We start from the raw sequence: 57671 nt of genomic DNA, 5'->3' as shown, positions 1-57671 counted from the left end.
GATGAGGTCTTGGTCGATGCGGGCGTCGGTGGCGATGCTGCCGCTCAGGCCGTTGATTTCAAGGGTGGAGGCGGCGCTGCCGAAGGTTTTGCCGTCTCCGCTCAGGGTGATGCCGGCGGTGGTGCCGCTGAGGCGTACGTTGCCGCTCCAGTCGCTGCTGAAGCTGAGGGCGTTGCTGCCGTCTGATTGATCGAGGGTGAGGGCGAGGGTGCCCTGCCCGCTGATGGCGGAGGCGGCGGTGGGGTCGAAGTTGCTCAGGGTGAGTTCGGCGCCGGAGGCGATGCTGTAGTCTCTCGCGTCGCGATGCGCGGTGCTGAGGCGGCCGCTCTCGAGGCTGAGGGCGCCGTTGAATTGGGCGTCGTTGAGCAGGAGGGTGTTGCCGGAGGCGGCGGTGCAGTTGAGGGCAAGGGTGCTGCCGGCGGCGGCGCTGAGTTGGCTGATGTCGATGTTGCCGCTGAGGGTGTCGCTGATGCCGAGGGTGCCTTCAAGCAGGTTGAGGGGGATGGCGAGGAATTCGCTGCTGAGGTTGAGGCGGCCTTCGCCTGTTTTGCTGAGGGTGGAGCCGTCTGCAAGGCTGATGCTGCCGGCTTTGAGGCCGGCGGTGTTGCCGGAGTCGACGCTGAGGCTGACTTGGGCGTTTTTCTGGAGGATGAGTTGGCCGACGCTCAGGTTGCCTTCAAGGGTGACGGCGGGGGTGCTGCCTTGGACGAAGGCGATGTTGCTGCCGTTGGTGAAGGTGGCGCTGCCGGGGGTGCCGGTGGAGCTGTCGGCGAAGTTGCTGCTGTCGCCGTCCGTCCAGGTGCCAAGGCCGCTGCCGTCTCCCTGCCAGAAGAGGAGGCCGGTGCTTTGGAGGGTGAGCTGGACGCTGTTGCCGTTGAGGCTGAAGCTGCCGGTGTAGCCGTCGGCGTAGGTGACGTCGATGTTGCCGAGGTCAAGGCCGCTGTATTGGCCGTTGAAGGTGATGAGGGTGGCGGTGCCTTCGGTGGTGAGGTTGCTGAGGTCGAGGCTGAGTTTGCCGCCGATGGTGACGTTGCCGTTGAGGGTGAGGACGCTTTCTTCGAGCCAGCTGAGGCCGGCGCCGTCTTTGAGGTCGACGGCTCCGGTGAGGGTGAGGTTGCTTGCGATGCCGAGGACGGCGCCGGAGGCGATGTTGACGGCGCCGGTGCCTAAGGCGCTTTCGGAGGCGGCAAGGAGGGTGCCGGCGTTGATGTTGACGGTGCCGGTGTAGGTGTTGGCGCCGCTGAGGCTCAGGGTGCCGTCACCGTCTTTGGTGATGGTTTGCGAGCCGGTGATGGTGCTTTCGATCAGGAGGTCGGTTTGGCTGCCGTCGTTGCCCTGCCAGCGGTTGGTGGTGATGGTGAGGGGGCGGTTGTTGAGGTTGATGCTGCCGCCGGTGATGAGGGAGCTTTGGGTGGCTTCGGCGAGGGTTTCGATGCTGTTGTTGGCGCGCTCGGAGTTGACGGAGGCGCCGTCGTCAATGCGGATGGTGCCGCCTTGCAGGCGGATGCTGGTCTGGTTGAGGAAGAGTTTGTTTTCGTTCAGCCCAGTGATGTGCCAGGTGCCGCCTTCTTCAATGGTGATGGGGTGTTGGGTGGCCGCGGGGGCGTCTTTGACCCAGCCCCAGAGGTTGCCGGAGTTGAGGGTGGCGTTTTTGCCGACGGTGATGGAGATGTCGGTGCCGGCGCTGGCGTAGAAGGGTGAGAATTCGTTGGTGCCGGTGCCGTCGGCTTTGGGGACGTCTTCGACGGTGAGTTCGGCGCCTTCTTCAAGGGTGATGCTGCTGACGCCTTTGGTGCTGGTGATGGTGGCGTCTTTGGTCCAGGTGTTGCCGGTGCCGCTGACGAGTAGGGCGATTTCTGCGCCTTCTTCAAGGACGGGCGGGGTGCTGACGGTGGCGCCGCCGCTCAGGTGGAGGGTGCCGCTGCGGAAGCTGACTTGGTCGTTGCCGAGCTGGAGGTTGGCGTAGTTGCCGGTGCTGCCGGCGATGAGGCTGCCTTTGCCGGTGCCGATGCTCAGGGTGCCGCCTTCGACGATGACGCTCATGGTGGCGAAGTTGGTTTCGCCTTGTTCTTCGGCGATTTCAGCGATGCTGAGGCTCTGGCCTTCGCGGATGATGCTCAGGCCGGAGGTGATGCTCAGCAGGCCGGTGGCGGCGTCGTAGCTGTAGCCTTCTTTGAGGCCGGTGACGCTGCCGACGGAGCCGGCGGTGGTGAGGTAGTAGTTGTTGCCGGTGCCGGCGTAGGTGAGGTTGCTGAAGTCGAAGTCGTCGGCCAGCAGGATGGTGCCGCTGTTTTCGATGGGGTTGTTGAGGTCAACGGCGCCGGAGAGGGTGAGGGTGGTGCCGCTGCTGACGGCCAGGGTGACGTCGATGACGGTGTTTTTGAGGCTGCTGTCGGCAGTGAGGGTGAGTTTGTAGGGGGTGGAGGTGTTTTTGAGGTTGCCGAGGACGAGGGTGGCGATGTTGCCGGTGGCGTCGCTGCTGACTATTTTCAGGGCGTCGTCGGTGAAGTCGGTGGCGTCAATGCTGTGGATTTGGCCTTTCTCTGCCGTGAGGCTGCCGATGCTGAGGTCTCCGCTGAGGGCGATGATGTTATCCGTTGAGCCGCTGCGGAGTTCGAGTTTGGCGTTCTGCCCGACGCTGTTGCTGCCGAGAAGGAGCATGGTGGGGCCGGTGGAGGCGGGGACGGTGCCGTCGGGTTGGCTGCCGACGATGATGGAGCCGCTGTAGCTCCCCTGCCCTTTGAGGTAGAGGAGCATGAAGGAGTCGGTGTAGCCTTGGTTGTTGGCGTCGACGCCGCGGTAGAGGTAGATGGAGGCGCTGTCTGTGCCGCTCAGGCCGTTGACCATGACGTGGGAGGCATGGTTGAAGGTGGTGTAGAGGCTGAGGCGGGTGGAGCCGATGTCCAGCCCGCCGTTGTAGAGGTGGCTGTGGCCGCTCTGGTTGTGGTTGAAGCGGTAGTCGGTGTCCTCGGTGAGGGTGACGAGTTCGGTGGTGTCGACGTTGCCTGCGTTGGTTTCGGCAGCGAGGGCGGCGGGGCTGCTCAGCAGGGTGCCGACGGTCATGAGACCCAAGGTGCCGCTGCCGAGGGTGGGGAGGATGGTGAGGGCGATGAGGAGGGCGCGGCGCAGGGGGACGGGGAGGTGAGGCTTCATGGATGGATGACGGGGAGGAGGCTTTGTTGCAGGTGGTGACCGACTCGGTGTTGCGGGGCTTCGGCGCGCGCAGGGCGGCGCGGGGTCTCGCATGATGATGATTTTTTACTCTTCTTGACGGGGGCTGTCAAGTTTGTTTTAACTGTTCGCCGCGATTCGAGGGGCGCAAGGGGGATGCGGCGGCGCCAAAAGGCAGCCCGCGCCCTCCGTGGCGGGAGGGCGCGGGCGCTGTTTTCGGGTGTCGGGGTTCTGCGGAGCACTCCGGCCGCGGCTCGAACGCGGGACCCCAAGCTTAGAAGGCTCGTGCTCTATCCAACTGAGCTACCGGAGCGTTGCGGGTGGATTGTAACGGCTGCCGCGGGCTTTGGCAAGCTTTTTATTTCGGGCAGTAACGGGCGACGAGGGGTTCTTGGACGGCAAAGAGGGCGTCGCGCTCGGCGGGGTCGGCGTCGAGGTAGCCTTGAAGGTGGGTGAGGCCGTGGACGAGGTAGCGGAAGAGTTCTTCGCGGCGGTCGAGGCCGTGGGCGGCGGCGTAGCGCTCGGCGGTGTCGCTGCTGACGAGGATTTCGCCGTAGGGGAAGGTGATGGCGTCGGTGGGGGTGGGGTCGTTGAGGTAGTCGCCGTGGACGCGGGCGATGGTGGGGTCGTCGACGATGCTGAGTTCGACGCTGTCGAGTTCGGAGAGGACGTGGTCGGGGCCGGGAGGGCTTTGCAGGAGTTCGGGCAGCAGGGCGTTGAGGGCGCGGGTGTAGGCTTCGATTTGCGCGGTGTCAAGCCAGTCGCGTTCGACGTGGCAGTAGAGTTCGAGGGTGGGGGTCATGGGGCGTCGGTGGGGGCGGGGCTGCCGGGGCTGTCTTGTGCGGGGCTGTTTTCTTCTGCGGCAGCGGCGCGGGCGTCGCGTTTGCGCTGTTTGGCGAGGGCGCGGGCGGCGCGAAAGAAGCTGCGGAATTGTTCGAGGCAGGCGTCGGCAAGGACGCCGCCGGTGATGTCGCAGCGGTGGTTGAGGGGCGGGTTGGCGTCGAGGAGGTTGATCCAGCCGCCGCAGGCTCCGCTTTTCGGGTCGGGGATGCCGAAGACGACGCGATCGGGGCGGCAGTGGACGAGGGCTCCGGCGCACATGGGGCAGGGTTCTTTGGTGACGTAGACGGTGCAACCCTCAAGGCGCCAGTCGCCGACGGCGGCTTCGGCCGCGGTCAGGGCGAGCATTTCGGCATGGGCCGTGGCGTCTTTGAGGGTTTCGACTTGGTTCCACCCGCGGGCGATGACGGTGCCGTCGCGCACGATGACGCAGCCGCAGGGGACTTCGCCGACGGCGCGGGCTTTTTCGGCTTCGCGCATCGCCAGCGTCATGTAGTGTTCGTCGTCTGTCAAGGGGGCAGCAACGAGTTGGGGCGGGCCGGCGCAGGCAGGCGGGGCTGCGGGCTGCGCCGGCCGGGGGCCGGGCTTACTTGAGGGTGACGCGTTCGTCTTTCTCAAGCAGTTCGGCGAGTTCGGGCCAGCCTTCTTCGGTCTGGTTCTGGAACATGTGCAGGTAGATGGAGACGGCGCCGGCGGGGTAGGTGGCGAAGAGGTGGTCGACGGCTTCTTTGAGTTTGTCGGCGTCGAGTTTCTCGGGCAGGTCGTCGACGACGCCGTGGCCGTTGTGGGCGATGCCGAGTTTGTCGAGGAAGGCGATGAGCATCGGTTCGTGTTTGCGGATCAGCCAGACTTGCAGGAGGTGGTCGGCGATGGTCTCAGCGGGTTTCCAGGAGAGCATTTTGCGGATCCAGGCGTACTGGTCGACGAGGGGTTTCTGCTGGATGAATTGCAGGCGGAGTTTTTTGAGGGCGCCGAGTTCGCGCAGGGCGGCACGGTAGACGCCGCGCTCTTGGTTGCGCATCCAGTCGAGGAATTCGTTGACGGTTGTGTCGTCTGACTTCTGGAAAATGGTGTATGACTTCATGGCTGAGTAAAAGGGGTTGCGGTGCCGCGGGGCACGCAGTGCGTCTAATAAATCACAATGCGGGGCTTTTGTCGAGCATAACTATTCTGCGGGGAGGACTTTTTTGTGCGGCATGGCGGAGTGTTTTTTCGATAAAAAAGTGAAAAAAGATGTTGACTCGGGGGCATTGTTCTGCTATACATAGACACAGGAAAGGTTCTCAGGTTGCGACAGCGCTTACGGGTCCATCCCTCTCGATTCTGAGTTTCCCTCGGTTCGTTCCTCAATGAAAGCTGTCTGCAACCGCCTTTCCGTTTTTTTGCTTTTGCGGAGGGGGTGGCGCGTGAGGAGGGGTGCGCGTGAGGGCCGGTTCAGTTTTTGGGGGTCGAGTTTTGGGCTCGGGTGTCCGGCTGTTGTGCTCCGGCGAGTTGGAGGTAGGTTTTTTCGAGTTGAGCGTTGCGTTCTACGCCGTAGCCGTGGCGGTAGCAGAGGGCGAGGTTGTAGGCGGCGTCGGGCATGCCTTGCTCGGCGGCGCGTTTCCACCAGTGGACGGCTTGTTCGGGGCTGGGGGGGACGCCGCAGCCGAGGGCGTAGCAGAGGCCGAGGTTGTATTGGGCCTGCGGCAGGTTTTGCCGGGCGGCTTTTTCCCACCATTCGGCGGCGAGTTCGCAGTTGCGGGCGACGCTTTGTCCGCGATAGAGGATGAGGGCGAGGATGTTCTGGGCGTAGGGGTCGTCTGCGGCGGCGGCGCGAAAGAGGGCGGGAAGGGCTTCTTGCTCGCGCCCGGCTTGCAGCAGGAGGGCGGCGCGGGCGAGGTCTTCGCGGGGGGATGCGGCGCGGGCGGGCAGCAGGGCAAGGAGGAGGCCGAGGGTAAGGAGGGTTTTGGTCATGGTGAGGCCGGGCGGCGGCGGAGCGGCGGGTCAGAAGGTGCGGATGCGGAAGCGGAAGGGTTTGAGGCGATCCGCCTGCTCGGGGAGGACGAGGCGCTCGGGGTGCCGCATGAGGAGCAGGCGCAGGCGCTGCTCGAGGACGGGCAGGAGGCGCTCGACGAGGAGGCGGTTGCCGGCGCGGGTCATGTGGGCGCCGTCTTGCATACGCAGGCGCAGGCGGCCGCCGTCGGGCAGTTTCATGCTGTCGATGTAGGTGCCGCTGCCGTCGGACAGCAGGGCGGTGGTGTCGATGTAGACGAAGCCGCTGCGGCGCACGAGTTGTTGGGTGAGGGCGCGGATGGGTTGCAGTTTTTGTTCGCGAGCGCCGCGCACGATGGGGATGCCGACCCAGATGAGGTCGCAGCCGCGCGCGCGGGCGGTGTCGAGGAGGGCTTGGACACGGGCGGCGTAGGCCTGCTCCCAGGCGGGGGTGCCGACGGGGAGGTCTTCGCCGTTGCTGCGCAGGGGCTGGGCTTCGTTGAGGCCGAGCATGACGATGATGATGTCGGCGGGTTGGTCCTCGAGTTCTGCGGCGAGGCGCTCGGCGAAGTTGAAGCGGCCGGGGCGGCTGATGAGGGAGGCGCGGCGGGTGACGGCGCGTACGTCGAGGCCGTTGCGCTCGCGCATCATGCGGTTGAGTTGCAGGGAGAGGTCTTCGGTGAGGGTGTCTCCGGTCATGAGGATGGCGCAGGAGAGGCGCAGCGGGGCGCTGACGTCTGCGGAGTCGGAGGGGAGGGTGAGGTCGTCGCAGATGGGCCGGAAGGCGGGTATGGGGTCGGGGTCGGGCTCGGGGGCGCAGCTTTCTCGGTTTTCGTCGCTGAGGGCAAGGCCGGCAGCTCCGCAGGCGCAGCAGAGGATTCGGGCGAGGGTCGCGGTCATGGCCGATGGCGAGGGGGGGGTGGCGGTAGCGGTAGCGGAGGGGGCGGAGGCGTCTGCGGAGGGGGAGGGCTCGGCGGAGGAGCTGCGGGTACTCTAGCATGCGCGAGCGGCGGCGTCAAGAACGGATGGCGAGCCGGGGGCGAAAGGGGGTGCGGGGGGTGCGGGCGAAATCGCGCTTGCGTCGGGCTCGCCGGCGTGATATAGTGCGCGCATGCCGAAGATTGCCCTCATTCAACAGCCTGCCGTGGCTGATCCTGCTGAGAACAAGCGGCTGCAGACGGCGGCGATTCGCGAGGCCGCCGCCGGCGGTGCTCGTATTATTTGCACGCAGGAGATGTGTACGACGCTTTATTTCTGCCGCACGCAGGATTGCGATTTGTTCGATGCGGCGGATCCGATTCCGGGCCCGTGGACGGATGAGCTCTGTGCGCTGGCGGCGGAGTTGGGGGTGGTGATTGTGGCGGCGGGTTTCGAGAAGCGTGCGACGGGGCTGTATCACAATACGGCTTGGGTGATTGATGCGGACGGGCGTTTTCTGGGGATGTATCGCAAGATGCACATTCCGCAGGATCCGGGGTTTGAGGAGAAGTTTTATTTTACGCCGGGCGATTTGGGTTATCGGTGTTTCGAGACGCGTTTCGGCCGCATCGGTGTGCTGATATGCTGGGACCAGTGGTACCCCGAGGCGGCGCGTCTGACGGCGATGGAGGGTGCCGAGATTCTTTTTTACCCCACGGCGATCGGCTGGATTCCGGGGGAGGAGCCGCTGTATGAGGCGCAGCACTGTGCATGGGAGACGGTGCAGCGCGGGCATGCGGTTGCCAACGGTTGTTATGTGTGCGCGGTTAATCGCTGCGGGCAGGAGGGGGAGACGACTTTCTGGGGGCAGTCTTTTGTGGCGGATTACTGCGGTCAGGTGGTGGCGAAGGCTCCGGTGGCGGAGCGCTGCATTCTCTACGCTGATCTGGATTTGGAGGCGCTGGAGAGTCACCGCCGCATTTGGCCTTTCTTCCGCGACCGCCGTATTGACTCCTACGCGGGTCTTACCCGACGCTGGGGCAAATGAGTGCGCTGCCGCCCAGAGCCGGGTTTGGCTCGGCTGATGATGCGGGCGGGTCTGCTCGGCGCGAGGGCGGGTCTGCTCGGCGCGAGGGCGGGTCTGCTCGGCGCGAGGGCGGGTCTACCCGGCGCGATAACGGGCAGGCTCGGCGCGAGGGTGCTCGGCCCGGCGGTGAGGTACGGGGTTCGCGGGGCCGCGAGCGCCGCCGCCGAGGGGGCGGGAGCCGCGGTGAGGCGGAGCTTCCGCCGCCGATTCCGCCGGCGCCGGAGAGTTTGCCGGAGTTTCGCTATCCCGATCTGCCGATTGCGCGTCGCCGCGAGGAGATTGCGGAGGCTCTGCGCCGCCACCGCGTGGTGATTGTTGTGGGTGAGACGGGCAGCGGCAAGACGACACAGCTGCCCAAGATTGCGCTGGAGGTGGCGGGGAAGCGCCCGGGGATGCTGGGCTGCACGCAGCCGCGCCGACTGGCGGCGGTGGCGGTGGCTCGCCGCATTGCGGATGAGGTGGGCTGCGAGGTCGGTGATTACGTGGGCTATCAGGTGCGTTTCGATGACCGGACGGGGCCGCAGACGCGTCTCAAGATGATGACGGACGGTATTCTGCTGGCGGAGACGCAGGCGGATCGGGATTTGCGCCGCTATCACACGATTATTATTGACGAAGCGCACGAGCGCAGTCTGAATATTGATTTTCTGCTCGGCTACATGAAGTTGCTGCTGGAGCGGCGCGGCGATATCAAGCTCATTATTTCTTCGGCGACGATGGATGCGGCGGCGTTTTCGGAGTTTTTCGACGGGGCTCCGGTTATCAATGTGGAGGGGCGCACTTTCGGTGTCGATTACCACTACATGCCGCCGCTGTCGGAGGATGAGGAGCTGCCGGAGCATGTGGTGCGTGCGGTGACGTGGCTTTCGGAGTATGATGAGCGGGGGGATGTGCTGGTGTTTTTGCCGGGGGAGCGCGAGATTCGGGATTGCGCCGATGCGCTTTCGGCGCTGGAGCTGCCGCGGACGGATGTGCTGCCGCTCTTCGCGCGTCTGGGGCTCGGGGAACAGCAGCGCATTTTCAATCCGCAGAAGGGACGGCGGCGCCTTGTGCTGGCGACGAATGTGGCGGAGACGTCACTGACGATTCCGGGTATTATTTATGTGATTGACAGCGGGCTGGCTCGCATTTCGCGCTATTTGCCGGGGCGCCAGATTCAGCGCTTGCAGGTGGAGCCGATTTCGCAGGCGAGTGCCCGCCAGCGGGCGGGACGCTGCGGGCGCATCACGGAGGGTGTCTGCATCCGGCTGTATTCGGAGGCGGATTTTGAGAGCCGCGATGCGTTTACGGATCCGGAGATTCGCCGGAGTGCGCTCGCGGGGGTGATTCTGCGCATGGCGGATCTGAAATTGCCGCCGCCGGGTGAGTTTCCTCTGCCGGATCCGCCGAGCCAGCGCCTTATCAGCGAGGGCTACAAGACGCTGCGGGAGATCGGGGCGATTGATCGCAAGCGAGAGTTGACGCCGACGGGGCGCCATCTGGCTCGGCTGCCTCTCGATCCGCGGCAGGGGCGCATGCTGCTTGAGGCGCGGCACGAGCAGGCGCTGCCGGAGATGCTGGTGATTGTCGCGGGGCTGAGTATCATGGATCCGCGCGAGCGGCCGGCGGAGGCGGCGGAGCAGGCGGATCGCGCGCATGCGGTGTGGCGGAATGAGGAGAGTGATTTTTTGTCGCTGCTTTCGCTCTGGCGTGCGACTTTGGAGTTTCGCGAGGGGGGGAGTTTGCGCCGCAATCGGCTGCGCCGATGGTGCGCGGCGCATTTTTTGAATTTTCTGCGGGTTGTCGAGTGGCATAATTTGGTGCAGGATCTGGCGTCTTCGCTGCGGGAGTTGCTCAGGTGGAGTATTCCGGAGTTGCCCCCGGCGGAGGAGCAGGCGACGCCGGAGCGCATTCACCGCTCGCTGCTGGCGGGCGCTCCGCTGCAGTTTGGTGTCTGGCGCCCGGAGGACAAGGTTTACCGCGGGGCGGGCGGGCGCGATTTTGCGATTTTCCCGGGCTCGGGGCTGTTTCGCCGCAAGAAGCGCCCGGATTGGGTGATGGGGACGGAGCTGGTGGAGACGTCGCGGCTCTGGATGCGCCGCGTTGCGCTGCTGGATCCGGCGTGGATTGAGCAGGTGGCGCCGCAGCTTTGTGCCCGCCACGCGTACGATGCGGCTTGGGATCGGGAGAGCGGGCAGGTTTTCGCCAAGGAGCGCGTGACCTGCGGCGGGTTGACGATTGTGGACGGCCGCCGCATCAGTTACGCGCGATGCAATCCGGCGGGGGCGCGAGATATTATGATTCGCGACGGGATTCTGGCTCGCGAGCTCAAGCACCCTGCCCCGTTTCTCCGCCATTTGGAGGAGATGCGCGAGGAGGTGCGCTGCATCGAGGCGAAGCTGCGCCGCCGCGATTTGATCTGGTGCGAGGAGGGTGTCTACCGCTTTTTTGAGGAGCGCATCCCGGCAGAGATTCATTCGGAGCGGGCGCTGACGAGCTGGCGGCAGCAGGCGGAGCGGCAGCAGGCGGATATTCTTTTTGTGCCGCGAGAGGACTGTGTTTACCCCGGCGAGGATGAGGCTCCGGCGGATCTCTACCCGGATGTGTTGCAGGTGGGCGGCGAGAGCTACGAGCTGCGCTACGTGCACGAGCCCGGCGAGCCGGATGACGGTGTGACGCTGGTGCTGCACGTCGACCAACTCGATGATTTCCCGGACTGGCTGCCGGAATGGGGGGTGCCGGCGCATCTGGCGGCGCGTGCGGAGATGCTGATGCGCACGCTGCCGAAGGATTTGCGGCGCTTTCTGGTGCCGCTGGGCGAGGCGGCGGAGGATTTTGCCGAGGATTGGTTCGGCCGGGAGCCCGACCGACCGCTGATGCGTGCGCTGGCGGAGTTTGTGTCGGAGCGCAGCGGCTGTTTCTGCAACGCGCAGCAGTTTGATGCGGACAAGTTGCTGCCGGAGTACGTCACGAAGCTGTCGGTCTGCGACGATGCGGGGCATGAGCTGGCGTTCGGGCGCTCGGTGCCGGCGCTGCGCGAGAAGCTGGAGGAGTACCGCAAGGCTCGCTTCCGCAAGAAGGCGTCGCGGCAGTTTTCGTCGACACCGATGACGAGGTGGGACTGCGGGGTGTTGCCGCCGAGTGTGGAGGTCGGCAGCGGTGTGGGCTACCCGGCGCTGCGCGAGGAGGGGGAGCGGGTGCGCCTGCACATCTGCCCGAGTGCGGAGGAGGCGGAGTACGTGCACCGCTTCGGGGTGCGGCGTCTGGCGCTGATTCGCCACGGGGATTTCATCAACAGCATCCGCAAGAAGATGCCCGTCAGCGGTATGGCGGCGAAGCTGGCGCTGAGCACGGTCGGCGCGCAGCCGAAGAACAATGCGTTTGATACGATTTATGCGGCGATGGATGCTTCGCTGCGGCCGCTGCCCCGCTCTCCGGAGTCTTTTGATGAGGCTTGTCTGAGGATGCGCGAGGCTGTCTACGACGGCATTGCGGGGCCGCTGAGCCGAATTTGGGATCAGCTGGCCGAGCTTGACCGCAGGTGCCGGGAGTTCTGTCTGACGGCGGGGCGAGACCGCTATGCTTCTCGCATTGCGGAGGAGTTGCAGCGGCACTGGGGCTGGCTGACGCGCCCGTTTTTCCTGAGCGGCGATGCGCCGGATTACCTTGCGGATCTGCCGCGCTATCTGCGCGGTTTCGGGGAGCGCTTGAGGCGCATTGCGGAGCAACCGGCGCTGCGCGAGCTGGAGCGCATCGAGGCGCTCGAGGCGGCTGTGCCGGCTTTCTTTTTTGAACAGGCGTTGCAGCACGGGCAGCATTGGCGATGGCTGGCTTTTGCCCGCATAGTTGAGGAGTTCCGCCTTTCGATTTTTGCGCCGAGTCTCGCGGTCAAGGGGCGGGCTTCTGCGAAGAAGCTGGCGGCGGCGGCCGAGGCTCTGCGCTGAGGCCGGGCGTTCGGTGCACGCAGCGGAAGGCGCGGCGGCGAAAAGCGCGGGACGGCGGAAAGCGCGGCGGCGCCGCAATGGGCTTTCGGCTTGCTCTTGCGTTGACATGAGCCTCCCGACGTGGTAGGATACAGCCCGATCGGCTGATTTTCACATGAAAAAGATTGCTCTCATTACCGGTATAACGGGTCAGGACGGCTCTTTCTTGGCGGAGTTTCTCATCGACAAGGGGTACGAGGTGCACGGTATTCTGCGCCGCTCTTCTTCGTTCAACACGGGGCGCATCGAGCACCTTTATCTCGATGAGTGGGTTCGAGACATGAAGATGTCTCGCCTCGTCAATCTGCATTACGGCGATATGACGGACTCCTCCTCGCTCATCCGCATTCTCCAACAGGTGAAGCCGACGGAGATCTACAATCTCGCCGCGCAGAGCCATGTAAAGGTCAGTTTCGATGTGCCCGAGTACACGGCGGAGACGGATGCCGTGGGTACGCTTCGCATTCTGGAGGCGGTGCGTATTCTCGGGATGGAGAAGAGCTGCCGCATTTATCAGGCTTCGACTTCCGAGCTTTTCGGTCTCGTGCAGGAGGTGCCGCAGAAGGAGACGACGCCGTTTTACCCGCGCTCGCCCTACGGTGTGGCAAAGCAGTACGGTTTCTGGATCACGAAGAATTACCGCGAGTCGTACGGGATGTTCGCCGTCAACGGTATTCTCTTCAACCATGAGAGTGAGCGACGCGGTGAGAATTTCGTGACGCGCAAGATTACTCTGGCGGCGGCCCGCATTGTTCAGGGGATGCAGGACAAGCTCTACATGGGCAATCTCGACGCTCGCCGCGACTGGGGTTACGCGAAGGATTACATCGAGTGCATGTGGCTCATTCTCCAGCAGGATGAGCCGGAGGATTTCGTGATTGCGACGGGCGAGATGCACACGGTGCGCGAGTTCTGCACCAAGGCCTTCAGTGTGGCGGGTATCGAACTGCGCTGGGAGGGCAGCGGTGTTGATGAAAAGGGCATCGACACGGCGACGGGACGTGTTCTCGTGGAAGTGGATCCGAAGTATTTCCGCCCGGCCGAGGTGGAGCAGTTGCTCGGCGACCCGACCAAGGCCCGCACCAAGCTCGGCTGGAATCCCCGCAAGACGACCTTTGACGACCTCGTGCGCATCATGGTGGAGCACGATATGGAGTTTGTTCGCAAACAACGAGCCTGACGACGGCTATGATGGATTTGTCTGCACGCATTTATGTGGCGGGCCATCGCGGCCTTGTGGGCTCGGCGATTACGCGCAACCTCAAGTCGCGCGGCTACTCCAACGTCATCGGGCGCAGTCATGCACAGCTCGATCTGACGGACGGGGTGGCGGTGCGCGAGTTTTTTGATGCCGAGCAGCCGGAGTATGTGGTGCTCGCGGCTGCTCACGTCGGCGGCATTATGGCGAACAACCGCTATCGCGCTGATTTCATCTACAACAATCTTCAGATTCAGCAAAATGTTATCGGCGAGGCTTTTCGCCACGGTGTTAAGAAGCTGCTCTTTTTGGGCAGCACCTGCATTTACCCGCGCGAGGCGCCCCAGCCAATGAAGGAGGACGCATTGCTCACGGGTCCGCTCGAGTACACCAATGAGCCATATGCTCTGGCAAAAATTGCCGGGCTGCGCCTCTGCGAGAGTTTCAATCTGCAATACGGCACGAATTACATCGCCGTGATGCCGACGAATCTCTACGGCCCGTACGATAATTTTGATCTGGTCAACAGCCACGTGCTGCCGGCCATGATCCGCAAGGCGCACCTCGCCCGCTGCCTCGCCGAGGGCGATGAGGCGACGCTGCGCCTCGACCTCGAGCGCCGGCCGATTCCGGGCTGCACGGCAGAGTCCCCGCTCGAGGAGATAACGGCGGCGCTGGCCGGCTTCGGCATTCGCGCCGAGCGCCTCGAGCTCTGGGGCAGCGGACGCCCGCTGCGCGAGTTTTTGTGGAGTGAGGATATGGCCGACGCCTGCGTGCACATCATGAATGCGGTTGATTTCGCCGACCTGCGCGGTTCGCGTCCCGAGGTTCGCAACTGCCACATCAACATCGGGTCGGGCAAGGAGCTCTCCATTCGAGAACTCGCCGAGCTTGTGATACAGGCGACGGGCTTCGGCGGCGAGCTGGCCTTTGACGCTTCGAAGCCTGACGGTACGATGCGCAAGCTCACCGATGTTTCGAAGCTTCACGCGCTGGGGTGGACGCATTCGGTCGAGATCGACGAAGGCGTTCCCCGCCTCTACCGCTGGTATCTTGATGACCTCAAGACGGGCAGCGGCCGATAAGGCTCGCTGCATCGTCGTTGCACCGACACTTCGCCTGCGCCCTTACGCTGCGGCATCAACGCAAGAGGGCGTAGGCGAGGATGTTGGCGTTGATTTGCAGGGCGTTGCCCAGTTCGCTGCCGCCGCAGCAGCAGCAGTTGCGCGAGTTGGCGCTGTCGTTGAGCCCGTCGCCCGAGTAGACGAGCACCAGCTTGCCGTTGAGACTAATGCCCTCGAGGTAGCCGCGCGTGGGTTTCTTCCCGGCCTGCAGCGATTTGATGGTGTAGACGGTTGAGAAGATGGGATGCGTCATGGGGATGGGCTTGAGGGAGCCGCTGCCGAAGAGGCTCGCCATCTCGCGGCGGAAGGCTTTGTCCCAGTCTTCATCCGAGCAACCGGCCGAGGCGAGCAGGAAGCCGCCGCTCTCGACGTAGCGTTTGAGGTTTTCGCGCTCGCGGGGGGTGAAGCTGAAGTTGCCCTCGCCCGTGAGGACGACGAAGGGGAAGCGGAAGAGCTCGTCGCTGTCGAGCCTCAGGGAGCGGAAGCTGCGCGAGGTGTTGATGCTGGTGCGCTGCTGGACGGCACTCAGAAAGGCATCGGAGAAGCAGCGAGAGGTCTTTGTCCCGGCGTAAATCAGGTTGCCGCACTGCACCTCGCCTTCTTTGGCTGAGGCGAGAGGCGACAGGCCGAGCAGGGCGAGCGAGAAACAGGCGATGAGGCGTTGCGGGGAGGGGATCATGGGCGATAGGCGGGTGTGGGGGTGCTTGAGGCGGCTCGATGGGGAGGCGGACGAAGGGCTTAGTTCGAGAAGTAGGCTTTGACGGCGTCTCGGTAGGCGGGCGGCACTTGCTCGATGTTCGCATCGCGGCCGCTGTCGCGGCGCCTGCCGGGCTCGGCAAGGGCTGAGGGCCGGGCATCGCCGTCGCCCCTGCCCCGGCCGTCGCCGGAGCCGTCGCCCTTCCGAGGTTTGCCTTGGCCCCGCCCGTGCATTTTGTTGCTGCGGCGGGTTCCGATTTTGGATTTCTTGTTGTTTGTCGGGCGGAAGCGCGACGGTGCCGTCGCCATTTTCGAGGATCCGCTGCCGGCTCCCTGCTGCTGTTGCTGCCCCTTCTGCTGATTCTGCTGCTGCCCGGATGGCTGGGAGCACTGTTGCTGAGCCTGCTGTCGTTGTTGCCGGCGCTGCTGCATGGCGTTGATCATCTGGCGCAGCGTCTCGGCGGCCTGACTGCTCATTTGCCCGCAGCATTTCTCGGCGGCGTCGGCAGCCGTCTGCTCGGAGGCTTCCTTGCGGGCGATCTTCTGCATGCGCTCGAGCGCCGTCGCCGCCGCGCGGTGCGCTTCAGCAGGCTCGCGGTTCGCCGCGTAGCGCGCGGCGTACGCCATCAGGGTGTCTATCTCGGCGCCGAGGCAAGCCTCCTGCAAGGCTTGCAGCATCCGGGCCATTTCGCCGAGCTCTTCGTGTGCGCTGAGGCGTTCGATGAGGCCGCTGAGCGAGTCGAGCCAGTCGCTGTAGTCGCGCTGCAAAACGCTCTGGTCGTCGGCCAAGCCTTCAAGGCGTTCGGGCTGTTTGATGTTTTTGGCGCCGTATTCGTCCATGAAGCGGCGCAGCAGATCCACTTGCTCCAGCTGGCGGTTCGTCAGCTCTCTGAAGACGGCGACGGCATCCTGTGCCTCGGCGCCCAGCGCCACGAGCTCCGCCTGCGCCATCTCGGCATCGAGGTCCTGCTGCAGCTCTTCGAGGCGCTCGTGCATCGTGCGCAGGGCTGCGAGGTATTCCTCTTCGGGGGTGGCGACTGTAAGCCGAGCCGCGTCGGCCGCATTCCGGGCAAAGACCTCGACGAGCTTGCGGGCTACCTCCGAGAGTTTGCCGTCCATGTCGAAGACGGGGAAGTCGCCGGCGAGTGCCGCGGCTATCTGCTTGGCTTCGTTGCTGCCGGTGATGATGCTCATCAGGTGGCGGGAGCGCTCGAAGGGCGGTGCGTTGCGAGCGTTCTCGATGGCGCGCAGGCTGCGGTCCCGAGCCTCGGCGAGAACGCGGTAGCGCTCCATGAACTCCTCATAGCTCGTTTCGAGCATGAGGATTTCGCGATACTGCTCCGGCGTGATGACGCTCAGGGTGGTGGTGCCCGACGAGATGATGTTGTAGCGGTAGGGGTTGGCGTCGCTCGCTTCGGCTCGCAGTTCGATGACTTCGCCCTCTCGCAGGTCGAGTGCAGCGGTGTCGATCGTGCAGGTGTAGAGGCGGGTCTTCTGCTCCTGATCCAAGATGGAGACGCCGTGCTGGCGGTAGGGGCGCAGGGCTTTGTAGAGATTGAGGCGCGTGAGGGCGTAATCATCGGCGGCCTCCACTTCGATGGTCAACGGGGAGCCCGCGACGACGTATGAGCCGTCCTCCGGCGCGGCAATGCGAACCTCGGGGGCCATATCGGGCACGATGCCGATGCGGGTTTTCATCGGCATGGGCGCTTCGCGGCCGGCCGCATCGCTGATTTGCAGGGTGACGACGCCGGGACGCCTCACGGGAAGGCTGACGCGCATCGTCCGCCCCTCGGCCCGGCCTTCCGCGCGCTGAGGTTCGCCGCCGCCGGCGGGCACGAACTCCGCATAGCCTGCGGCGATGGCCATGCTGCCGGTGAGTTCAAAGTCGATGACGGAGCCGTCGGGCGCCATGATTTCACTGCCGCCGAGCGTCGCGCGACGCTCGGGCAGGCCGGTGTAGGCGGGCGGGCGCACGGTGGCGCTCGCCGCGGTGATGCGCGGGTTGCGGATGACGGTGACGTCGACGAAGCGGCTGCGGGCGCTGCCGTCGCTCAGGGCAAAGGCGATGCGGCAAGGGCCGGTGACTTTCTCCAGCACGAAGCTCCAGCGCCCCTCGCTGTCGCGGAAGGCGGGCAGCTTCTGAAGGGGCAGGCCGGGCGTCTCGAGCAGCAGGGAGACATCGGAGGGCGGCTCGCCGCCCGAAATCGCGGCGGAGAGCGTGATATCATCGCCGTAGAGCACGGAAGGCTCGGCGGGCGTCAGCTCAAACTCGTAGGGCGAATAGGGCGGGATGTCGAGCGAAGGACAGAAGAGCCGCAGCCCGAGCGTTTCGACGGCTCGCGGAGCCGCTGCCGACAGGATGCCGAGGATACCGCCGGTGACAAGCAGGTAACCCAAAGCCCAAGCGAGGCGCCTCAGCAGAGGGTGGCCGGAGTGCTCGGCTCGGCGCAGCGCGTCGAAGGCTTCGCGACGGCTCTGCTCGCGCAGCCACTGCCCGAGCGGAGAGTCGGGCTCGCCGATGCTCAGAGCGCATGCGATGGTGCGGCGCGGGTCGCGGTTGATGAGGTCGTATTCTCGCGGAACCCGCCGAGCGGAGCGGAGCGCCCAGAGGACTTCCGCCGACACCCAGAGAGCGATAAAGCCCAGCCAAATGCCGAGCAGCAGGCGGCGGCTCCCGCTCTCCAGAACAAAACCCAGATCGACCAAGGCAAAAACGACGGCCAGCAGCAGCGCCGCGACGCAGGCTCGCCCCAGACCGGCCATCCAAGTGCCGAGTCCGCAGGCGATGCGGGCGCGGCGCAGGCGAGCGTCGAGCGGCGCTGCTGCCGGGTTTTCAGCGGTATTGCTGTCAGGTTGCGATGACATGATGAGAAAGATGAAAGGGCGAAGGGATCTCAGGGCAGTCCTCGGCGGCGGCGGATCAGCCAGATCAGGCCGAGGCAGATCACCACAAAGGCGAGAACCTGCCAGCGTGTCCACAGGGGGGTGAAGTCTTCTTCGATGAGGCTGACGCCCGGCGGCAGGGCGAGGAAGGTCGCCATCTGCTCTTCGCTGAGCGGGTCGCTGAGCTGCATGCCGCCCGTCGCCTCGGCGACGCGAGCCAGCAACTCAGGATCGGCATCGAGGTTATCGGCCTCGCCGGGGGCGCGGCGCACGGTGAAGCGGCATTCGGGCGAGGGGGTTGCATGATCGGGCACGGAGGCACGCAGCAGGTATTCGCCCGACGGGAGAGGGGGTATGGCGGCCTTCCAACGCGGCAGCCCCGATGAAGCAGTAGGCACGGCCGTGACGAGGGCTGCACGCTTGCCGTCCGCCAGAGAGACGGCCTCGACCAGAACCCGCCCCGGGCGTGCGCCGCCTCGCCAGCCCAGCCGGCAGGTAACGCCCTCACCGGCGGCGACGGAGGCTCGCTCGGGGTGCAGGGAAAGATCAAAGCCGGGGAAAAACTCCGCAGCTGTCTGCACCCATGGCAGGAATTGGCGCCAGAACTCGCGATAAAGGTTGCCGCGCTCGCGGGCATCGGGGTAAAAGTCCCACTTCCAGAGGCCTTCGCCGTTGATGCAGGCGACGGCTCCCATGCCGCAGCGCATGATACCGAGCAGGGGCGTTCCCGAGCCGTCCGCTGCGGCAAGCACGCGCGTCTGCGGGCGCAGCTCAGCCACGTCGCGCACGTCATCCAAAGGCGGTTGCTCTTTCCAGACGGCGTCGGCGGCACCGGGGAGCACCTGGCTGAAGAGCCCCGCCTGCTCGCCCTCCTCGGTGGGCACGAAGCGCGACTCGGCACCGACGCCGCTGCCCCAGACGAAGGGTTCGAGCGCCTCCATCCCCTCGAGGCGACCCGCGTAGCAGCGCCCGCGCGCCATCACGACGATGCCGCCCTGATCGCGCAGGTAGGCCGTGAGCGCCTGCACGGCCTCTTCGTCAAGCAGGCTGTCCATACCCTTGCCCAGCACAACGATGTCATAGCCCATGAGACCCTCGAGCGTCGTGGGCATGTCGGGCGTGTCGGAAGGTTCGGCGTCGTCGTCGCCGCTGTCGATGTGGTAGAAGCGCTCGTCGCTGAGGCGGTGGACGGAGCGCACGTCAAAGACGGGCTGAGCGCGAAGGTATTGCGCGAGGAATTTGCTGTCCCAGTACGGAGCGCCTTCGGCGAGAAAGACGCGAATGCGGGAATCGGCCGCGCTGACGGTGAAGCGCAGTTCGTTATTGTCCTCTCGAGACTCGCCGGGTTGCACGGCAATGCGCATGCGGTATTCGCCGACGGCATTCTCGAGGCGGAAGCTGACGTCGGAAGCCTCGCCGTCGCGGCTCTCGACGGGCTGAGAACGCAGCACGGAGCCGTCAGGCCCGAGCAGTTCGACGAGGAGTTGCCGGTTTCCCATGCGCGTGTTGTCGATGCGTGCGCTCAGTCGCGTCGGCACACCGACGTAGGCCTGCACGAGCGGTCGCGACGTCGAGAGGGAGAGGTCGGGCTCCTTCCAATGGGCACCCAGCGGGAGCACGTGCACCGGGCAGCCTGCCGCCCCGGCTCGCCCGACCAGCGTCTGCCAGCTGCGCGGGCGCAGATCCCGACCGTCGGAAATCAGCATGACGCCGGCCACCACCCGGCCTTGACGACGCAGCGACTCAATGGCCCCGGCGGTCGAGCTGAGGATGGCTGAGCTCTCGGCATCGGATGCCGTTTCCGTGAGGGCGGCAGCACTGCCGCAGTTGCGTGCAGCGTCGGAGAGTGCGAGCCAGTGCAGATCGCGGCCGCTGTTGCGAGCCGCCGCGTCGAGAGCGGCAACGGCGCGTCGAGCAACGTCGTGCCGCGAGGGGGCGTCCGCATCATCGGCCACGGGGCTGCGCATCGAGGCCGACACGTCGAGCCCGACAATCCATACGGGCTTCTCAGACGAGGGCCTGAGGCTCACGCTGCCCGGATTGAGCAGCAGCATACAGCCCGCCAGCGCAGCCAGCCAAGCCAGCGACACGCAGCAGAGGCGAGGAGCACGCCGCAGCGTGCGACAGGCGGCGTAGCAGAGCCATGCGACGACGACCGGCAGCACGACGGCCAGCGCCAACACCAGCGGCAGGGGCAGAACGGGGAGAAAGCTCATGGTTTCGGATTCCGTTGGGGCATGCGGCACAGAAGCAGCTCGGCCACAAAGCAGAGGAGCGCGAGAGCCAGCAGCCAGGGCCAGAGTTCAAGACGTTGGGGGATGAGGGGCGCGGCAGGAGCCGCACGTTCGGATACCGCCTGAGCCTCCTGCGGCAGGCGGCTCAGGTCCGTCACGCGCAGTTCAGACTCTTCGGCGGGGAAGTTGACGGCCGTGTATCCCAGAATCTCGGAGCCGACGGACCAGCTGTAGAGCCCGGGCAGCGCAGGCTGCACGGAGCGAAGCATCACCGCCTGCCCGGCGCGGGGAGGCGACGGAGAGGTTTCGAGAGCCTCACCTGTCTCATGGCTTAAAACGACCTCGCGAGCCTCGCGGTTGCCGGGCACGCTCCATTCGAGCAAATCGCATCCCGCGACAGGCTCGGGGCGAAGCTCGCTCACGCGGGACTGAAGCAGCGTCTCGGCCAGCATGGGCAGAAAGAGCGGCGAGTAGCCCATGCGATTGTCGCGGGTGGTGACGGCCATGTTCCAAATCAGCAGGCAGCCCCTGCCCTGCGGCACTCGAACCAGCGCGGGCACGCCGTCGTCATAGCTGAGCAGCAGCGTCGCCCCGGGCGGCAGCGGGTCGAGGAAGCCGCGCCCCACGCGGGCGTACTGCTCGCTCGCCCAAAGAGCATCGAGCGGTGTTCCCCGGAAGAGCTCAAAGACGGCGTCGTCGGGGGCCGCGACCTTCAGCGTGCGGAATCCGCCGTCGACGCGCAACTCGCCGCGATAGTCGGCCTCCCTGCCCAGCAGCAGAGGAGCGCAGGCCGTCTCATGCTCCAGATCCGGCGCGAGCAGCACCGTCGTACCGTCGGCCAGCAGCCGCTGAATCGTCGGGACGTCGGCGGCGCGGGGTGCATTCCAGACCACGAAGTCCGCGTGTTTCTCCGTCGGCGAGGGCGCGTGCAGGGTACGCAGGAAGGGCGTATTCTCCAAGGCCCGCATCATGAAGCCCGCCTGAGCCCGATCGACGGCGATGACCTGGCAATCCAATTTATCCCGCACCTCTGCAACAAGGCTCCGCACGTTATCGGCCGGGAAGGCATCGGCCTCCGTCTCGGCCCGCAGCACCCACTCACCGACCTTTTGCGGCGCCTCCAGCTTGAACTGCACCTCGCCCGTGCCGTCCTCGGAGAGCGCACAGGGCTGGGTGAGGCGAAGATCGCCGGCCTGCAGCGTCACGCTCAGGCCCTCGTCCGCCGAGCCGTCGCCCGCCGCCGCAAAGCGACGCAGGTGAACGGTGGCCGTCACTTCCTGCCCGGGGAGAGGCGAGGCCGGGTGGAGCGAGAGATGCGTGACGGCGGTATTGGCGAGTTGCTGAGACTGGGCCACATTGACGAAGGTGACGGGCACCTCCTGCGGCAGCACCGAGGCGAAGTCGACGGCGTCCCAGTTGCCGGCCTGAAAATCCGAGATGATCAGCAACTCGCCGCTGACACCCTCCGGCAACTCGCGAATCTGCTCCGCCGCGGCAGCCAGCGCCTCGCTGATTCCCTGAGACGAAGCCTCGACGCTGCGCGTGCGTGCCAGCTCGCGCAGCAACATCGAGCGCGAGCTCTCGGGCCGATCAAAGAGAAAGCGCGGGTAGCCCGCAAGAGTGACGAGGTTGACGCTGTCGTTCGCACCGAGTTGTCGCACGGCGCTCTCGGCCGCCGCGATAGCCTGATTCATGCGCACCTGCTGGCCGTCCGCCGCACCCATGCTCGCCGTGTTATCCAGCACGATGACGAGAGCCTTGCCGCCCCGTCCGCCCTGATCCGTGCCGATGACGGGCAGCAGAAAAGCGGCGGCGAGCGCGGCGCAGGCCAAGGTGCGCAGCAACAGCAGCAGCCAGTCCTTCGGGCGCGACTTGCGGGCATGCCTGCGCAGCAGCTCAAGCAAAAAGGCGATGGAGCTGAAGCGCCTCTCGCGCGGCTTGGCGCGCGCCACCAAGTGCACGATGACAGGGACAGCCGCCGCCAGCATCAGCCACCAGAGAGGGTTTTCAAAACGCAGCATCATGACGAGAGAGCATCAAAGAGGGGGTAAAATGACTGATCCGTCGTCGCGGAGAGAAAGAGCATGCCGCGAGAAGCCGCCATCGCGTGCAGTTGAGCACGGTGCTCGCGCATGCGCTCGGCATAGGCGGCGCGGAGGTTCTCGATGTTGAAGGTGATGCGCTCGCCGGTCTCGAGGTCGACGTAGCGGGCGAGGCCGCTATCGACCAAATCCAGCTCGGCCGGATCGAGCACCTGCACGAGCACCACGCGGCATCCTCGGTGGACGTAGGGGTTGAGCGCCTCAAACAGAGACTCGGGCTCGCAGAGGAAGTCGGAGATGATGATGACGCTGCCGGGCCGCGCCAGCAGATGGCGCGAGCGCTCGAGCGCCAGCGGCAGGCAGGTGCGACCGCCGGCCTTATTGTGCTCCAGATGGCTGAGGCATTCGTTGAGGTGCGCGGCTGTCGAGCCCGGCGGCAAAAAGTAGCGAATCTGCTCGTCAAAAAGCTGGAGCGAAACACGATCCGTCCCGCGCACCACCAGCCAAGCCAGACAGGCCGCAAAATGCGACGCGTAGGCAAGCTTGCTGAGCGGGCCGAGCTCGCGAAAACTCATCGAGGCCGACGAATCGACGAAGAGATGACACTCGAGGTGCGTCTCATTCTCAAAGGTCTTGAGCTGCAGGCGATCCGTTCGGGCATAGACGCGCCAGTCGATCAGGCGCAGATCGTCGCCCGGCGCGTAAGCCCGGTATTCGAGAAAGTCGCTGCCGCTGCCGCGCCCCTTGGCGCGGTGGCGCCCGCTGAGCCACCCCTCGGCCATCATGCGGACGGCGAAGCGGTAATTGGCCAGCTTCGCCATGTCCTCGGGCCGGAGTATGGAAGGTGCATCCGCCATGCGTTCGGCTTTTACATCAGACTGTCGATGACCGACTCCATCGTCACACCCTCGCCGGTAGCGCGGTAGTTGGGCATCAGGCGATGGCGCAGCACGGGATGCAGCACGGCACGCACCTCATCGGGACTCACGCTGCTGCGGCCCCGCAGCAGAGCCATGGCGCGTGCAGCCGAAAGCAGGCACTGACTCGCACGCGGCCCGGCGCCGCAGGCAACATACTTCTTCACCATCTCCCCGGCGAGCGGAGACTCCGGGCGCGAGCTCTGCACGGTGCGCACCACCAAGCCGTAGACATCTTCCGGGACGGGTACCGAGACCACTGCGCGCTGAAGCTCCTGCACCTTCGGCGCGTCGAGCAGGGTTGCGGGCTCGGGCATCTCGAGCCCCGTCGTGCGGTGCAGCACCAGCTCCTCCTCCTCGACGGTGGGATAGTCGATGTTGATCTGGAAAAAGAAGCGATCGAGCTGAGCTTCGGGCAGGGGATAAGTACCCTCGTGCTCCACCGGGTTCTGCGTTGCAAAAACGATGAAGGGCTCGTCGAGTTTGCGCGTCGTTCCGGCGACCGTCACCTGCTTTTCCTGCATGGCTTCGAGGAGAGCCGCCTGCGTCTTGGGCGGCGTGCGGTTGATCTCATCAGCCAGCAACAGATTCGTGAACACGGGGCCGGGAACGAACTCGAAATGGCGCGAGCCGTCCTCGCGCGTCTGAAGAATCTCGCTGCCCACAATATCCGTCGGCATGAGATCGGGCGTAAACTGAATGCGGCGGAAGTCGAGGCCGAGGATGCGCCCCAAGGTTGAAACCAGCAGCGTCTTGGCCAAGCCCGGGACGCCCACCAGCAGGCAGTGCCCGCGGCAAATCAGCGCGGCAAGCATCAGCTCCACAACCTGCTGCTGCCCTACAACGACTCGCGCCGTCTCGCGACGCACTTCCTCTACTGTCTTTTGAAGCCGCTTCCAGGCCTCCTCCGGTCTCTCTTCCATATGCGTGACGGCGCCTGTCTGATTCGGCGCCTCTCCAAGCCTACCATGCCCGCCGACGGAGTCAAGAACAAAGAATGACCGCAGCTACGAGCGCCACATCCACGTGCGCCACATGTGTACCAAGGTTTTGTCCGGAGGGAAACACGGTGCGATCCGGAAGCCGGAAGGCAACGATGCCCGAGCGGCACTCGAAGACAAATTTCTTGCAGAGAAAGCCCCGTTGGAGACCGAGCCATACAGGACTCATTCGCACATTGCCACAGGTCTGCTTTATTGGAGAGATTCAGCCTATGCAACACCTGTGTCCGTAAAATCAAATTGTAGCCTTTTTCCTTGACAAGCTCCGTGTTGAAGGCTAACATGCACTGTATGGAGAACAAAGAATACACTGACGAAGAGTTGGCATCTCTGAAAGATTTCGTGGATATGGTCAAGAGTGGGGAGCTCGACGAACAAATGTCCTGTTGGGGAGACCACTCAGACTACTCTCACGGTTATTGATCTGAAGCATCGCTCTTAAGAGTGTCATGTTAACCCGCCCCCATATCCGGTATGGGGGACGTGGTTTTTTCTAGTTATTCCTATGCGAAGAACAATAATCTACAAGGTCACCAACGGCTGTAACCTTGGGTGCGGGTACTGCTATGAACGGCGTAGGTTAGGCTGCCTTAAGCCTGACACCAGCGATAACATGGCTCCATTGTTACCCTACCTCGAACGAGAAGCGCACTGCCACAAAGGCAACAGATACATGATTTGCCTTCACGGCGGGGAACCATTGCTCATGGGGCTCAATGCGTTCGAGGAGATAGCATCCTGTTTGGAAAGGCTGAACACGGAAACAGATAACAGCTTCGCTTTTTCTCTGCAAACCAATGCTACGTTAGTAACTGATGAATGGGCGCAAGCTTTTTTTCGCTACAAATCACTAATGGGAGAACGAGGCATCGGGGTTAGTTTGGATGGGGATGAACTGACGCATGACCACTTCCGAAAGATGAATGCCGGAGGAGGCAGTTACTCCGCTGCAATAAAAGGAGTTGATTGCCTGAAAAAAAACGGTGTTCCTTTTGGTATTCTCTCCGTAACGACACAGACCTCCATTCGGAGAGCAGCGCATATTTTTGAAGCAATCATGAATATTGCTCCCAAGTTTTGGAGAATTCTTCCTTGTTATAACTTGAATTCAGAGGGAATATTGCTGCCCTATTCGGTAAGACCGACGGAATATGCCGAGTATCTGAAAGGTCAATTTCTCAGATGGGTACATTCGGGCATGGTGAAACGAGTGGTCGTTGATCCTTTCGCGACCATCATTTCCGTAATGAACAACAAACCCGTACCATGGTGTGAATATCGCGAAGATAAATGTGAAGACTTTTTATCTGTTGAAACGGATGGAAGTCTTTGCATTTGCGACACTTTCTCTGAAATGACCTACAAAGATGAATATCAACTTCAGGGATGCGATTTTCATCGGGCGCTCAAGGATATGCCGGCCTACTACACTGCCTTGAAATCGGCCTTGGACGCCGATTGCCGAAGCCAGAATTGCCCGGTAAGTGGAATTTGCCACGGAGGTTGCTACGGAATGAGATGGCTGTTCCGAGCTAAAAACCCCGAACTATACGAGGACTACTGCTTAGCAAAACGCAGCATAATATCGCACTTGTCCAAAGCCGTTCGAGCTGCTGAAATGCATTCATTAATGCCAAAATGAAAAGGACCATTACATACAAAGTTTCTAACGGATGCAATTTAGCATGCACCTATTGCTATGAACGCCGTCGCCTAGGTGGACTGTTGCGAGACTGTACGGAATCCGCTGTCTCCATCGCTGAGCAGCTTGAGCAATTGGCACAATGCTCGGAACAACTTTCCGTTATGCTCTGTTTGCACGGAGGCGAACCCTTGCTTATGGGAATCCCCGCATACGATTCACTCTGTCAACATATTGAGGAAATCAACAAGCAACCGGGGAAAAAGATTGCCCTTTCATTACAAACCAATGGAACGCTTATAACCGATGACTGGGCTGATTGTTTCTACCGGCATCGCAACCTATTTTCGGGCAATGGCATAGGAATCAGTTTGGACGGAGACTCTGTTGCCCAGAACCATTTCAGAAAAACCTGCAGCGGTGATAACTCGTATGAAATGGTTCTTAACGGCATACAAGCTCTCAAAAACAAGGGGCTATCTTTTGGTCTGTTAGCGGTCGTTACCCGTCCTAGTCTGGGACGCGCCTCGGACCTTTTGCGGTCATTGGCGGAATTAAACCCATTATTGATCAAATTTGTTCCCTGTTACGATTTTACATTTGACGGGAGACTGACTTCTTACTCCATAACCCCCTTGGAATTCGCAGACTACTTGGTGGACACCTTCAGAAGCTGGATAAAAACGGGCATGGTTCGCGAGCATGTCATTGTAGAACCTATCTTCTCTGCGTTGATGAACATTTCAGGGAAGTTTACACCCTGGTGCGAGTACAGCGAGAGCAAGTGCGACGACTTTTTACTGATAGACGCGTCGGGAAGAATGGGGGTATGTGACAATCTCCCCATATACGAAAATGTCCCTTGTTTAAATGAACGTTCATTAGCGGAATTGCTCTCATTTTCCCCTCGCGAGTATACCGACTTTCGCCATCTTGCTCTCAAAGAGTGTTCGTCATGCACGATTAGGCGGGAGTGCAAAGGAGGTTGCTTGGGGACGCGCTACAATTTTTACACGAAGGCAGCGCCGACTCTCAAAGGTGAATACTGCAATGGGAAGCGGCATTTCTTCAGCGAATTAAAGTCAGTTATGTCCATGGCAGATAAAGGAAAATAGCCTCTTATGCCTACCATTCATCTTAATATTACCCAACAGTGCAACCAAAAATGCTTCTTTTGCATAAGAAGCCATGCCCCTGTAGAACAGCCGGGATTAGAAGCCTTGCTTCGGTACGCCAGAGTGCAGCAAGCCTGCGGGGCTGACAAATGCATCATAACCGGAGGGGAACCTTTTGTATCACCCATCCTATTCTCTCTGCTCGGAGGATTAAAACACTTGGGGTTCAAGAGAATCACCATTCAGACCAACGCAACCCTTCTCAGCTCTGAACAACTGTGTGAAAAACTGAAATCCGTCACGGAGGGGATCGACTGTGACCTCAGCATATCTTTACATTCGGTGAACGAGCCTGATTTTTCCCGTATTGCGGGAGTCAGAGGACATTTCACTCAGCTGGAAAAATCATTTTCTCTTCTCTCTGAGCATAGTATACCTTTCTGTACGAACACGGTCATCTTCAAAGGCAATCTTCGCGAGCTCTCGGCGATCGCCATGTACGCAAGGGATTCAGGGGCCTATCTGATTCAATTCTCTTTAATGCGGTACAAAGATACCAACATGGCGCAGTATGCGGTGTCATTGGAAGAGGTAAAAGAGGCAGCGCAACAGCTCGCTTCCGTCATTCCCATAAAAACTCTCAGATTTGAGGGTGTTCCCTTTTGCATACTCCGGGGAATGGAACGGTGCGTGGCTGAATCATTTTGGCCGCAGGAGCTCAGGCTGCTAACCTCTACGGGTAAGCAAATCGGTGACTACAAGAAGGACTTAATGCCCAAATACAGGCGTAAACTACCCTCTTGTCAACAATGCATCTGCAACACCATCTGCATGGGAGTGTGGCAGGAATACGAAAATCAACTCATCTCCATGTCCCCGCTTCCCATATGTTGATCACCCTCATCGTAGGCTCTTTCAAGACGGAGGAGAGTTAAAACAAAGGCTGACGAAGCGTCCGGAAACGGTGAGTCTGTATAGGAATCTCTATGCTAACGCAATCTCATATGCGCCTTTCCTGATAACGCTTCACCCATTCTTGAGTGATTCGGGCATTTAAGATACACTTAGAGGGAAACAAAACGTAGCTAAATCAACGCTCCATGATATATACCTCCTTATTCGTCACAGCCGATAAGACATACAAACTGCAAGTCACTCCTTTCACTTGTTCCAGATTCGGACTGGCGGAATTCTTTGCTGCACACTTGCATCATTTGGGGCACTGGGAGGGAAAGAGAGTTTTGGATGTTGGTTGTGGTGTAGGCCCTCTTAGCATTTTGCTCGCCGACCAAATGGGTTGCAAAGTGCTCGGAATCGATATAAATCCACAAGCTATTGATTGTTTCAAAGCTAATATACGAAATTACAATTTAGGCAATCAAATCCAAGTCAAGCTGTCTAATTTTTACACAAGCACGAAAAGCGACATAAAAGACGAAAAATGGGATATGATTGTGTCCAATCCTCCCATCTCCGATGAGGTAGGAGTTGATGTTATAGAGAAATATAGGTTTAATGATTTTTCAAATTTAAGCAGGGAGGCGTTTACCTATCTGACGAATGCATGGAGAAACGAGGAAGGCAAAGACTTACTTGATGAAATCTTCACCTACTCAAACACGGCTCTCACTCCCCATGGCATGCTTTGTGTTGTTTTTTGCTCCATGAGTAATGTTTTACCAAGTACCGTCGTAGAACGTGCCGGCCTCTCGGGCATGCACCTATGCCAAATAATTGAAGGCAAAATACCAACGGAAAGCTTGGGAGTCCGAAGCATCGGAATCGATAACGTTACCGCCTATATTTTGATGTTTAACAATACAAACTGACAGGTCAGTCACGCGGGATATGTTGCGCCCAGGTTTCCGAGCGCCTTGTTGAGTCTCGTCTATTTTTTCAGCGGGCGTGAGAGGTGCACACTCCGCAGCCACGTCCTGTCCCACGCTGTACGGAGGGGAACATGGCTTAGACTCCGACTCATAGCGAAGCTCTCCGACCGCCGCGCCGAGGGCTGTCTAAACATTTTTGATCCGAAAGTCGATCGGATTCTTGACGCCGCTGCCTTATATGGTAGACTGTCAGTGTATGAAGCGACAAATGATGTTTCTGATTCTCGGTCTCGGCGTCCTCGCCGTCAGCTCCTGCAGCAACGAAGCCATGACCAATGCGGCGGCATCGGCCGCCGGAACGGCCATCCGCGGCGGGAATTCGGATCAAGTCACCAAGAGCGCGGTTCGATCGGCTATCAGGACGGATCTCCGGAACCAGAACTGACACGCCGCCAAACGGCTCTTCCCCTCGCCGAAGAAAGGCAACGCAGAGGGGGCTTAGCAAACGACCCCGGTTCACGCAGATCCGAGGCCGTTTTTTTTGCGCCCGAGTTCCCGGCGGCGCAAGTGCGACACCCTCTCATCCCCCCGGCACCGCAAGACTCCTCCCCACCCCCTCGGCGCCGCAGGTTGCAATTCAGAGCCCACGGTACCGCAGGTCGCAATTCAGAGCCCGCAGCGCCTCAAGTCGCGCCAAAGCCCGCAGCGCCGCAGGTCGCGCCAAAGCCCTCAGCGCCGCAGGTCCGACCCTGTTCCCCTGCGCCGCAGGTCGCACCAAAGCCCTCAGAACCGCAGGTCCGACCCTGTTCCCCGCACCGCAGGTCGCAACACCGAGTTAGTTGCGCTTCCCTGCTCCACCTGTCGCTGACGCAGCACTTTCCCGCAGCGGGCGGACGGCGGCCCTGCCGGAGATCCATGCGACGGCGGACATACCGCAGAGCTCCCCCGCCATTGGGTCCGTTCGTGCGGGCAAAAGAACCGCGCCGCAGCGGGAGGGCCTCTCTCCGCTCGGATCCGCGCGCGTCGACGAGCATACCGTTCCGACCCCGAAGGGGGCCGGCAAAGCGGGTCGGGCAGACTCCACTCAGCCTCAATTCGGACTTGCAGGCCGCCCGCCGCCATGCTAAACTCGCAGCGGTATGGGAATGCTGCTCCACAGACTGCGAAACGCCGGAAAAGGCCTGCGCGCCTACCTTCGTCAGGGCATGATCGACCCCTTTCCCGTCCGCCACTACCTGCGCGGCTACACCCCGCGCAAAGCCGGGCGCGATCTCAAAGCGGCTCTCGATGTCGCCCTCGTCGGTCTGCCGCAGGGCATGGCCTTCGCCGCCATGGCCGGGCTGGACAGCATCTACGGCATCATGGCCGCCACCGTCGGCACCTTCATCGCCCCGATCTTCACCAAATGCAGCCTGACCGTCAGCGGTCCGAGCAACGCCACCGCCTTCATGCTGGCGAGCTTCTTTCTGGCCTCGGATCCGGAGATTCGGATGCACCCGGAAATCTTCGTCCCGCTCATCGTCTTTCTGGCGGGGCTCGTCTGCGTCATCGGCGCCTTCGTCAAGGCCACCGAGATGCTTCAGTTCGTGAGCCGCAGCGTGCTGGTCGGCTACGTGACGGGTGCCGCCACGCTCATCATCGCCTCACAGCTGCGCTACGTGATGGGCATTCACGACGTGGAGGCCGGCAGCTCATTTTTCTCCATGAGCAGCGCCATCCTCGAGCACCTCGACAAGATGCAGTGGCAGCCGATTGTTCTCGGCGTGCTCTCCTTCCTGCTCTTTATCCCGCTGAAAAAATATTTCAAGTTTCTGCCCACCTTCGCCATCATCCTCGTGGTCATGAGCGCCCTCAACTGGGTTCTCTGCCAGCCTTGGGCGGGAGGGGCCTTCACCGAGGTTCGCATGCTCAAGGATTTCACCATGAGCGACCTCGTGCTCTCGCCGCCGGCTGTCTGGGAGGTCGGCGAGCATCTCGCCACGCTCTTCCCCATCGTCATCGGTATCGCCTTTCTCTCGACCCTCGAGCAGACCGTCATGAGCAAGACCCTCTCGGCCAAGACCGGCGAGCCGCTCAATCTCAACCAAGACACCTTTGCCGTGGGCATGGCCAACATGGGCTCTGCCTTCACGACCTCCCTGCCCTGCTCGGCCTCGCTCACGCGCTCCATGCTCAACTACACGTCCGGGGCCGTCACGCGCTTCTCGGGCATCTTCTGCGGTCTGCTCTGCCTCGGCATCACCTTCATTCTGGCTAACTTCCCGCTCATCTCGCGCATTCCGCACTGCGTGCTGGCGGCGCTGGTGTTGGCCAATGCGGTGTCGCTCTTTGACCGCAAGCTGCTGCGCATCTGCTTCCGCTCGACGCCCGGCGATGCGGCAGTGCTCGTCATTACCTTCATCGCGGCGCTGCTTCTGCCGCTGCACGTCGCCATCTTCGTCGGTGTCGTCATCTCCGTTTCGCTCTTCCTGCGCAAGGCCGCCAAGCCCGAACTGGTCGAGTACACGCTCGACAACGAGGGCACGCTGCTGAAGCTGGCGGACAAGGCGAACCGCCTGCCGCAAATCTCCATCGTGCACGTGGAGGGCGATCTCTTCTTCGGTGCGGCGGACCTCTTCCGCAAGCAGGTATCGCGCATCGCCGAAGACGCCTCGCTGGCCGTCATCGTGCTCAGAATGCGAAACGCCCGCAACCTCGACGCCACCTCCGTATGTGCGCTCGAGGAGCTCATCCGCTTCACGCGAGAGAAGGGGCGCCACCTCATCATCTCGGGTGCGAGTCGCGAGGTGTACCGCATCCTCCGCAAGAGCGGTGTGCTTTCGGTGTTGCAGGAGGACTGCGAGAAGGGTGAAAGCAACATCTTCCTCATCGAGCCGAAGAATCCGAACATGTCGACGCGCAAAGCGCTCATGCGCGCCCAGAAGCTGCTCGGCACCAAGAACGCCGACATCTCCATCTACACCACGCAGACGCGCGAGGCTTCATGAGCTCCGCTCCGAAGAAGAGGGCTTCGTCCCCCCGCGTCTCGGCTTCGTCCCCTCGGGTCTCGGCTTCGTCCCCCCGCGTCTCGGCTCTGACACCCGCCGCCGAGGCTCTGGCGGCGGCGGCCGAGCCCCTGTCCGCCGCGCTCGTCGCTTGGTTTGAGAGGGAGGGGCGCGACTATCCTTGGCGCCGCACGACGGATCCTTGGGCGATTCTCGTCAGTGAGGTCATGCTCCAGCAAACGACCATTCCGACGGTTCTGGCGCGCTACGAGAGCTGGATGGCCCGCTTCCCGACCCCCGAGGCACTCGCCGCCGCCGATGAATCAACCGCGCTGCGCTCATGGGAGGGCTTGGGCTACTACCGCCGCGTGCGCTCGCTTCAGGCAGCCGCGCGAGTCATCGCGCAGCTGCACGGGGGGCAGTTTCCGCAAGACGAGGCGGCGATTCGCGCCTTGCCGGGCATCGGCGATTACACGGCAGCCGCCGTGCTGAGCTTCGCCTACAACCGCCCGGCCCCGCTGGTCGACGCCAACGTGGCTCGCATTTTTGCCCGCTTGCTCAACGACTCGCAGCCCATCGACACCCCTGCATGCCGACGCATGCACGGCAAACTCTCCGCTCGCCTCGTCCCGCCCGACAAGCCCCGGGCCTTCAACTCGGGCATCATGGAGCTCGGGCAGCGCCTCTGCCGCAGCGGAGAACCCGACTGCCTGCTCTGCCCGCTGCGCTCGTGGTGCCGGGCCACGAACCCCGCTCAACTGCCGCAGAAATTGCCGAAACCGCCCGTGACCCGCACGGAGCACCACGATATTCTCCTGCTCGGCCCGGACGGGCTGCTCATGGAGCAACAGAGCCGAGGCAAGCGGCACGAGGGCATGTATCGTCTGCCCCGCCGCGATCCGGAGGAACTCAGGGACTGCGACAAAATCGCCGAGCAAAGCTACAGCGTCACGCGCTACAAAGTCACGCGGCACCTCTACCGCGCCTCAGGCAGCTGCCGCCCGAAGCCCGGCGAAGGCTTCATCCCTCTGGCGGCACTTGCCGACACGCCCATGGCGTCTCCCGACCGCAAACTGCTCGCAAGGCTTCTTCCCTCTCTCACCCGCAATCTCCCCGCAATATCACCGTGACACAGCAATGGATCCGGAATCTCATCTCGGCCGCCCTCGCCCTGCCGCTCGCCGCAGGAGGCGAGACGGGCGGAGCGGAGACCTCGCGCCAAGCTCCGGCGCTCGACCCCTTCAAGGCCGACACGGTCGGCCGAGCTCAGCCTCCCGAGGGTTACCGCCTCGTCTGGCACGATGAGTTCAACGGCGAAGGCGAGCCCGATCCCGCCAAGTGGAGCCCGGAGCGGGGCTTTGTCCGCAATCGCGAGATGCAGTGGTACCGGCTCGACAACGCCCGTCAAAGCGGCGGCCGCCTCATCATCACGGGCAAAAAAGAGAGTTTCCCCAACCCGGACTACGAAGCGGGCAGCAAAGACTGGCGCAAGAATCGCAAGAGGGTCGCCTATACCTCGGCCTCGCTGACCACGAAGGGGAAATTCAGCGTTACCTACGGCATTCTCGAGGCTCGCGTACGCTTCAAAGCCGTCGAGGGCCTGTGGCCCGCCTTCTGGACGACGGGCATCAGCGAGACGTGGCCGGCCTGCGGTGAAATCGACATCATGGAGTATTACAAGGGCAAATTTCTGGCCAATTTCGCGTGGAGCGCAGGTCGCCCCCGGACGGCCGTCTGGCGCAGTCGAACGGTGAAGGTGGAGGACTGCCGCGCGAAGGATCCGCGCTGGGATGACAAGTTCCACATCTTCAAGCTCGATTGGGATGAGAATCGCCTGCGCATCTTCATCGACGGAGAGTTGGTCAACGAGATGGCAACGGCCGATGCGGTCAATCAGCGTTTTGACAAGGTTGAACATCCGTTTCGCCAGCCGCACGGCATCATCATCAACCTCGCTCTGGGAGCCAACGGCGGCTCGCTCGATAAGCTCGCCTTTCCCGCGCTCTACGAGGTGGACTACGTGAGGGTCTACCGGAAGATTGAAGACGAGCTGGGCGTCGGCGACGCCGACGGCGCCGGACATTGATCGCTTCCGCTTCGCCCCTGCCCCGCGATCCTCGCTGCCGCCGACACGCTCTATCCCCCGCCCGATGCGCGAAAGAGCCCGCCCCCGAACGGGGACGGGCTCTTTCACAGGAGTTATTACATGCAGCGGGCAAACCCGCCGCAGGGAGATTAGGAAAGGGACGGCTTCTTGGCGCGACGCACGGAACCGAAGCGCTTCTGGAACTTGTCGATGCGGCCCTCGGTGTCGACAAACTGATTCTTACCCGTGAAGAAGGGGTGCGAATCGGAGGTGATACCGCAGGAGACGACGAAGTGCTCAACGCCGTCAATGACCTCAGTCTTGGCGGAGGTGACGGTGGAACGCGTGATGAAGCGGCGGCCCGTGGTGATGTCCACGAACACAACAGGATTGTACTTGGGATGCAGGTCTGCCTTCATAATCGTATCTGGCTGCGTTACCGTCGCAGCGCGGAGGGAATTGTAGTTCGCAGCCGAGCCAATGTCAAGCAAGATTTCTCACGTCTCTTGTTTTTTCCGATTTTTTGACGGAGGCGGGCATTCCTTTCTTGCACTTTCGGACTTCGGCTGCTAGGATGGTCTCACCGAAGCCGTTTCTTCACGATATGCCGACCCAGCTCGCTCAACTCAAGCAGTACACAACCGTGGTGGCCGATACCGGCGATTTCCGCCAGATGGAGGAGTTTACCCCGCAGGACGCCACAACGAATCCCTCGCTGATTCTCGCCGCAGCGGCGAAGCCCGAATACCGCCCGATTTTGGAGGCCGCTCTGGCACCGTTCCGCAGCTCGAAGCTGCGCGGAGCGGAGCTGACCGACGCGATGATGAACAAGGTGATTGTCGCTTTCGGGCTCGAGATTCTCAAGCGCGTGCCGGGTCGCGTCTCCAGCGAAGTCGACGCGCGGCTCTCGTTCGATACGGACGGGACGGTGAAGAAGGCGCGCGAGCTCATGGCTCTTTACGAAGAGGCCGGCATCGGGCGCGAGCGCGTGCTCATCAAGATCGCCTCGACTTGGGAGGGCATCCAGGCGGCGCGCGTGCTCGAGCAAGAGGGCATTCACTGCAACCTGACGCTGCTCTTCAGCACCATTCAGGCCGTCGCCTGTGCCGAGGCCGGCGTCCGGCTGATTTCCCCCTTCGTCGGTCGCATTCTGGACTGGTACCGAGCCTCGACGGGCTTGGAGTACACGGCGGAGACCGACCCCGGCGTGCAGTCCGTTCGCACCATCTACAACTATTACAAGAAGTTCGGTTACCCGGTGCAGATCATGGGTGCCTCGTTCCGCAACAAGGGCGAGGTGCTGGCGCTGGCGGGCTGCGATCTGCTGACGATTTCCCCGAATCTGCTGGCCGAGCTGGCGGCAAGCGATGAGCCGGTGGCTCCCGCTCTCTCGCCGGAAGCCGCCAAAGCTTCGGACATCGAGCGCCTTCCGGCCGATGAAAAGAGCTTCCGCTTCCTCTTCAACGAAGACGCCATGGCGACGGAAAAAACGGCCGAAGGCATTCGCCGCTTCTCCGCCGATATCCGCAAGCTGGAAGCCCTGCTCACCTCGATGCTCTGACCTGCGGCACGGGGCAGGTCGATCTTTTTCCCATCTCTCACACTCATTCAAATCAGAATCATGAAAGTACTCGTTACCGGCGGAGCCGGCTATATTGGTTCTCACACGGTGCGCCAGCTCGTGAAGAGCGGCGCCGATGTGACGGTTCTCGACAGCATGGTCTACGGCCATCCTGCCGCCATCGTGGACCCGGAGGTGAAGCTCGTGAAGGGCGATCTGGGCGATCCCGCCATTGTCTACCCCCTCCTCATCAACGGCAAGTTCGATGCGGTGGTGCACTTTGCCGCCTTCATCCAAGTCGGCGAGTCCGTTCAGGATCCCCTGAAGTATTACGAGAACAACATTGCCAAGCCCCTCGTGCTGCTGCGTGCCATGATGCTCGCCGGCACCAAGCGCTTCGTCTTCTCGTCCACCTGCGCCACCTACGGTGAGCCGACTCAGGTGCCGATTCCCGAGACGGAGAAGCAGGATCCGATCAACCCCTACGGCGGTTCCAAGTTCATGCTGGAGAAGGTCTGCAAGGACTGCGACCGCGCCTACGGCCTCAAGAGCGTCTTCCTGCGCTACTTCAACGCCTCGGGCTCTTCCGAAGACGGTCTCATCGGCGAAGATCACGACCCCGAGTCGCACCTCATCCCGGTGATTCTTCAGGCCATCAAGGGCGAGCGCCCGGGCATCACGGTGTTCGGTACGGACTACGACACGCCCGACGGCACCTGCATCCGAGACTACATCCACGTGGACGATCTGGCCGACGCCCACCTGCGCGCTCTCGACTACCTGATGAAGGGCGGCGAGACCAACTGGTTCAACCTCGGTACGGGCAAGGGTCTCTCCGTCAAGGAGATCATCGATGCCGCCGAAAAGGTGACGGGCAAGAAGGCTCCGGTGACCTACGGCGAGCGCCGCGAAGGCGACCCGCCCCGCCTGATTGCCGATGCCCGCAAGGCGGCCGAGGTGCTCGGCTGGGTGCCGAAGTATCAGGACGCCCACAAGATTGTGGAGACCGCGTGGAAGTGGTTCAACGGTCCTCGCGGCGGCCACTACTGATGTTGTGCCGCGGGCAGGCAGGGCGCTGAGCCCCCCTGCCCGCATGACTCCTCCCTGCATCCGCACCTTCGCAACACACGAAGGTGCGGTTTTTTTCGATTATTTTAGGGTTCCGATCAGACAAATGAACTTCGGAGCCGTTTCAATGGACAGATGACGCCCCCGTTGCAGAACAGCCCTGCGTCACGGCAGCCTGCGCCCACGACCTCCCGGGAGTGGGGCGAGTGGTTGCGCCCGAGGCTGGCGCTTCTGCAACGCGTGGCGGCGAGCTATTACCCCGAGAGCCCGGAGGACCTGCTGCAGTCGACCCTGCTTGCGCTCTTCCGCTCGGCCGCGCGAGGCGTGCCGATGCCGGGAGGCGACGAGCTGCAGGCCTACTGCTGCACGGCTCTTCGCAACAAGGCCTACGACTGGTACGATGCTCAGAGACGGCGGCGACCGATTCAGGCGCCGGTGACGGATGAAACGCCCGAACCGGTCGGCGAGAGTTTCGCCCCTGAGTCTCTCGATGCCGTCGGTCTGCGCGCGAAGCTCCCGGAGCTGCTGCCGCCGTCACAAGAAAACGTCATCACCATGCGCATCTGGGGCGGGATGTCTTTCGCCGAAATCGGCGAAGCTCTCGGCGTGTCACGCAAGACGGTCTATGCCCGCTTCGCCTGCGCCATCCGGCGACTCAAAGAACTTTTCGATTCCGACCATGAATGAGAACTTCAACAGGCTCAACGCTGACGAGCGCGCCTTTGCCCGCGCGCTTCAAGCTGCCGTGCGTCCGGCGACACCGCCCGACGCACGACGGCTCGACGGACTCTTCGACCGCCTGACACAGAGCATGCGTCGCGAGGAGGAGCGCATGTGGCTCAGCGACAGTCTGCGTGCGCTGAGGCGCTGTGCCGCTGCCGTCATCATTCTGGTGGTCAGTCTCGCCTTCGGATTCCGCAGCACCAACTCGCTGGTTGCCGAGCTGACGCAAGAATCCGCCCCCGAGCAGGTCGACCGACTCGCACACCTCACCGCGAAGGCTCAGCCGGCGATCCATGCAGCGCCCGCCGCTCTGCTCTGCGATGCGGATACGGACGCCGGGATGCAGCAGGGCCAAATGATTCAGCCTTTCGCCGCCTCGCGCTCCGCCGCGCCGCAAGCCCTAGCCATGCAGGCAGAAGTGACCGACGGCGTTTCGCCCTTCTCCCGCGCTGCACGTTCCGCCGCGCCGCAGGCCCCGGCCATGCAGGCAGAGCCGGCCGACGGCGCTTCGCCCTCCCCCCGCGCTGCACTTCCCGCCGCGCCGCAGGCCCCGGCCATGCAGGCAGAGCCGGCCGACGGCGCTTCGCCCTCCCCCCGCGCTGCACGTTCCGCCGCGCCGCAGGCCCCGGCCATGCAGGCAGAAGTGACCGACGTCGTTTCGCCCTCCCCCCGCGCTGCACGTTCCGCCGCGCCGCAGGACTTGGCCATGCAGGCAGAGCCGGCCGACAGCGCTTCGCCCTCCCCCCGTGCTGCGCTCCCCGCCGCGCCGAGAACCATGACCATGCGGGCAAGGACGGGTGCTGCGCCGCAGCCGAAACTGCACCTCGACATTCTTCCGCTCTGAGTTTTTCCTCACCTTTCCCTCCGCTTTTTATGTCACGCCACCTTATCACTCGACTGTCATGGGCGCTACTGGCGCTGGCTCTTGTGTTGGCCGGACTCCAAGCCTACATGCTGTTGCAAGCGCCTGAAACATCGCCGCTCGCCCGGGCAAAGGAGAACGCTCCTCAGGCAAGCCCCGCGCCGACCGCCGCGGCTCTCACGGCCACAACGCCTCATCCGTCGGCGGAGCTGCCGGAGCAAAGCATCGCCACCGCGCAGACGGCCAAGACCGCCAAGACGACCAAGGCGGCCAAGACGACCAAGACGGCCGATGCAACCGAGGCGACCGAGGCGACCGATACCGTCGCGCCCTGCCCCGTTCCGTTTGTCGGCACCGCCGCCGGACGCACCGAGAGTGAGACGGGCTTCATCGACAAGGGAGCTTCCGGCGCCCCCGTCGACAGCTCGGCATCAGCCGACACCCCCCGCGGCACAGGCTCGGACGCTGACACGAACAACACGCAAGCCGCCGTCCCGAACGCGCAGCGCAGCGACTCGGCACAGCCGTCTCCGGAATCGACGGCTCTCCAAGAGCCCGCACTCGGCGCAGACAACGCCGTCGGCAGATCCCGACGGACGAGAGCAGGAGCCGCCAAGTTGGCGAGTGAGCGGGTTCATCCGTCAGAACCGACCGCCTCGGAGGCTCCGGCCGAACAAGCGGCTCCCGCCCCTCCGGCAGCGGCTCCTGCCCCCCCGGCAGCGCCGAGCGCCTCTTCCGGCCTGCGCCGCACCGCGATGGGCGCGCAAAGTCTGGCGGCAGACTTTGCGCTCTACCGCGAGCAGCTTGAGGGCATTGACGCTTCCCTGCCCTCGCACGACGGCTCCTCACAGCTGAGATTTAACGAAAGCCGCGCCGTCTGCACGCTCCATTGGCAGTCCGAGGGAGGCCGCATCCGCGAACTGTCGACGGATTTGGAGGCGGCGGATGAGGGTGGGCGCCTGCGGCTTGTGGTGCACCTGCTCAACCAAGAGGTCTGCCGCGGCGCGGAGGTTCTCGACCTCGGGCTCTACCTCATCCGCCTGCCTGAGGCCGGACAACAGGCGGCTCCCCGCCACGAGCAAATCTTCCTGCGCCTCGACGCCTCGCAGCCCAAGCCCCTGCAAGCCGAGTAAGCTGTCGTCGTACCGTATCGTTGCTTCGCGCCCTGCGATGCGGTACGGCACAGCGGAATACTTTTTTCTTTCATCGCGGCTCAAATGTATTATAATGAGCACGGCGGTATCATCCGTCGGCTTTCATGGCGAACACCGAAAACAGAAAACGCAATCGGCCGGGCATGCTGCGCTCCCTGCTCGACGGTCTGCTTGCGTTCCGCCGCCACGCCCCCGGCGATGAGGTGCTGCGAGACTCCATGTTTCCGCACCCCGATGATGAGGAGGCGGAAGCCGAGGCGCGACTGCGCCCCAAGCGCGGGCTGCTCGGCAGCATGTGGATGCGCTTCAATCTGTTTTCAGCCCTGGCTCTCCTGCTCTTTCTGAGCTTTACCTTTCTGCTCTACTACGCCTTCTTCATGCTGTGGACGCCGCGTGATCTGAGCACGGTGCCGGGCTACCGCGACGGCGTTCCCGGCCCCGATATCCGCCGCCTTGTGCAGGAGGCCGACGGTCAGGAGATTTCCTTCAGCGATGCCGACGTCAACCGCTACATCGCGCGAACCTGCCGCGCGCGCCAGTCGGGCATCTTCTCCATTCTGGCGCACGCCGAGGGTGTGGCCGTTGTCTTTCACGAGGGGTATGCCGAGGTGGTGGTCGAGCGCTCGCTGAGCGCGGCTCTGAAGCAAACGTCGAGCGTCGACCTCAGCTTCACGCGCGAGATTGAACACGGGGTGCCCGTGCTCAAGGCTCACTTCAACGGTGGTAACGCGCTGACCGAATCGCTGCCGCGCGGCGGGCAGATCGGCTCAGCCGATGTGCCGGAGCGCTGCGTGCAGCTGCTCTGCTACGCTCTCGAATCCATGGTGGACTGCTACCCCGACATCGTCGATGCCGTCCGCGAGCACGACTACCTGCCCGTCTTCAGCGAGGGTCGCGTGACGCTGGTGCCGCCGACCTCTCCGTCAACCGCTTCCATTGAATCAACACGATGAAAAAGAAACTCATTCCCGTCTCCATCATGCTGCTGAGCTCTCTGGCTCTCAGCTCATGTTTCTTCCAAGCCGTTAAAAACGCCATTGTCCGCAGCGACTATCCGGGAGATCGTCCGCCGCATGTCATTACGGAGGTTAACGGCAAGCCGAATCCCAAGGCGGTCTGGCTGAAAGTCAACGCCTCGGATCTGCCGCCGTCGAGCGCTTTGCGCGGCAAGTCGGTCGGTTATGCTCCCGACGGGCTTCCCTACGGTGTGTCGACAAGCTGGAGCGATATTGTGATATCGCCGTATTATCCCAATTACCCGCTGGACTACACCGGGGTGGCTCCGGGCTCTAAGGTGTGGGATCCCTACACCCGCAAGCCCTTCTACATCAGCCGAACTTACACGCTCAACTAAGACGCATGAGCGAAGACGCATCGGCTAAGCCGACGCTCTCAAACCGCATCGGTGCGTGGAGTTGCCGCGCCCTTTGCGGGCTGATGAAGTTGGCAAATGTTCGTTTCATTGCCGTTCTGGGGCGCGGCATCGGCTACCTTGTCTGGCTATGCGCGCCGTCGCGGCGACGCATTGTTGCCCGCAATCTGCGCATCGTACACGACCCTCTGCTCCGAGGGGCGCGCCTCCGTCGCATGGTGCGTGCCAACATGGTGCGCACGAGCATGAATCTGGCCTGCTCGATCAAAACGGGCTTGATGAACGATCGCGAGTTCGAGCGCTCCATCACGATGGAGGGTGCGGATTTCTTCGAGGAGTCGGGCATGGACGGCCACACGGTCATCTCGTGCATTCCTCACGCCGGCAACTGGGAGATTCTGGCGCGCATCCGCCCTCACTTCACCCGCGTGGAGCACTTCGGCTCGATGTATCGGCGCCTCAACAATCCCCTGCTGGAGAAGATGGTCTATGATGCGCGGACGGGCTACGGCTGTGAGATGTTCAGCAAGGAGGACGGTTTGCGCGCCGTTCTCAAGCTGGCTCGCAACGGGGGCTTGCTCGGCGTGCTCAGCGACCAGTTCACTCAAGAGGGGCTCTTTCTGCCCTACTTCGGCAAAATCACGGGTGTTACCCCTCTTCCGGCTCTGCTCTATCGACGCTGCAAGGGCAAGGGGAAGCTCATCGCCGTGTATACGCGCAACATCGCGCTCGGCCGCTGGCAGGCGGTTCTCGACCGCGAGATCAAGCTGCCGGAGGGCTGCGAGAGCGATGCCGCCATCACGATGGAGATCAACAAGGCGCTCGAGGCTTGCCAAAAGGAAAACATCCTCGACGGTTTCTGGATGCACCACCGCTGGAAAGGGACGAACGTGTTTGCTCCTCAGCAGCCGCCCGAGGTGGCCGATGTGGCGAGAGCCAACGTCAGGTTCCCCTTCCGCATCATTGTCTGCCTGCCCGAGAGGGCGGAGGAGGCTCTGCACACGCTGCCGATGCTTCGGGCGCTGAAAGTCTCGCGGCTCGACGCACAAATCACCGTCATTTGCCCGCTTGCTCAAAGGGACTTCTGGGCAGCGCAGAGCGACTGCGTCGACATTGCGGTGACAAGCGATGAAAAGGTCTCGGCCGGCGAACAGCTGGAGGCGGATGAATATTACCGCGACGGCCCCTACGACTACCTCTTCATGCTGAGCGAAAACGCCCGGGTCTTCCGCAGTTTGAAGCGCCACTTCCCGCTCTACATCAGCGGCTTTACGGAAAACAAGCTCTCGCGCAGGTTCCGGGCTCACTTCTCGCGGCTTCCTTGGGGGCCGCCGCAGCCGGAGGCTGAGGATTATCTGCGCCTGCTCGAGAAGAGACACGAGCTGACGCTCGATCGCGAGCGTCTCTTTGCGCCTCTTGCCTCACGCGCCGCGCAGCATCCGTCGGTCTGTTACATCGCGCCTCTGTCTTCTCTCGGCTCGGCCGATCGCTGGCCGGAGGAGCGGTGGGCGGAGCTGGTCGCGCGGCTCAGCACTCCCGCAACGCTGCTTGCTCTGCCGGAGCAGGAGAGCGAAGCGCAGGCCATGGCCGAGAGCCTCGGCATCGCATGCCGCACGGCTTCGCTGAGCGAACTTCCTGACCTGCTGTCGCCCGCCGACCGTCTCTACGCGGTTGACGGGCTCATCGCGCAAACGGCGTCGATGATAGGCGTGCCGGGCAGCGTGATCATGGCCAGCCGCTCGGCGGTGCGCGTGTATCGCCCGGACTCGACGATGAAGCCTCTCTTCCGGCACCTGCCCTGCCATCCCTGCGCTCTTTTCGCCTGCGATCGGCCGGAGGCCTGCACCTCGTTCATCACGGTCGATGAGATGCTGAGCTGCTAGCCGCAGCAACTGCCGCTGCCGCCCGTCGCAAGCGCGGCACGGTCACAAAAGGCCCTGTTGCTTAACGCAAGACGCCCTGCTCTTCACCGCGAGGAGCAGGGCATTCTCATCGAAAGAGGGCTCATCGAAGAAGAGCTCACCTAAGCGGGCTCATCGAAGGAGCCGCACCGAACGGAGAAGCGAACCGAGGAAAGCGGGCGGAGGCGATGCTCAGGCATCGTTGTCGGGCAGCATAAACAGCATGCGATCAATGCCGTGGCGCGTCACTTCATTCCACAGCGCCTTCTCCATGGATGAGCTGCGGCGTCGGCGCTCATCCTCGCTCATGGCCTCGACGGCCTCGCGCCCCATCGTTTCTTCGAGGCTCTGCTGGGCGACGCGCAGCACGAGCTCCTCCCAAAAGACGGAGTCTCGGTACTCATCGAGCAGGTCGGAGAAGTAGGCCTCTTCGACGTAGGGGCGGCGGAAGTACCAGTAGCCGCACTCGGGGTTCATCTCCATATCCGAGGCGATGGAGGGGATGCCGCGCGCTGCCTTGAGCAGCTCGACACAGAGGCGCTGCCACGCGTTGGATCGCGCGGCGGGCATATCCTGCATCACCTGACCGAGCAGGGCGAGCACCACGGCGCTCATCTCGGCCAGATCCCTCATCTCACCCTCAGTCAACTCCAGCGTTACCTTGCTCATAAAGCCTGTGATGCGTCATGAAGACTGATGTTGTCAATCAGATGAGGCCCAGTTCCATGCGGGCCTCTTCGCTCATCATGTCCTGATTCCAGGGGGGATCCCACACGAACTCGACATCGACGGACTTCACCCCGTCGAGGGCGGCGATGTTCATCTCGGCCTCGGCCATGAGGTGCGGCCCCATGCCGCAGCCGGGAGCCGTCAGCGTCATCTGCACGTTGACGTGGCTGCCGCCGTCCTGCTGGGGGATGACTTCGACGCCGTAGACGAGTCCGAGGTTCACGATATCGACGGGAATCTCCGGGTCGTAAATGTTGCCGAGCGCTTTCCAGACGCGCTCTTCGAGCGTCAGATTTTCATCGGAGCACTCGGCGGATTCTTCAGGCGGAATGATGCCGGCGCGCGCAGCCTCCTGACGCGTGATGCGCACGAGCCCGAGGTCCGAAGCAGCGGTGATGGTGTTGCCGAGCATCTGCGTGATGTAGATGCGCGAGCCCTCCGGCAGGATGACGGCATTGCCGGCCGGTATCTGGATGGCCGCGACTTCAGCCTCCGTGATGACTTCCTGATTCAACATGTTGCGCGGTGATTATGGCAGAAATTGCATACTTTTCAAGGCTAAACTCCGTCCTCGCTCTTCGTCCCTCTCGGCGGGCTCCCGCGTCGGGTGCCGCGAGCTTCGGGCGGAGGGAGGGAACGGCGCAGGACGGCGAAACGCAAGAAGAGCCGCCCGGCGAGAGTTCCCTTCAGTTCGGGCGAGCAGCGCCCTCCGAGCTCTGCGGGGCCGGAGCTTGCGTCTCCGCTGCGCTTTGCGGGGCGGTGGACGGCGACTCCATCTTCAGCTGTTCGGAAGGCAGCAGTTCGTGCAGTCGGATGCGGAAAATCAACACGGCATTCGGACCGATGAGCGCCGGAGCCCTGTCGCCGTAGGCCAGAGACGCAGGCAACGCCACCTCCCACTCCGCGCCCACGGGCATCAGCTTGAGAGCTTCACTGAAGCCGGGCACCACGCCGTTGATCGGGAAGGAAACCGGGCTTTGCTCCGACGTGCGGTCAAAGCAGCTGCCGTCGACGCGGCGCCCTTCGTAACTGATCGTGCAGGTGGGGTTCGCCCCGTGGCGCTCGGCGTCGTAGCGCTCCGAACCGCCGGGCTGAAGCACGCGGTACTGCAGGCCGCTGGCCGTCGTCACCACGCCGGGCTCAGCGGCGTGTCGGCGCAGGTAGGCTTCTCCCTCCGTCTTGTTTTTCTCGGCCATGGCGCGCGTCCTCGCATCGATTGCCCAGGTCGTCGCAATTCCGTAGGCTTGGAGCGTCAGGGCGTCGATTTCCGGGCTTTTCCCCGACAGGCCGAGGCGCAGGCCTTCGAGCAGGGCGGGCTCGCGCAGGTCCTTGATGCTCGCCTGCGGCAGGAGGGAGAAGGAGTGCAACCAGATTAAGCGGCCGAGATTGGTGTGAGCTTCGCGCGCGGCTTGTTCGGGGTTCATCTGCTCCGCCATCCGCATCACCTGCTCCACGAGGGCTTTGTCCTGAGCCGGCAGATCTTTCGGGAGGGCGCGGAGCTCGCCTCCCTTGCTGCGAACCCATGCGAGCTCGGCGGCATTCGCCTCCGGCGAACCGAAGAGCTCCCAGCCGAAGGGTTCGGTATCGGCGAAGGCCTCGCGGAGCCCCTGAAGCAACACGGGCTCATCGAGATGTTCGGGGCGAAGCCCTTTGTACGTCCTGTGCAAAGCCTCGCCGACCTTGTACCCCGCCATGAGGGAGTAAAAGTCAAACAGCTCGTCCTCGCGGATGCCTTTGGCCTTTTGCACGGCCTGATCCAAGCGCTTTTGAGATTCGCGCGCGGCGAGCTCCTGCTGCAGGGCGGCGTCATCCTGCGGGGAGCTCATCGGCAACATGTCCCAGAAGACGCTCAAACCCATCAGGATCAAAAGGGCAAAGGCAACGACAAGAACGACTTTTCTGCTCATGACTCATAGACGCTCGGGGTTCTTGACCCGAAAAGCGGCCGCTCAGGATACCACGGTCACTCGGGGCGGACAAGGGGAAACTCTGACAGCATTACAAGGAGCGCCGCAAGAGTTCTCCGACGTCGGCAAAGGTGTGCATCATGCGGCGGGCCGCGTACAGAAAGTCGCTGCAATAGCCTTCCGCCGTGATGATGCCGAAGAAGGCGAGCACGGCAATGAGCATCCCCATGTTGAGCAGAAAGATCAGCAGCGATGAGAAGAGGACGCCGTTTTCAATCATGTCCGGCTGCTCGCGCGGAATCACCCAGAGCGTCCAGTAGATGTGAAAGCAGCACCAGAAGCCAAAGCCGGTATAGAGGCAAATTTGCACCTCGTCGCTGGGATGGAATTCGTTGATCAGCCAGAAAATCAACAGCCAGAGCAGCATCCAGATCGGCACGAAGTAGGGCGAGAGCGCGATGAAAAAGTTGGCTTTGTTCGTCTCGATGAAGCCGCCGTCGAGCCCGACGCGAAAGCGCCGCACCTTGCCGAGGCAGAGCAGAGCCGCCACGGCATGCGTCAGCTCGTGCCCCACCACGTAGAGGAAGAGCAATACCGCGCGCAGTTCCCGCCGCAGGAGGCAGACCAGCAGCACGAAGCCCCCCAGCAGCGTATGCCACACCGGCACCGAGAGCCAGAAGGACGCCAGCTCCACGACCGGGCGCGCGTGATAAATCTGAATCATGAGCGCGAAGACCGCCACGACGGAGAGGGGCAGCAGCACGACGAGGGAGAGCAGAAGACGCCAAGCGCGAGCCATGCCGCGAACGGGGTTGATGAGCTCTCTTGCGCTCTCTGCCGTCAGGGGCAGCGAGCCTTCGTCGAGGTATGACGTTCGCAGCTGCGCGCGGGAGAGCAGGCCGGGGGCGCTCATATGCTCGGCATCAGCCGGGCTGATATTCGTCTCGACTCGCCAGTCCCCGTGCTCGGGGCGGGCACGGCGCGGCTCGCCCGGCCCCCCCGCAGTCGGGCGAGCCCCGGGCACCATCCCTCTGAGTTCGGGGTGTCTGAGCGGGCTGCGGCGCATATCAGGGTCTCAGCTCTTTTCCGCGGGGCGCAAATCCTGAATCGACATGGAGAGCGAGGTGCGCCCCCGCCAGGTGTTGCGATCAATGGTAAAGACGATATCCCAGGGCGGGTCGGGCAGTTGCAGACGTCCGGCGTTGAAGTACATGGCGTCACATTCGCAATTTCCCTGCCGGAGGCAGAGGCGCAGGTGATTGCCCTGCAGGTGGCGCGGTGCCTCGGTGAGTCTGACGTTGCGGGCCATGAAGAAGGGCTGAGGGTTGGAGTTGCCGAAGGGCTCCAGCAGCTCGTAGCTGTCGAGAAGATCGAGAGTCAGGTCGGCAAAGGACACCTCGGCGTCGATGTGGAGCACGGGCTTGAGCTGATCGGCCGACGTAGTCTCGTCGACGAAGCGGTTGAACGAGCGTCGGAAGGCGTCGATCTGGTCCTCGCGAATCACGATGCCGGCAGCCATGTCGTGCCCGCCGCCGGAGATGAGATCAGCCGAGCAGCGGCGAATGGCCTGCACGAGTGACACGCCCGGTATGGAGCGGCCGGAGCCCTTGCCGATGCCGTTCTCGTCAAGCGAGATGATGAAGGCGGGCTTGTGGAAGCGCCGCATGAGCAGGGAGGCGACGATGCCCACGACGCCGGGGTGCCAGCTGCGCGAGCCGAGCACAATGACGTGGTCATTCTTCATGCTGCTGTTCTGCTCGATCATCTGCATGGCCTCGTGGCGAATGCGCTCCTCTTCCGTCTGGCGGGCGCGGTTGTGCTGCTCGAGGTGCATGGCCAGTTGGCGGGCGCGCTCGGGGTCGTCCGTCATGAGCAGCTCGAGAGCGTCGCGCGGAGAATCCATGCGCCCGGCCGCATTCAGCCGCGGGCCGATGCGAAAGGAGATGTGGCTCGCATTCGGGCGTCGGTTGAGCCCCGTGACCTGATTGAGCGCCTGCAGACCGATGTTGCCGCCGCTGCTCATGAGCCGCAGCCCGTGGCGCGTCAGCAGGCGGTTTTCGGAAACGAGCGGCACGATATCCGCCACCGTGGCAATGGCCACGATGTCGAGGTAGTGGCGCAGGTCAAAGTCCGGCAGGCGGCGCCGTTTGAGCAGGGCATGGGCCAGCTTGAACACCACGCCCGCGCTGCACAGGTACGTCAGCGGGCTGTCCTCTTCGAGCTTGGCGTTCACGACGGCCACGGCGGGGGGGCGCCCCAGAGGGCTCGGCTCGTGGTGGTCGAGAATGATGACGTCCGTGCCCGAATCCTGCAGAGCCCGCACTTCATCCACCGACGACGTGCCGCAATCAACCGTGATGAGCAGCGAGGGCTTCTCTCCGCACTGCGCGATGGCGTTGCGGATTCCCTCGGGGCTCAGGCCGTAGCCCTCGCGCGTGCGCACGGGGATGAAGCAGTCGACGCACAGGCCGAAAGCCGTCAGCACCGCGTGCAGCAGAGTGACGGAACTGACGCCATCCACATCGTAATCGCCGTAGATGCACACGTGCTCGCCGTGATCCACTGCCCGGAAGATGCGAGCCACGGCGGCATCCATCTCCCTGAGCTCAAAAGGGTCTCCTAAATCAGCCAACTTGGGCTTGAGGAAGCGCTCCGCATTCTCCCGACCGGATATGCCCCTTTGGGCCAGAAGCTTTCGCACCAGCAATGGCAGCTGCCGGTTGAGCTCGTCGCCAAAGTCAACAGACCCGTCCGTTGGGGCAAGCTCCCAACTGAACTTCGTACTCATGGCATAACTCTACCACCGCTGCACTCAGACGTCAAGATAAATAGGCGGCACCCGCCCCTCACAAGAGCGAGACCTCACTGAGGCAGCAGGCGCACCACGCGGTCGGCCCGGGGCAGCGTCACGGTGACGGAGCTGCCCTGCCCCTCCCGAGACGAAATGCCGAGCGAGCCGCCGTGCTCGCGCACGATGTGGCGCACGATGAGCAGCCCCAGTCCATTGCCCTTCTTCTTCGTCGTGCGGAAGGGCTCGTACATGCTGCCCATCACCTCGGGGGAAATGCCGGACCCGGTGTCGGTAATGCAGACGTGGACGTCCGCATCATTGTAGCCGGTGAGCACAAAGATGCTGCCGTCCGGCCCGGGAATGGACTGATAGGCGTTGCGAATCAGGTTGTAAAACACCTGAAAGAGCCGATTCGGATCCGCTTGAATCACGGGCAAATCCTCGCAGTAGGATTCTTGCACGGCGATGCCGCGCGGTGCAATCTCGGGCGTGAGGACCTCGAGCACGCGCGCCAGCAGCTCGTTGAGCTTCACCGGCTCGCGCTGCAGGCGACCGGGGCGCATGGATTGCAAAAACTGGCGCAGAATCGTATCGAGCCGCCGCGTCTCCGCGAGAGCGGACTCCAGCAGCGGTGCAAGCTTCTCGCGGCAGCCCTCGGGTTGGTGCGCGAGCTTGCGCTGCATGAGTTGCAAGTTGAGGCCGAGCGAGTTGAGAGGGTTGCCGATTTCGTGCGCGACGGCGCTCGAGAGAAAGGTCAGCAGGTTGAGCTGCTCGGCCTCAGCGCTGGCCTCGCGGCGCGCCAGCAGCTCCGTATCATCGTGAATGAGCAGCAGGTACTCGCTGCCCTGAGACACCGGGCACATCAGCAAATTGTAATGCCGTGGCTCGGGGTAATTGACCTTCAAATCGCGCGTAATCACCACGCCGCTGTTTCGCAGGTCCTCCCAGCGACAGGTGCCGCCGTTGAGCCGCTCGAAAGGCTCGCTGAGCAGCTCGCGCAGCGGCCGATTGTAAATGTGCTCCGCCATCTTGTTGGCGTAGCGCGCCTTGCCCTCGGCATCGAAGAGAATCAAACCGTCGCGCAGGGCATCGAAGACGTCGCGCAGCAGCCCGCGATCGCCGGCGAGGCGCAGGAAGAGCTGCCGCAGCTCAGCGGAGCTGAGGCGATCGAGCCGCGAAATGATTTTATCGAGCGTATCCTTGTTCACAAGCTGTCAGAAGTCGATCTCCACGCGAGAGAAGTTCGCCGGCACCGTCACAACATACAGCCCGGGGGAGAGGAAGGCGCCCTCCGCCCTGCGGCCGTCCGTGCGCACGACCGGCTGCGCGCCCGCAGGCAGGGCGTGAATCATCAGGCTGTACTCGCGGCGCGGGTTGTCGCGCTTGCCCCGCCGGGTGCAGCGCAGTGCAAAACCGTTTTCCCCGGCCTCATAGTCAAAGACATGCAGCAGGTAATCGCCGAGGCGGTAGCCGACGCCGTCGCCCGCATCCTCGTAGAGCTCGCTGCGATGCGACTCGCACGGCGCCCACCAGATCTCGAGAGAACAGGGGGGCAACTCCATCTCATCCGCATACTGCTGCACCGGCCAGCGCGGCAGCACAAAGCCGCCGCGCACCATGACCGGGATGCGGCTGACGGGCGTCTCGACCCACTCCTCACTGCCCGACGGCCCGCAGGGCGCATCCGTCCAGAGCGAATACCAACGACCCTTGGGAATGTAGAGGCGCCGCCTGCCCTCGCCCGGATGGTGCACCGGCACCACGTAGAGCACGTCGCCGAGGAAAAATTCGCTGCTGCGCCAGTAGGTATCGGGGTTGCCGAAATCCGTGACGGCCAGCGAGCGAATCGCAGGCGTGCCGTGCGTGGCGTAGCGGTGAAAGAGCGTGTAAAAGTAGGGCAAGAGGCGGTAGCGCTCTTCGATGGCCTTGCGAACCGCCTCCTCCACCACGGAGCCGAAGCACCAGGGCTCCTGCCCGCCGAACTCTCCGTTGTTGTGGTTGCGGAAAAAGAGGTGAAAAGCCGCCATCTGCATCCAACGGCAGAAGAGCTCGGGCGTCGGCTTGCCGAGAAAACCGCCCGTATCCGCCCCGCAGAACGATACGCCGCTGGTCGAGAGGCGCTGCACCATGTGGTTGGCCATCTTGAGGTTGACCCAGTCCGAATAGTTATCGCCCGTCCAGGTCGCGGCCCAGCGCTGAAGGCCGGCAAATCCCGAGCGCGACAGCACGAAGGGGCGGCGATGCGGGGCGTACTGCTCCATTCCCATGCGCGTGGCTCGAGCCATGCACTGGCCGTAGATGTTGTGAGCCTTGAGGTGCGAGCAGGAATAGCCGTCGAAGGCATGCCGCGTATCGTCGGGGAAGGTGCGATCGGGCATGATTACCGGCTCGTTCATGTCCGTCCAGACGCCGCGAACCCCGTACTCGCCTATCTGGCGGCGGAACAAATCAGCCCACCAATAGCGCGTCGCCGGCGACGTGAAATCCGGGAAATTGCAATTGCCCGGCCAGACATTGCCCTCCAGCAGCGCACCGTCATGGCGGCGGCAGAACACATTGCGCTCAAAGCCGCTGCGCCACACGTAATTATCGGGGTTAATCAGGATGCCGGGGTCAATAATCGTCACCACCTTGAAGCCCTCGCAGCCGAGGCGGCGAATCATACCGGGAGGATCCGGGAAAGCTTCGCGATTCCACGTCAGCGCCTGATACTGCTTCATGTGGTGAATATCCAGATGAATGGCATCACAGGGGATGCGGCGGCGGCGGAACTCGGCCGCCAACTCGTTGACCTCTTGCTCCGTGTAGTAGCTCCACTTGCTTTGATGGTAGCCCAGCGCCCAGAGCGGCGGCATCGGCGGCAAGCCCGTCAGGCGCGTGTAAATCTCGATGGTGTTCAGCGCCGACTCACCCATGATGAAATAATAGTCAGCCACACCGCCGTCGGCACCGAACAACAGACGATCGTAGCGCTCCTTGCCGAAATCGAAATACGAGCGCATCGTGTTGTCGAAGAAAATGCCGTACTGAGACCCCTCGTTCAGGCAGAGGAAGAACGGAATGCTCTTGTAGAGCGGATCGCTGTCGGGGTTGAACTTGTAGTGATCCGCCCCCCACATCTCAAAGCGGCGGCCGCGCATATTCAGGTCGCAGGGCTTGTCACCCAAGCCGAAAAAGTGAGCCTTCTCGGGCAGATGCTTGAGCACCCAGACGCACTCGTCCCCCGTGCGTTCAACAAGGCGATGCCCCATCCCCTCGGCATCAGCGCAAACCACGCGCCCGGACGCAAGCTCGCCAAACTCAAGCCCGGCATCCTCCTTGCGAATACGCAGGAAGAGGCGCCGGGTGCTCAGCTCGTAGCAATCGGGCAATTCACGCTCCTGCAGCGGCACAGGGCTCTCCTGATACTCGGGGCTGACCCCGTAGCTCGGGATATTTTCAAACACGGCACCGCTGACGTAGCGACAGCGCACCAGCCCCTCCTCCATGAAATAGAGGCGCAGACGATTGGTCGGCAGGACAAGTTCCAGAGTGCGGGCATTCACCCACTCATAGTGCCGAATACAGTTGATCGAATCAGTACTCACATCTCAGCGGGAGGCTCTCACCGCCCGAATGTCATTCATCTTGTTGTCGGGAGGAAAGCAGCGCGCAGCTCGCAAGGCGCGCGCCTAGTTACTCAACCCGGGGGCCACTGCATCGAGCGACCGCCGATGATGTGGATGTGCAGGTGCGGCACCGTCTGCCCCGCATCAGCTCCCGTATTCATCACCGTGCGGAAGCCGCCCTCCGTCAGCCCCTCGGCTCGGGCAATCTCGCCCACCTTGAGCATGAGATGCGCCAGCAGAGCAGCGTCTTCGGGCGTGGCCGCAGCCACATCCCTGAGCGGCTTGCGGGGCACCAGCAGGATGTGAGTGGGAGCCACCGGAGTAATATCGCGGAACGCGACGCAGAGATCGTCCTCGTACACCATGTCGGCGGGAATCTCCTTGTCCGCAATTTTCTGGAAAAGCGTTTTGTCCATCTCATCCCCTTCTTACCACAGAAGCGCAGCCAATGCAACTCTAATCTTGAGGCAGCCCCCGGAATCAAACAAAGCGGGCACCTCAGCGCAGGACCCGTGCCGCAGCGGACGACTCAGCGCAAGACCCGCGCCGCAGCGGACGCAGCCCCGCGCCCCCCTGCACCACCGCCCGGCCCGAGCGAGCCGACCTGCGGGCTCAGTAGGGCCACATGTGGAAAAACAAAATAATGTAGAGAATCGCCAGCAGGTTGCCGAGCCAATTGACCAGCACGGGGATAAAGCGCCAGCGCGTCACGGCGGCGAGAACCCAGACCACCGCGGCCAGCACGAGAAAGGCCGCCATAATTCCGGCCGAAAGCAACACATCGTGATCTCCGAACACGTAAACTAGCACCGTCGGCACGGCTCCCATCATCACAATGGCACCCGCGCAGTCCGAACTGCTAAAGCGGTTAAAGTCATCCGGATCTTCCACGCGCGCCATTATAGCGCCGAAGGCGGCACGCAGCAACACCTTTTTGAGACAGAACGGAAAAGGCATCGACAAATCAACACCCCACGGCACTTTAGACTTTACAATCGAGATGCGTTCAGGCATCCTTCCCCGCGCATATGACATTCTCAGAACTCGGCATCTGCCCCGAAATCCTCGAAGCCATCGAGGTACTCGGGTTCGACACTCCCTCCCCCATCCAAGAGCGCGCCATACCGCCTGCCCTCGAAGGTGCCGACATCGTCGGCCTCTCGCACACGGGCTCCGGCAAGACCCTCGCCTTCAGCATTCCCGCGCTCGAGAGCATCGACCCCCAACTGCACGCCGTGCAAGCCCTCTGCCTCGCACCCACGCGCGAACTGGCCGTGCAGATCTGCCGAGAAGTTGAGAAACTGGCCCTCTTTCTCGACGGCGTCAGCGCCGTTCCCATCTACGGCGGCACCTCCTTCGGCCCGCAGCTCTCCGCCCTGCGCCGGGGCGTGCAATTCGTCGTCGGCACACCGGGTCGCCTGCTCGACCTCATGGAGCAGGGAGAACTCAGCACCGAACAGCTCCGCGTTCTCATCCTCGACGAAGCCGACGAAATGCTCGACATGGGCTTTCAGGAAGACATCGAACGCCTCATCAGCCAACTGCCGATGCAGCGCCAGACCCTCTTCTTCTCCGCCACCATGTCGCCGGGCATCCGCGCCCTCATCGGCCGCATCGCCAACGACCCGCAGGAAATCGCCATCGAGCGCCCCGTGCTCACGGTGCCGACCTGCGAGCAGAGCGTCTACCAAGTTCTCTTCTCCTCGCGCATCGAAGTTCTCAGCCGCCTCATTGAGATGGGGCGCATGAAGCGCGGGCTCGTCTTCGCCAACACGAAGCGCGTCGTCGACGACATCGTCGACGGCCTCCTCGCCCGCGGCTACGCCGTCGACCGCCTGCACGGAGACATGCCCCAGACCCTCCGCGAGCGCGTCATGGACTCCTTCCGCAAGGGCAACCTCAGCGTCCTCGTCGCGACGGACATCGCGGCACGCGGGCTCGACATCGACGACGTCGACATCGTCGTCAACTTTGAGTTGCCGCGCGACCCGGAAGACTACGTCCACCGCATCGGACGCACCGCGCGCGCCGGGCGCAAGGGCAAGGCCGTCTCCTTCATCGGGCGGCGGGACTTCTCCCTGCTCGGCCGCATCGAGCGCTTCACGGGCATGAAGATGCAGCGCGAAAAGGTCATGACGAGCGAGCAGGTCGAGCAGGCCCGGCGCGAAGCCCTCGTCGACGCCATCATCGAACGCGCGCACGACAGCGGCGACTACCCCGAAGAACTCCGCGACATCGATCTGGAGCCCGAGCAGCTCATCAGCGCCCTCTTCAGCCTCCTCGCCGACGAGGGCAAACGCGAACTGCAGGAAATCCCCGAAGATCGCCCCAGCCGCTTCGAGGCCAAACCCGCAAGCGACGGCGACCAAGGCTCTGCAGACGCCCGGCGCGGGTGGAGCAGCCCCGAAAACTCCGTCATCCTCTTCATGAACGGCGGCAAGCTTCTGGGCATCAAGCCCAAGGACATCGCCGGGCTCATGTACAACGAAGGCGGTGCCCCGAAGGGCAGCGTGGGGGATATCCGCATCTTCCTCAAGCATTCCCTCATCGAGGTGGCGCCGGAGGTGGCGCCTCAGCTGCTCGAACAGCTCGGCACCTGCCGCATCTGCGGCTACGAAGTCAACGTCCGCGAAGACAAGGGGCGACCTCAGAGCAGCGAGCCGAGCACCCCGCGCCACAGAGCAGCGTCCTACCCCGGGCGCGGTTACAGCCGCAACTTCGAGCGCGGCAGCTCCAAGCGCGCCGAACGCACGCCCCGGCGCGGCGCAGCCCCGCGCGAGCACAACAGCGAGCCTTTTTACCTCAACCGCTTCGGCAAACGCCGCCGCTACGACGAGTAAGTCTCACGGGCAGACCCCTGAGCTCAGGCGAGCCTCTGCCTTCCCTCCTTTCCGGGCGGGGACGTGCCGCAAGCCTCCTTCAGCCCCGCCATTCCGGCTTGCGCGGGCAAGCAAAAGGAGAGAGCCTCCTTCAGGCTCTCTCCTGCTCTTTTGCCCGACGCACGGGGAAAACTCAAATCGTGGCGAGAGAATCGAGATCCTCCTGCTGCTGCTGCATCTGAGCCTTCTCGGCAGACAAAACATTGATCTTCTTCTCGAGCTCCCTCTTCTCCGACGGCGTCGCCTCCTTAACAGCGGAGCGGGCCGTCTTGATATCCTGATCAACGATGGCAATATTCTCCTTCATCCGAGCGCTCTGCTTCCTAACCTCAGACTTAGTCGGGGTTGCTTTGCCGGACTTCGCATCAGCAATGTAATTTCTCACCGCCTTCTTCTGGCTGCGGACCTCACCGATACGGTTGCTAAGCTGTGTATTGTTATCACGCACGTAATCGCGGGGATTGTCGTAAGCATCGCGATCTTTCACGATGGTGGCCTTGAGCAGGGAGGCTACCAGCAGGTTAGTCCCCTTACCGATGAGATCTCTCGTCGGCCCGGAGGACGTGTGCAGAAAGGATCTCGTCGTGACTTCGGTCAAATTGGAGACCATCGAAGCTTGCGAGCTAGATATGGATGCCGATTCGCAAGATGTGAGTGCCGCCAGAGTGCAAGACCCCAGCAACATCACTCCGACTGTGTGTGTGTGGTTTCGTTTCATCATGGGTGTTCGTTGTGATACGGTGAGAAATCCATCGTTAATGAGGGGCGGTGACCGTTTTTTCACCTCTGTAATCGAGCCCTTTCAGTCCCTGAGAAAGCTCGGGCTTCTCAGCGGAAAAGGTTTCGCACATCGCACACACCTTCCCGTCGCCGTCAAATTCCAAGACAATCTTGCAGAAGCTGTTATCCGTTTTTCCGCCGTCACGGGAGAAATGATACCGGACAATCATCTCCAAATGAGATCCCGCATAGCCGGCCTCATGGAAGGTTACACTCCTCCGATCCCATCGTTCCACGACCTTCGTCGTCTTCTGCACAACGATCTCTCTCGGCGCAATCTCACCTGAGGCCAGCCTGCAGACTTGCTCGGCATACAACTCTTCAATCAAAGCCGTGTTCACCGGCTTCTGCACGATAATCGCAAGGCGCTTGGCCACGATGCCCTGCAGCTGCTCTTCCGAGAGAGCCGACGTCTCCGTTCCGTCTTGGCTCGCCGGAGTGCCGTCCGGAGAGGCTCCGCCGTCGGCAGCAAGCGGTGTCTGTGCACCCGAGCCCTCTGCCGAAGAATCGGGAGTCGGCGCGGGTTCGACTTCCGTCAAGGGCAACGACTCCCCGGGCGCAGGCACCGTGATGGTAACCGAACTCCATTGGAAAATCAACACATCGTCCTGCCCCGGATGAAAGAGCACCCCGTTGATGCGGCCGGTATACGTGTTACCCTCGCGTTTATCAATCCGGATCGCTGCAGGAACCCCCGTTCCCCGGAGCACGGACTCGCTCTTCACGATACGATAACAAAGACAATACGTCACCGGCTTGCCGTCTATTTGGCGCTCGACATTGAACATCAATGAAGTTTCACCGGAATCCGCGGCACTATACCCCAAGTAAGACACAGTGGGACTGCCGTCCAGTGTCACGGGCTTCAACCCGCAACCGTCCAGATAATACTCACAGCCGTCAAGAGCTTGAACCTCGCGAACCTCGAGACGCAAGGTCTGAGGATCCGGTAGTTTGCCGTGCTTATGCTTGTATCGGCGCACTTCTCTTGCCGAGGGCATACCGCCCTCGATCTCGATAATGGCGCCTCGCTCAAGCGACGGACCTTGGATGTCCGCCCAAGAAGCAGACGGTGCACAAAAGGCTGCAAGAAGGCAAAACTCAAAAATGCGTGATCTCATCATCTCTATAGCTTAGTCTTTGTAGGCGGACTCCAGCGTCTGCTGATACTCCTTGTTTTTTCGAACGACCTCCTCGTTCATCTGCTCAAGCTCCGTACGCAGTTGTTCGAGGTGTTCGCGCTCGGCAAGATAGCGTCTGACATGCGGATTTTCCGTCAGTACGTTCTTGGCATCCTGAGCATAGGTGAGTTGCATCTTAGCTGAGGAAAGCGCCTCCAGACGTTCGTTTTCGTACTCGATCAACGCTTGGTATGAAACCTCCGCTTTTCTTGTTTGATGAAAATACTCCAGCTTCTCGGAAGCCGCGACTCGGAGCGAGGTCTTGACCTGCCCGAGCTCCTTCTCCGAGGAAGACTTCATCATCAAACTCAACACGACCCCCGCGAGACCCGCCAACAGCAGCACGAAAGCCACCACATTGCAGGGCCTCAACAAGCCACCGGTGTGTTTCTTCATCTTCTTCATGATCGTCGTGATGCCGTTAGTTGTCCGAGAGTTTCACCGAGCGGAAGCCCGAGCTGACGGCAGGCTTCTCCGAGGCGGAAATCTCCTCATCCCAGCGTCGAATCTTCCCCTTCTCGTCCAGCCACCATCTCTCCTTGCAATAAGCGACGGGAACTGTCCGGCCATCAGAGGTCGAGTGTGCACTGCGGCGCAGGATCAGCTCGATTCTATTCCCGCTGTAGGCAAGCTCCAACAGCTCGTAATGAAGACCGCTCGGCGGATTCTTCACCCACTCCTCCTCCAGATACCTGAACAACTCTCCGACGGATACGTCCCTGAACTTCGATTCCTTGTGCATGACGGACGGCGCGAAAAGCCCCTTCTGAATGAGCAGGAATCCCTTTTCTCGGGCTCGCAGATACAGATTCACAACGCCGCGAAGAGACGCATCCCGCTGCTGCAACTCCTCCTCGGAAAAGGCCGAGGGGGGCAGGAAAGGCCTTTGCAGCCGATCAAGCTCCGCCAGACGCTCCCCGAGGACCGTCTTTCGCTCCGTGAGATTCTTGAGCTGATTATCGAGCACTCCGGCACGCGCATAGTTGCTCAGGACGTTGATTTCCGATCGCAACTCCCGGCCTTGCTCATTGATGCCGTCGATTTCTCGGTTGATTTGCTCGATGCGGGCCTCACGTTGGCTGTACTCTTCCACCAAGGCGCGGCGCTCGGCCATGGCCTTTTCGACAGACTTCAGCGTCTGATCTGCAGCTTCCGCCTTTTGGGAAAGGGCCGCATCATCCTTCAGAAATTTTCCGGCCACTCCAAACGCAGCCAAAGCAGCAAGGGTCATAACGGCAGCGGGGATAAAGCGACGTACGGATCGCGCAGGCGGCGGGACGACTGCGGCCTCGGGCTCCGCAGGCGGCGGCGGGACGACCGCAGCTTCAGGCTCGGCAGGCGGCGTCGGGACGACCGCGGCCTCAGGCTCGGCAGGCGGCGGCGGGACAACCGCGGCCTCGGGCTCCGCAGGAGGCGGCGGGACGACCGCAGACTCAGGCTCGGCAGGCGGCG

At 62.6% G+C, this 57671-nt stretch carries 47 protein-coding genes and 1 tRNA gene (1 of these 48 running past the window's edge); 21 read left to right on the top strand and 27 right to left on the bottom strand.

Annotated features, from left to right (window positions below; all coding sequences use genetic code 11):
- The 7 genes from AC6UAL_RS04125 to AC6UAL_RS04095 form a co-directional block, all read right to left on the bottom strand.
- Positions 1-3153, bottom strand: the 5' portion of a protein-coding gene (locus tag AC6UAL_RS04125) for an autotransporter domain-containing protein (protein WP_500682102.1). The gene continues 1956 nt to the left of window position 1, outside the view; 3153 of the gene's 5109 nt are visible here — the first part of the coding sequence; its start codon is at positions 3151-3153; its stop codon lies beyond the left edge, outside the window.
- Between the two features lie 257 nt (positions 3154-3410).
- Positions 3411-3484: transfer RNA gene (locus AC6UAL_RS04120), tRNA-Arg, on the bottom strand.
- 45 nt (positions 3485-3529) lie between these two features.
- Positions 3530-3973 carry an rRNA maturation RNase YbeY gene (gene ybeY / locus AC6UAL_RS04115; protein WP_500682101.1) on the bottom strand — a complete coding sequence of 148 codons (444 nt, stop codon included), beginning with the start codon at positions 3971-3973 and terminating at the stop codon, positions 3530-3532.
- Positions 3970-4524, bottom strand: coding sequence for a tRNA adenosine(34) deaminase TadA (tadA, locus tag AC6UAL_RS04110; protein WP_500682100.1), 555 nt, complete (start codon positions 4522-4524; stop codon positions 3970-3972). The genes ybeY and tadA overlap by 4 nt, the downstream gene beginning before the upstream one ends.
- A 73-nt stretch (positions 4525-4597) precedes the next feature.
- Positions 4598-5095, bottom strand: a complete 498-nt coding sequence (locus AC6UAL_RS04105; protein ID WP_500682099.1) for a hypothetical protein — start codon at positions 5093-5095, stop codon at positions 4598-4600.
- Positions 5096-5445: 350 nt separating this feature from the next.
- Entirely contained in the window at positions 5446-5964 is a 519-nt protein-coding gene (locus AC6UAL_RS04100; RefSeq protein ID WP_500682098.1) for a tetratricopeptide repeat protein, read from the bottom strand.
- Between the two features lie 30 nt (positions 5965-5994).
- Complete coding sequence (locus tag AC6UAL_RS04095; protein WP_500682097.1) at positions 5995-6882, bottom strand: SGNH/GDSL hydrolase family protein; 888 nt, start codon at positions 6880-6882, stop codon at positions 5995-5997.
- Between the two features lie 211 nt (positions 6883-7093).
- On the opposite strand from AC6UAL_RS04095, the gene AC6UAL_RS04090 reads away from it, so the two are divergent.
- From AC6UAL_RS04090 to AC6UAL_RS04075, 4 genes are all read left to right on the top strand, one after another.
- Positions 7094-7948, top strand: coding sequence for a carbon-nitrogen hydrolase (locus tag AC6UAL_RS04090; protein ID WP_500682096.1), 855 nt, complete (start codon positions 7094-7096; stop codon positions 7946-7948).
- 266 nt (positions 7949-8214) lie between these two features.
- Complete coding sequence (gene hrpA / locus AC6UAL_RS04085) at positions 8215-11910, top strand: ATP-dependent RNA helicase HrpA (RefSeq protein ID WP_500682095.1); 3696 nt, start codon at positions 8215-8217, stop codon at positions 11908-11910.
- A gap of 154 nt (positions 11911-12064) precedes the next feature.
- Positions 12065-13129, top strand: coding sequence for a GDP-mannose 4,6-dehydratase (gmd, locus tag AC6UAL_RS04080; protein ID WP_500682094.1), 1065 nt, complete (start codon positions 12065-12067; stop codon positions 13127-13129).
- An 8-nt stretch (positions 13130-13137) separates the two neighbouring features.
- Positions 13138-14232, top strand: a complete 1095-nt coding sequence (locus AC6UAL_RS04075) for a GDP-L-fucose synthase family protein (RefSeq protein WP_500682093.1) — start codon at positions 13138-13140, stop codon at positions 14230-14232.
- Between the two features lie 55 nt (positions 14233-14287).
- Here the strand turns inward: AC6UAL_RS04075 and AC6UAL_RS04070 are convergent, their stop codons facing one another.
- The 6 genes from AC6UAL_RS04070 to AC6UAL_RS04045 are packed head-to-tail and all read right to left on the bottom strand — an operon-like array spanning position 14288 to position 23969.
- Positions 14288-14950: a DUF4159 domain-containing protein gene (locus AC6UAL_RS04070; protein ID WP_500682092.1), complete on the bottom strand. Its 663-nt coding sequence runs from the start codon at positions 14948-14950 to the stop codon at positions 14288-14290.
- Positions 14951-15009: 59 nt separating this feature from the next.
- Entirely contained in the window at positions 15010-17835 is a 2826-nt protein-coding gene (locus AC6UAL_RS04065; RefSeq protein WP_500682091.1) for a hypothetical protein, read from the bottom strand.
- 29 nt (positions 17836-17864) lie between these two features.
- On the bottom strand, positions 17865-20069 hold the full coding sequence (locus AC6UAL_RS04060) for a hypothetical protein (protein WP_500682090.1): 2205 nt from the start codon (positions 20067-20069) through the stop codon (positions 17865-17867).
- Positions 20066-22111 (bottom strand): BatA domain-containing protein, encoded by a 2046-nt coding sequence (locus AC6UAL_RS04055; protein ID WP_500682089.1) that lies wholly within the window; start codon positions 22109-22111, stop codon positions 20066-20068. Before AC6UAL_RS04055 ends, AC6UAL_RS04060 begins: the two co-directional genes overlap by 4 nt.
- On the bottom strand, positions 22108-22986 hold the full coding sequence (locus tag AC6UAL_RS04050) for a DUF58 domain-containing protein (RefSeq protein ID WP_500682088.1): 879 nt from the start codon (positions 22984-22986) through the stop codon (positions 22108-22110). Before AC6UAL_RS04050 ends, AC6UAL_RS04055 begins: the two co-directional genes overlap by 4 nt.
- A gap of 11 nt (positions 22987-22997) precedes the next feature.
- Entirely contained in the window at positions 22998-23969 is a 972-nt protein-coding gene (locus tag AC6UAL_RS04045) for an AAA family ATPase (RefSeq protein WP_500682087.1), read from the bottom strand.
- Positions 23970-24552: 583 nt separating this feature from the next.
- On the opposite strand from AC6UAL_RS04045, the gene AC6UAL_RS04040 reads away from it, so the two are divergent.
- The 8 genes from AC6UAL_RS04040 (at position 24553) to AC6UAL_RS04005 (ending at position 33703) form a co-directional block, all read left to right on the top strand.
- The gene (locus AC6UAL_RS04040) at positions 24553-25689 is read left to right on the top strand and encodes a radical SAM protein (protein WP_500682086.1); all 1137 of its coding nucleotides are present in this window, start codon (positions 24553-24555) and stop codon (positions 25687-25689) included.
- Positions 25686-26804: a radical SAM protein gene (locus AC6UAL_RS04035; RefSeq protein WP_500682085.1), complete on the top strand. Its 1119-nt coding sequence runs from the start codon at positions 25686-25688 to the stop codon at positions 26802-26804. The genes AC6UAL_RS04040 and AC6UAL_RS04035 overlap by 4 nt, the downstream gene beginning before the upstream one ends.
- Positions 26805-26810: 6 nt before the next feature.
- Positions 26811-27698, top strand: coding sequence for a radical SAM protein (locus tag AC6UAL_RS04030; protein ID WP_500682084.1), 888 nt, complete (start codon positions 26811-26813; stop codon positions 27696-27698).
- A 206-nt stretch (positions 27699-27904) separates the two neighbouring features.
- Positions 27905-28633, top strand: a complete 729-nt coding sequence (locus tag AC6UAL_RS04025) for a methyltransferase (RefSeq protein ID WP_500682083.1) — start codon at positions 27905-27907, stop codon at positions 28631-28633.
- A gap of 256 nt (positions 28634-28889) precedes the next feature.
- Positions 28890-29078 carry a hypothetical protein gene (locus AC6UAL_RS04020; RefSeq protein ID WP_500682082.1) on the top strand — a complete coding sequence of 63 codons (189 nt, stop codon included), beginning with the start codon at positions 28890-28892 and terminating at the stop codon, positions 29076-29078.
- Positions 29079-29772: 694 nt separating this feature from the next.
- Complete coding sequence (locus tag AC6UAL_RS04015) at positions 29773-31620, top strand: SulP family inorganic anion transporter (protein ID WP_500682081.1); 1848 nt, start codon at positions 29773-29775, stop codon at positions 31618-31620.
- Entirely contained in the window at positions 31617-32747 is a 1131-nt protein-coding gene (locus tag AC6UAL_RS04010) for an A/G-specific adenine glycosylase (protein WP_500682080.1), read from the top strand. Before AC6UAL_RS04015 ends, AC6UAL_RS04010 begins: the two co-directional genes overlap by 4 nt.
- Entirely contained in the window at positions 32744-33703 is a 960-nt protein-coding gene (locus AC6UAL_RS04005) for a glycoside hydrolase family 16 protein (RefSeq protein WP_500682079.1), read from the top strand. Before AC6UAL_RS04010 ends, AC6UAL_RS04005 begins: the two co-directional genes overlap by 4 nt.
- Before the next feature lie 149 nt (positions 33704-33852).
- Here the strand turns inward: AC6UAL_RS04005 and AC6UAL_RS04000 are convergent, their stop codons facing one another.
- Positions 33853-34122, bottom strand: a complete 270-nt coding sequence (locus AC6UAL_RS04000) for a type B 50S ribosomal protein L31 (RefSeq protein WP_500682078.1) — start codon at positions 34120-34122, stop codon at positions 33853-33855.
- 185 nt (positions 34123-34307) lie between these two features.
- On the opposite strand from AC6UAL_RS04000, the gene tal reads away from it, so the two are divergent.
- From tal to AC6UAL_RS03960, 8 genes are all read left to right on the top strand, one after another.
- Complete coding sequence (tal, locus tag AC6UAL_RS03995; RefSeq protein WP_500682077.1) at positions 34308-35264, top strand: transaldolase; 957 nt, start codon at positions 34308-34310, stop codon at positions 35262-35264.
- A 60-nt stretch (positions 35265-35324) separates the two neighbouring features.
- Positions 35325-36314: a UDP-glucose 4-epimerase GalE gene (gene galE, locus AC6UAL_RS03990; protein ID WP_500682076.1), complete on the top strand. Its 990-nt coding sequence runs from the start codon at positions 35325-35327 to the stop codon at positions 36312-36314.
- A gap of 153 nt (positions 36315-36467) precedes the next feature.
- Positions 36468-37019, top strand: coding sequence for an RNA polymerase sigma factor (locus AC6UAL_RS03985; protein WP_500682075.1), 552 nt, complete (start codon positions 36468-36470; stop codon positions 37017-37019).
- Positions 37012-37899, top strand: a complete 888-nt coding sequence (locus AC6UAL_RS03980) for a hypothetical protein (protein WP_500682074.1) — start codon at positions 37012-37014, stop codon at positions 37897-37899. The genes AC6UAL_RS03985 and AC6UAL_RS03980 overlap by 8 nt, the downstream gene beginning before the upstream one ends.
- A gap of 29 nt (positions 37900-37928) precedes the next feature.
- Positions 37929-39050 (top strand): hypothetical protein, encoded by a 1122-nt coding sequence (locus AC6UAL_RS03975; protein ID WP_500682073.1) that lies wholly within the window; start codon positions 37929-37931, stop codon positions 39048-39050.
- Positions 39051-39175: 125 nt separating this feature from the next.
- Positions 39176-40024, top strand: a complete 849-nt coding sequence (locus tag AC6UAL_RS03970; RefSeq protein ID WP_500682072.1) for a hypothetical protein — start codon at positions 39176-39178, stop codon at positions 40022-40024.
- A complete protein-coding gene (locus AC6UAL_RS03965) occupies positions 40021-40425 on the top strand; it encodes a hypothetical protein (protein WP_500682071.1) in 405 nt (134 codons plus the stop codon). The genes AC6UAL_RS03970 and AC6UAL_RS03965 overlap by 4 nt, the downstream gene beginning before the upstream one ends.
- 5 nt (positions 40426-40430) lie before the next feature.
- On the top strand, positions 40431-42326 hold the full coding sequence (locus tag AC6UAL_RS03960; RefSeq protein ID WP_500682070.1) for an LpxL/LpxP family acyltransferase: 1896 nt from the start codon (positions 40431-40433) through the stop codon (positions 42324-42326).
- Positions 42327-42536: 210 nt separating this feature from the next.
- On the opposite strand, the gene AC6UAL_RS03955 is transcribed toward AC6UAL_RS03960, so the two are convergent.
- The 9 genes from AC6UAL_RS03955 to AC6UAL_RS03915 form a co-directional block, all read right to left on the bottom strand.
- Positions 42537-43013, bottom strand: a complete 477-nt coding sequence (locus AC6UAL_RS03955) for a hypothetical protein (protein WP_500682069.1) — start codon at positions 43011-43013, stop codon at positions 42537-42539.
- A gap of 37 nt (positions 43014-43050) precedes the next feature.
- Positions 43051-43590, bottom strand: coding sequence for an iron-sulfur cluster assembly protein (locus tag AC6UAL_RS03950; RefSeq protein WP_500682068.1), 540 nt, complete (start codon positions 43588-43590; stop codon positions 43051-43053).
- Positions 43591-43759: 169 nt separating this feature from the next.
- The gene (locus AC6UAL_RS03945) at positions 43760-44932 is read right to left on the bottom strand and encodes an FKBP-type peptidyl-prolyl cis-trans isomerase N-terminal domain-containing protein (RefSeq protein ID WP_500682067.1); all 1173 of its coding nucleotides are present in this window, start codon (positions 44930-44932) and stop codon (positions 43760-43762) included.
- 139 nt (positions 44933-45071) lie between these two features.
- Positions 45072-46046 (bottom strand): hypothetical protein, encoded by a 975-nt coding sequence (locus AC6UAL_RS03940; RefSeq protein WP_500682066.1) that lies wholly within the window; start codon positions 46044-46046, stop codon positions 45072-45074.
- A 9-nt stretch (positions 46047-46055) separates the two neighbouring features.
- Complete coding sequence (gene recJ / locus AC6UAL_RS03935) at positions 46056-47768, bottom strand: single-stranded-DNA-specific exonuclease RecJ (RefSeq protein ID WP_500682065.1); 1713 nt, start codon at positions 47766-47768, stop codon at positions 46056-46058.
- 74 nt (positions 47769-47842) lie between these two features.
- Complete coding sequence (locus AC6UAL_RS03930; RefSeq protein WP_500682064.1) at positions 47843-48979, bottom strand: two-component system sensor histidine kinase NtrB; 1137 nt, start codon at positions 48977-48979, stop codon at positions 47843-47845.
- 6 nt (positions 48980-48985) lie between these two features.
- Entirely contained in the window at positions 48986-51358 is a 2373-nt protein-coding gene (locus AC6UAL_RS03925) for a glycoside hydrolase family 31 protein (RefSeq protein ID WP_500682063.1), read from the bottom strand.
- Between the two features lie 92 nt (positions 51359-51450).
- Complete coding sequence (locus AC6UAL_RS03920) at positions 51451-51795, bottom strand: histidine triad nucleotide-binding protein (protein WP_500682062.1); 345 nt, start codon at positions 51793-51795, stop codon at positions 51451-51453.
- Positions 51796-51991: 196 nt separating this feature from the next.
- Positions 51992-52270, bottom strand: coding sequence for a hypothetical protein (locus AC6UAL_RS03915; protein ID WP_500682061.1), 279 nt, complete (start codon positions 52268-52270; stop codon positions 51992-51994).
- Positions 52271-52407: 137 nt separating this feature from the next.
- On the opposite strand from AC6UAL_RS03915, the gene AC6UAL_RS03910 reads away from it, so the two are divergent.
- Positions 52408-54219 (top strand): DEAD/DEAH box helicase, encoded by a 1812-nt coding sequence (locus AC6UAL_RS03910; protein WP_500682060.1) that lies wholly within the window; start codon positions 52408-52410, stop codon positions 54217-54219.
- Positions 54220-54391: 172 nt separating this feature from the next.
- On the opposite strand, the gene AC6UAL_RS03905 is transcribed toward AC6UAL_RS03910, so the two are convergent.
- From AC6UAL_RS03905 to AC6UAL_RS03890, 4 genes are all read right to left on the bottom strand, one after another.
- Positions 54392-54868, bottom strand: a complete 477-nt coding sequence (locus tag AC6UAL_RS03905) for a hypothetical protein (protein WP_500682059.1) — start codon at positions 54866-54868, stop codon at positions 54392-54394.
- 145 nt (positions 54869-55013) lie between these two features.
- Entirely contained in the window at positions 55014-56162 is a 1149-nt protein-coding gene (locus AC6UAL_RS03900) for a hypothetical protein (protein ID WP_500682058.1), read from the bottom strand.
- A 9-nt stretch (positions 56163-56171) separates the two neighbouring features.
- Entirely contained in the window at positions 56172-56624 is a 453-nt protein-coding gene (locus AC6UAL_RS03895) for a hypothetical protein (protein WP_500682057.1), read from the bottom strand.
- Between the two features lie 16 nt (positions 56625-56640).
- Positions 56641-57450 (bottom strand): hypothetical protein, encoded by an 810-nt coding sequence (locus tag AC6UAL_RS03890; RefSeq protein ID WP_500682056.1) that lies wholly within the window; start codon positions 57448-57450, stop codon positions 56641-56643.
- Positions 57451-57671 lie beyond the last annotated feature (221 nt).

Source organism: Candidatus Parakkermansia intestinigallinarum (assembly GCF_944389695.1).
Lineage (GTDB): Bacteria > Verrucomicrobiota > Verrucomicrobiia > Verrucomicrobiales > Akkermansiaceae > Akkermansia > Akkermansia intestinigallinarum.
Note: the sequence above shows the minus strand (reverse complement) of the source record. Positions and strands in the feature narration are given on the sequence as shown.

What these genes read in the sequence shown, in the direction of transcription:
- AC6UAL_RS03945 (WP_500682067.1), bottom strand. Translation starts at nt 44,932, where the DNA reads ATGGGTTTGAGCGTCTTCTGGGACATGTTGCCGATGAGCTCCCCGCAG.
- AC6UAL_RS04065 (WP_500682091.1), bottom strand. Translation starts at nt 17,835, where the DNA reads ATGTCATCGCAACCTGACAGCAATACCGCTGAAAACCCGGCAGCAGCG.
- AC6UAL_RS03950 (WP_500682068.1), bottom strand. Translation starts at nt 43,590, where the DNA reads ATGTTGAATCAGGAAGTCATCACGGAGGCTGAAGTCGCGGCCATCCAG.
- ybeY (WP_500682101.1), bottom strand. Translation starts at nt 3,973, where the DNA reads ATGACCCCCACCCTCGAACTCTACTGCCACGTCGAACGCGACTGGCTT.
- AC6UAL_RS04090 (WP_500682096.1), top strand. Translation starts at nt 7,094, where the DNA reads ATGCCGAAGATTGCCCTCATTCAACAGCCTGCCGTGGCTGATCCTGCT.
- AC6UAL_RS03940 (WP_500682066.1), bottom strand. Translation starts at nt 46,046, where the DNA reads ATGCGCCGCAGCCCGCTCAGACACCCCGAACTCAGAGGGATGGTGCCC.
- AC6UAL_RS04095 (WP_500682097.1), bottom strand. Translation starts at nt 6,882, where the DNA reads ATGACCGCGACCCTCGCCCGAATCCTCTGCTGCGCCTGCGGAGCTGCC.
- AC6UAL_RS04055 (WP_500682089.1), bottom strand. Translation starts at nt 22,111, where the DNA reads ATGATGCTGCGTTTTGAAAACCCTCTCTGGTGGCTGATGCTGGCGGCG.
- AC6UAL_RS04020 (WP_500682082.1), top strand. Translation starts at nt 28,890, where the DNA reads ATGAAGCGACAAATGATGTTTCTGATTCTCGGTCTCGGCGTCCTCGCC.
- AC6UAL_RS03910 (WP_500682060.1), top strand. Translation starts at nt 52,408, where the DNA reads ATGACATTCTCAGAACTCGGCATCTGCCCCGAAATCCTCGAAGCCATC.
- AC6UAL_RS04070 (WP_500682092.1), bottom strand. Translation starts at nt 14,950, where the DNA reads ATGATCCCCTCCCCGCAACGCCTCATCGCCTGTTTCTCGCTCGCCCTG.
- AC6UAL_RS04015 (WP_500682081.1), top strand. Translation starts at nt 29,773, where the DNA reads ATGGGAATGCTGCTCCACAGACTGCGAAACGCCGGAAAAGGCCTGCGC.
- AC6UAL_RS04045 (WP_500682087.1), bottom strand. Translation starts at nt 23,969, where the DNA reads ATGGAAGAGAGACCGGAGGAGGCCTGGAAGCGGCTTCAAAAGACAGTA.
- AC6UAL_RS04025 (WP_500682083.1), top strand. Translation starts at nt 27,905, where the DNA reads ATGATATATACCTCCTTATTCGTCACAGCCGATAAGACATACAAACTG.
- AC6UAL_RS04040 (WP_500682086.1), top strand. Translation starts at nt 24,553, where the DNA reads ATGCGAAGAACAATAATCTACAAGGTCACCAACGGCTGTAACCTTGGG.
- gmd (WP_500682094.1), top strand. Translation starts at nt 12,065, where the DNA reads ATGAAAAAGATTGCTCTCATTACCGGTATAACGGGTCAGGACGGCTCT.
- AC6UAL_RS04105 (WP_500682099.1), bottom strand. Translation starts at nt 5,095, where the DNA reads ATGAAGTCATACACCATTTTCCAGAAGTCAGACGACACAACCGTCAAC.
- AC6UAL_RS03970 (WP_500682072.1), top strand. Translation starts at nt 39,176, where the DNA reads ATGGCGAACACCGAAAACAGAAAACGCAATCGGCCGGGCATGCTGCGC.
- AC6UAL_RS04030 (WP_500682084.1), top strand. Translation starts at nt 26,811, where the DNA reads ATGCCTACCATTCATCTTAATATTACCCAACAGTGCAACCAAAAATGC.
- AC6UAL_RS03900 (WP_500682058.1), bottom strand. Translation starts at nt 56,162, where the DNA reads ATGATGAGATCACGCATTTTTGAGTTTTGCCTTCTTGCAGCCTTTTGT.
- AC6UAL_RS04100 (WP_500682098.1), bottom strand. Translation starts at nt 5,964, where the DNA reads ATGACCAAAACCCTCCTTACCCTCGGCCTCCTCCTTGCCCTGCTGCCC.
- AC6UAL_RS03960 (WP_500682070.1), top strand. Translation starts at nt 40,431, where the DNA reads ATGAGCGAAGACGCATCGGCTAAGCCGACGCTCTCAAACCGCATCGGT.
- AC6UAL_RS04010 (WP_500682080.1), top strand. Translation starts at nt 31,617, where the DNA reads ATGAGCTCCGCTCCGAAGAAGAGGGCTTCGTCCCCCCGCGTCTCGGCT.
- AC6UAL_RS03905 (WP_500682059.1), bottom strand. Translation starts at nt 54,868, where the DNA reads ATGGTCTCCAATTTGACCGAAGTCACGACGAGATCCTTTCTGCACACG.
- AC6UAL_RS04050 (WP_500682088.1), bottom strand. Translation starts at nt 22,986, where the DNA reads ATGGCGGATGCACCTTCCATACTCCGGCCCGAGGACATGGCGAAGCTG.
- AC6UAL_RS04075 (WP_500682093.1), top strand. Translation starts at nt 13,138, where the DNA reads ATGATGGATTTGTCTGCACGCATTTATGTGGCGGGCCATCGCGGCCTT.
- recJ (WP_500682065.1), bottom strand. Translation starts at nt 47,768, where the DNA reads ATGAGTACGAAGTTCAGTTGGGAGCTTGCCCCAACGGACGGGTCTGTT.
- AC6UAL_RS03890 (WP_500682056.1), bottom strand. Translation starts at nt 57,450, where the DNA reads ATGACCCTTGCTGCTTTGGCTGCGTTTGGAGTGGCCGGAAAATTTCTG.
- AC6UAL_RS03965 (WP_500682071.1), top strand. Translation starts at nt 40,021, where the DNA reads ATGAAAAAGAAACTCATTCCCGTCTCCATCATGCTGCTGAGCTCTCTG.
- AC6UAL_RS04060 (WP_500682090.1), bottom strand. Translation starts at nt 20,069, where the DNA reads ATGAGCTTTCTCCCCGTTCTGCCCCTGCCGCTGGTGTTGGCGCTGGCC.
- AC6UAL_RS03920 (WP_500682062.1), bottom strand. Translation starts at nt 51,795, where the DNA reads ATGGACAAAACGCTTTTCCAGAAAATTGCGGACAAGGAGATTCCCGCC.
- AC6UAL_RS03980 (WP_500682074.1), top strand. Translation starts at nt 37,012, where the DNA reads ATGAATGAGAACTTCAACAGGCTCAACGCTGACGAGCGCGCCTTTGCC.
- AC6UAL_RS03985 (WP_500682075.1), top strand. Translation starts at nt 36,468, where the DNA reads ATGACGCCCCCGTTGCAGAACAGCCCTGCGTCACGGCAGCCTGCGCCC.
- AC6UAL_RS03975 (WP_500682073.1), top strand. Translation starts at nt 37,929, where the DNA reads ATGTCACGCCACCTTATCACTCGACTGTCATGGGCGCTACTGGCGCTG.
- AC6UAL_RS03955 (WP_500682069.1), bottom strand. Translation starts at nt 43,013, where the DNA reads ATGAGCAAGGTAACGCTGGAGTTGACTGAGGGTGAGATGAGGGATCTG.
- AC6UAL_RS04035 (WP_500682085.1), top strand. Translation starts at nt 25,686, where the DNA reads ATGAAAAGGACCATTACATACAAAGTTTCTAACGGATGCAATTTAGCA.
- AC6UAL_RS04000 (WP_500682078.1), bottom strand. Translation starts at nt 34,122, where the DNA reads ATGAAGGCAGACCTGCATCCCAAGTACAATCCTGTTGTGTTCGTGGAC.
- tal (WP_500682077.1), top strand. Translation starts at nt 34,308, where the DNA reads ATGCCGACCCAGCTCGCTCAACTCAAGCAGTACACAACCGTGGTGGCC.
- AC6UAL_RS03895 (WP_500682057.1), bottom strand. Translation starts at nt 56,624, where the DNA reads ATGAAGAAGATGAAGAAACACACCGGTGGCTTGTTGAGGCCCTGCAAT.
- galE (WP_500682076.1), top strand. Translation starts at nt 35,325, where the DNA reads ATGAAAGTACTCGTTACCGGCGGAGCCGGCTATATTGGTTCTCACACG.